Source organism: Asanoa hainanensis, assembly GCF_900188485.1.
Classification (GTDB): domain Bacteria; phylum Actinomycetota; class Actinomycetes; order Mycobacteriales; family Micromonosporaceae; genus Asanoa; species Asanoa hainanensis.
This window is the reverse complement of the sequence record NZ_FZPH01000001.1, coordinates 1-55,382: the sequence shown is the minus strand read 5'-3', so window position 1 is coordinate 55,382 and position 55,382 is coordinate 1. Positions and strand designations below refer to the sequence as shown.

At 72.2% G+C, this 55,382-nt stretch carries 52 protein-coding genes and 1 pseudogene (1 of these 53 running past the window's edge); 20 read left to right on the top strand and 33 right to left on the bottom strand.

Features of this window, described 5'->3' with window-relative positions; translation table 11 throughout:
* Positions 1 to 654: the 5' portion of a hypothetical protein gene (locus tag CHC05_RS41230; RefSeq protein ID WP_179265992.1), read on the bottom strand. It extends 21 nt beyond the left edge of the window; the window shows 654 of its 675 coding nt (coding positions 1-654); it begins with the start codon at positions 652 to 654; its stop codon lies off the left edge, out of view.
* A 71-nt stretch (positions 655 to 725) separates the two neighbouring features.
* Positions 726 to 1,256 (bottom strand): CGNR zinc finger domain-containing protein, encoded by a 531-nt coding sequence (locus CHC05_RS00255; RefSeq protein ID WP_089243369.1) that lies wholly within the window; start codon positions 1,254 to 1,256, stop codon positions 726 to 728.
* Between the two features lie 64 nt (positions 1,257 to 1,320).
* Between CHC05_RS00255 and CHC05_RS00250 the strand changes: the two genes are divergently transcribed.
* Entirely contained in the window at positions 1,321 to 2,268 is a 948-nt protein-coding gene (locus CHC05_RS00250) for an EamA family transporter (protein ID WP_425426703.1), read from the top strand.
* Here the strand turns inward: CHC05_RS00250 and CHC05_RS00245 are convergent.
* Together CHC05_RS00245 and CHC05_RS00240 are read right to left on the bottom strand one after the other, a co-directional pair.
* Positions 2,260 to 2,649 carry an Imm1 family immunity protein gene (locus CHC05_RS00245; protein ID WP_179265991.1) on the bottom strand — a complete coding sequence of 130 codons (390 nt, stop codon included), beginning with the start codon at positions 2,647 to 2,649 and terminating at the stop codon, positions 2,260 to 2,262. The two genes, CHC05_RS00250 and CHC05_RS00245, sit on opposite strands and share 9 nt — an antisense overlap.
* Before the next feature lie 4 nt (positions 2,650 to 2,653).
* A complete protein-coding gene (locus CHC05_RS00240) occupies positions 2,654 to 3,196 on the bottom strand; it encodes an SMI1/KNR4 family protein (RefSeq protein WP_089243363.1) in 543 nt (180 codons plus the stop codon).
* Between the two features lie 86 nt (positions 3,197 to 3,282).
* On the opposite strand from CHC05_RS00240, the gene CHC05_RS00235 reads away from it, so the two are divergent.
* The 3 genes from CHC05_RS00235 (at position 3,283) to CHC05_RS00225 (ending at position 5,716) form a co-directional block, all read left to right on the top strand.
* Positions 3,283 to 3,879, top strand: coding sequence for a copper resistance CopC family protein (locus CHC05_RS00235; RefSeq protein ID WP_089243361.1), 597 nt, complete (start codon positions 3,283 to 3,285; stop codon positions 3,877 to 3,879).
* 67 nt (positions 3,880 to 3,946) lie between these two features.
* Entirely contained in the window at positions 3,947 to 5,107 is a 1,161-nt protein-coding gene (locus tag CHC05_RS00230; RefSeq protein WP_089243359.1) for an acyltransferase family protein, read from the top strand.
* A gap of 6 nt (positions 5,108 to 5,113) precedes the next feature.
* On the top strand, positions 5,114 to 5,716 hold the full coding sequence (locus CHC05_RS00225; protein WP_089243357.1) for a dihydrofolate reductase family protein: 603 nt from the start codon (positions 5,114 to 5,116) through the stop codon (positions 5,714 to 5,716).
* Here the strand turns inward: CHC05_RS00225 and CHC05_RS00220 are convergent.
* Complete coding sequence (locus tag CHC05_RS00220; RefSeq protein WP_089243355.1) at positions 5,713 to 6,276, bottom strand: O-methyltransferase; 564 nt, start codon at positions 6,274 to 6,276, stop codon at positions 5,713 to 5,715. The genes CHC05_RS00225 and CHC05_RS00220 overlap by 4 nt on opposite strands.
* 84 nt (positions 6,277 to 6,360) lie before the next feature.
* On the opposite strand from CHC05_RS00220, the gene CHC05_RS00215 reads away from it, so the two are divergent.
* Both CHC05_RS00215 and CHC05_RS00210 read left to right on the top strand, forming a co-directional pair.
* On the top strand, positions 6,361 to 6,927 hold the full coding sequence (locus CHC05_RS00215) for a dihydrofolate reductase family protein (protein WP_089243353.1): 567 nt from the start codon (positions 6,361 to 6,363) through the stop codon (positions 6,925 to 6,927).
* Positions 6,924 to 7,127, top strand: a complete 204-nt coding sequence (locus CHC05_RS00210) for a DUF7489 domain-containing protein (protein ID WP_089243351.1) — start codon at positions 6,924 to 6,926, stop codon at positions 7,125 to 7,127. The genes CHC05_RS00215 and CHC05_RS00210 overlap by 4 nt, the downstream gene beginning before the upstream one ends.
* Here the strand turns inward: CHC05_RS00210 and CHC05_RS00205 are convergent.
* From CHC05_RS00205 to CHC05_RS00195, 3 genes are all read right to left on the bottom strand, one after another.
* On the bottom strand, positions 7,120 to 7,893 hold the full coding sequence (locus tag CHC05_RS00205) for a PPOX class F420-dependent oxidoreductase (protein WP_089243349.1): 774 nt from the start codon (positions 7,891 to 7,893) through the stop codon (positions 7,120 to 7,122). The two genes, CHC05_RS00210 and CHC05_RS00205, sit on opposite strands and share 8 nt — an antisense overlap.
* Positions 7,894 to 7,941: 48 nt before the next feature.
* Complete coding sequence (locus CHC05_RS00200) at positions 7,942 to 9,756, bottom strand: hypothetical protein (protein ID WP_144022430.1); 1,815 nt, start codon at positions 9,754 to 9,756, stop codon at positions 7,942 to 7,944.
* A gap of 96 nt (positions 9,757 to 9,852) precedes the next feature.
* Positions 9,853 to 10,263, bottom strand: a complete 411-nt coding sequence (locus tag CHC05_RS00195; protein ID WP_144022429.1) for a hypothetical protein — start codon at positions 10,261 to 10,263, stop codon at positions 9,853 to 9,855.
* Positions 10,264 to 10,346: 83 nt separating this feature from the next.
* On the opposite strand from CHC05_RS00195, the gene CHC05_RS00190 reads away from it, so the two are divergent.
* Entirely contained in the window at positions 10,347 to 10,841 is a 495-nt protein-coding gene (locus CHC05_RS00190; protein WP_089243343.1) for a hypothetical protein, read from the top strand.
* Here the strand turns inward: CHC05_RS00190 and CHC05_RS00185 are convergent.
* Genes CHC05_RS00185 through CHC05_RS00165 form a run of 5 tightly spaced genes read right to left on the bottom strand, consistent with a single transcriptional unit; the run spans position 10,834 to position 13,979 of the window.
* Positions 10,834 to 11,316 (bottom strand): hypothetical protein, encoded by a 483-nt coding sequence (locus tag CHC05_RS00185; RefSeq protein WP_144022428.1) that lies wholly within the window; start codon positions 11,314 to 11,316, stop codon positions 10,834 to 10,836. The two genes, CHC05_RS00190 and CHC05_RS00185, sit on opposite strands and share 8 nt — an antisense overlap.
* A 17-nt stretch (positions 11,317 to 11,333) precedes the next feature.
* Complete coding sequence (locus CHC05_RS00180; protein WP_089243338.1) at positions 11,334 to 11,732, bottom strand: YkvA family protein; 399 nt, start codon at positions 11,730 to 11,732, stop codon at positions 11,334 to 11,336.
* The gene (locus tag CHC05_RS00175) at positions 11,729 to 12,124 is read right to left on the bottom strand and encodes an HIT family protein (RefSeq protein WP_089243336.1); all 396 of its coding nucleotides are present in this window, start codon (positions 12,122 to 12,124) and stop codon (positions 11,729 to 11,731) included. The genes CHC05_RS00180 and CHC05_RS00175 overlap by 4 nt, the downstream gene beginning before the upstream one ends.
* A 7-nt stretch (positions 12,125 to 12,131) precedes the next feature.
* Entirely contained in the window at positions 12,132 to 13,385 is a 1,254-nt protein-coding gene (locus CHC05_RS00170) for a sensor domain-containing phosphodiesterase (RefSeq protein ID WP_089243334.1), read from the bottom strand.
* A gap of 45 nt (positions 13,386 to 13,430) precedes the next feature.
* Entirely contained in the window at positions 13,431 to 13,979 is a 549-nt protein-coding gene (locus tag CHC05_RS00165; protein ID WP_179265990.1) for a TetR/AcrR family transcriptional regulator, read from the bottom strand.
* 73 nt (positions 13,980 to 14,052) lie between these two features.
* On the opposite strand from CHC05_RS00165, the gene CHC05_RS00160 reads away from it, so the two are divergent.
* Entirely contained in the window at positions 14,053 to 15,015 is a 963-nt protein-coding gene (locus CHC05_RS00160; RefSeq protein ID WP_089243330.1) for an alpha/beta hydrolase, read from the top strand.
* Here CHC05_RS00160 and CHC05_RS00155 read toward each other — a convergent pair.
* Positions 15,005 to 15,397, bottom strand: a complete 393-nt coding sequence (locus CHC05_RS00155) for an SRPBCC family protein (RefSeq protein ID WP_089243328.1) — start codon at positions 15,395 to 15,397, stop codon at positions 15,005 to 15,007. The two genes, CHC05_RS00160 and CHC05_RS00155, sit on opposite strands and share 11 nt — an antisense overlap.
* Before the next feature lie 53 nt (positions 15,398 to 15,450).
* Here CHC05_RS00155 and CHC05_RS41225 point away from each other — a divergent pair, with 53 nt between their 5' ends.
* Entirely contained in the window at positions 15,451 to 15,879 is a 429-nt protein-coding gene (locus tag CHC05_RS41225) for a hypothetical protein (protein WP_179265989.1), read from the top strand.
* A gap of 28 nt (positions 15,880 to 15,907) precedes the next feature.
* On the opposite strand, the gene CHC05_RS00145 is transcribed toward CHC05_RS41225, so the two are convergent.
* Positions 15,908 to 16,186 carry a DUF2277 domain-containing protein gene (locus tag CHC05_RS00145; protein WP_089243325.1) on the bottom strand — a complete coding sequence of 93 codons (279 nt, stop codon included), beginning with the start codon at positions 16,184 to 16,186 and terminating at the stop codon, positions 15,908 to 15,910.
* Positions 16,187 to 16,373: 187 nt separating this feature from the next.
* Between CHC05_RS00145 and CHC05_RS00140 the strand changes: the two genes are divergently transcribed.
* Together CHC05_RS00140 and CHC05_RS00135 are read left to right on the top strand one after the other, a co-directional pair.
* Positions 16,374 to 17,465 carry a ricin-type beta-trefoil lectin domain protein gene (locus tag CHC05_RS00140; protein ID WP_089243323.1) on the top strand — a complete coding sequence of 364 codons (1,092 nt, stop codon included), beginning with the start codon at positions 16,374 to 16,376 and terminating at the stop codon, positions 17,463 to 17,465.
* 120 nt (positions 17,466 to 17,585) lie between these two features.
* On the top strand, positions 17,586 to 18,746 hold the full coding sequence (locus CHC05_RS00135) for a S8 family serine peptidase (RefSeq protein WP_089243321.1): 1,161 nt from the start codon (positions 17,586 to 17,588) through the stop codon (positions 18,744 to 18,746).
* Here the strand turns inward: CHC05_RS00135 and CHC05_RS00130 are convergent.
* Together CHC05_RS00130 and CHC05_RS00125 are read right to left on the bottom strand one after the other, a co-directional pair.
* A complete protein-coding gene (locus CHC05_RS00130) occupies positions 18,724 to 19,503 on the bottom strand; it encodes a nucleotidyltransferase domain-containing protein (protein WP_089243319.1) in 780 nt (259 codons plus the stop codon). The two genes, CHC05_RS00135 and CHC05_RS00130, sit on opposite strands and share 23 nt — an antisense overlap.
* Positions 19,504 to 19,556: 53 nt before the next feature.
* Positions 19,557 to 20,756 carry an RtcB family protein gene (locus tag CHC05_RS00125; RefSeq protein ID WP_089243317.1) on the bottom strand — a complete coding sequence of 400 codons (1,200 nt, stop codon included), beginning with the start codon at positions 20,754 to 20,756 and terminating at the stop codon, positions 19,557 to 19,559.
* Between the two features lie 566 nt (positions 20,757 to 21,322).
* On the opposite strand from CHC05_RS00125, the gene CHC05_RS41960 reads away from it, so the two are divergent.
* Complete coding sequence (locus CHC05_RS41960) at positions 21,323 to 22,246, top strand: hypothetical protein (protein WP_218824370.1); 924 nt, start codon at positions 21,323 to 21,325, stop codon at positions 22,244 to 22,246.
* Positions 22,247 to 22,355: 109 nt separating this feature from the next.
* Here the strand turns inward: CHC05_RS41960 and CHC05_RS00120 are convergent, their stop codons facing one another.
* Both CHC05_RS00120 and CHC05_RS00115 read right to left on the bottom strand, forming a co-directional pair.
* On the bottom strand, positions 22,356 to 28,475 hold the full coding sequence (locus CHC05_RS00120; protein WP_218824369.1) for a type I polyketide synthase: 6,120 nt from the start codon (positions 28,473 to 28,475) through the stop codon (positions 22,356 to 22,358).
* A 21-nt stretch (positions 28,476 to 28,496) separates the two neighbouring features.
* Positions 28,497 to 29,816 (bottom strand): beta-ketoacyl synthase N-terminal-like domain-containing protein, encoded by a 1,320-nt coding sequence (locus tag CHC05_RS00115; protein WP_089243315.1) that lies wholly within the window; start codon positions 29,814 to 29,816, stop codon positions 28,497 to 28,499.
* A 316-nt stretch (positions 29,817 to 30,132) separates the two neighbouring features.
* Here CHC05_RS00115 and CHC05_RS00110 point away from each other — a divergent pair, with 316 nt between their 5' ends.
* Together CHC05_RS00110 and CHC05_RS00105 are read left to right on the top strand one after the other, a co-directional pair.
* Positions 30,133 to 31,191: a 3-deoxy-7-phosphoheptulonate synthase gene (locus tag CHC05_RS00110; RefSeq protein WP_089243313.1), complete on the top strand. Its 1,059-nt coding sequence runs from the start codon at positions 30,133 to 30,135 to the stop codon at positions 31,189 to 31,191.
* 35 nt (positions 31,192 to 31,226) lie between these two features.
* Positions 31,227 to 33,146 carry a DUF459 domain-containing protein gene (locus tag CHC05_RS00105; RefSeq protein WP_089243310.1) on the top strand — a complete coding sequence of 640 codons (1,920 nt, stop codon included), beginning with the start codon at positions 31,227 to 31,229 and terminating at the stop codon, positions 33,144 to 33,146.
* Between the two features lie 1,032 nt (positions 33,147 to 34,178).
* Here the strand turns inward: CHC05_RS00105 and CHC05_RS00100 are convergent.
* Complete coding sequence (locus tag CHC05_RS00100) at positions 34,179 to 34,892, bottom strand: methyltransferase domain-containing protein (protein WP_179265988.1); 714 nt, start codon at positions 34,890 to 34,892, stop codon at positions 34,179 to 34,181.
* 10 nt (positions 34,893 to 34,902) lie between these two features.
* On the opposite strand from CHC05_RS00100, the gene CHC05_RS00095 reads away from it, so the two are divergent.
* Entirely contained in the window at positions 34,903 to 35,331 is a 429-nt protein-coding gene (locus CHC05_RS00095; protein ID WP_218824368.1) for a MerR family transcriptional regulator, read from the top strand.
* Positions 35,332 to 35,685: 354 nt separating this feature from the next.
* On the opposite strand, the gene CHC05_RS00090 is transcribed toward CHC05_RS00095, so the two are convergent.
* Positions 35,686 to 36,537 carry an alpha/beta fold hydrolase gene (locus CHC05_RS00090; RefSeq protein ID WP_089243306.1) on the bottom strand — a complete coding sequence of 284 codons (852 nt, stop codon included), beginning with the start codon at positions 36,535 to 36,537 and terminating at the stop codon, positions 35,686 to 35,688.
* Positions 36,538 to 36,562: 25 nt separating this feature from the next.
* Between CHC05_RS00090 and CHC05_RS00085 the strand changes: the two genes are divergently transcribed.
* Positions 36,563 to 37,279, top strand: a complete 717-nt coding sequence (locus CHC05_RS00085; protein WP_089243304.1) for a TetR/AcrR family transcriptional regulator — start codon at positions 36,563 to 36,565, stop codon at positions 37,277 to 37,279.
* 351 nt (positions 37,280 to 37,630) lie between these two features.
* Here CHC05_RS00085 and CHC05_RS00080 read toward each other — a convergent pair whose 3' ends face one another.
* From CHC05_RS00080 to CHC05_RS00065, 4 genes are read right to left on the bottom strand one after another with little or no spacing between them, the layout of a single operon-like run.
* A complete protein-coding gene (locus tag CHC05_RS00080) occupies positions 37,631 to 38,344 on the bottom strand; it encodes a VOC family protein (protein ID WP_089243302.1) in 714 nt (237 codons plus the stop codon).
* Positions 38,345 to 38,404: 60 nt separating this feature from the next.
* The gene (locus CHC05_RS00075) at positions 38,405 to 39,511 is read right to left on the bottom strand and encodes an FAD-dependent monooxygenase (RefSeq protein WP_089243300.1); all 1,107 of its coding nucleotides are present in this window, start codon (positions 39,509 to 39,511) and stop codon (positions 38,405 to 38,407) included.
* A 52-nt stretch (positions 39,512 to 39,563) separates the two neighbouring features.
* The gene (locus CHC05_RS00070; RefSeq protein ID WP_089243298.1) at positions 39,564 to 40,523 is read right to left on the bottom strand and encodes an anti-sigma factor RsbA family regulatory protein; all 960 of its coding nucleotides are present in this window, start codon (positions 40,521 to 40,523) and stop codon (positions 39,564 to 39,566) included.
* The gene (locus CHC05_RS00065) at positions 40,520 to 41,266 is read right to left on the bottom strand and encodes an MEDS domain-containing protein (protein WP_089243296.1); all 747 of its coding nucleotides are present in this window, start codon (positions 41,264 to 41,266) and stop codon (positions 40,520 to 40,522) included. The genes CHC05_RS00070 and CHC05_RS00065 overlap by 4 nt, the downstream gene beginning before the upstream one ends.
* 120 nt (positions 41,267 to 41,386) lie before the next feature.
* Here CHC05_RS00065 and CHC05_RS00060 point away from each other — a divergent pair, with 120 nt between their 5' ends.
* Together CHC05_RS00060 and CHC05_RS00055 are read left to right on the top strand one after the other, a co-directional pair.
* Positions 41,387 to 42,910 (top strand): alkaline phosphatase D family protein, encoded by a 1,524-nt coding sequence (locus tag CHC05_RS00060; RefSeq protein ID WP_089244608.1) that lies wholly within the window; start codon positions 41,387 to 41,389, stop codon positions 42,908 to 42,910.
* A gap of 8 nt (positions 42,911 to 42,918) precedes the next feature.
* Complete coding sequence (locus CHC05_RS00055) at positions 42,919 to 44,136, top strand: hypothetical protein (protein WP_245870590.1); 1,218 nt, start codon at positions 42,919 to 42,921, stop codon at positions 44,134 to 44,136.
* A 248-nt stretch (positions 44,137 to 44,384) separates the two neighbouring features.
* On the opposite strand, the gene CHC05_RS00050 is transcribed toward CHC05_RS00055, so the two are convergent.
* The 5 genes from CHC05_RS00050 to CHC05_RS00030 form a co-directional block, all read right to left on the bottom strand.
* Entirely contained in the window at positions 44,385 to 45,215 is an 831-nt protein-coding gene (locus CHC05_RS00050) for an alpha/beta fold hydrolase (RefSeq protein ID WP_089244606.1), read from the bottom strand.
* Positions 45,216 to 45,297: 82 nt separating this feature from the next.
* A complete protein-coding gene (locus CHC05_RS00045) occupies positions 45,298 to 46,227 on the bottom strand; it encodes a Dyp-type peroxidase (protein WP_089243294.1) in 930 nt (309 codons plus the stop codon).
* Between the two features lie 19 nt (positions 46,228 to 46,246).
* A complete protein-coding gene (locus tag CHC05_RS00040; RefSeq protein ID WP_089243292.1) occupies positions 46,247 to 46,567 on the bottom strand; it encodes a hypothetical protein in 321 nt (106 codons plus the stop codon).
* A gap of 28 nt (positions 46,568 to 46,595) precedes the next feature.
* Complete coding sequence (locus CHC05_RS00035; RefSeq protein ID WP_089243290.1) at positions 46,596 to 49,361, bottom strand: hypothetical protein; 2,766 nt, start codon at positions 49,359 to 49,361, stop codon at positions 46,596 to 46,598.
* Positions 49,358 to 51,133 carry an HSP90 family protein gene (locus CHC05_RS00030; protein ID WP_089243288.1) on the bottom strand — a complete coding sequence of 592 codons (1,776 nt, stop codon included), beginning with the start codon at positions 51,131 to 51,133 and terminating at the stop codon, positions 49,358 to 49,360. Before CHC05_RS00030 ends, CHC05_RS00035 begins: the two co-directional genes overlap by 4 nt.
* Positions 51,134 to 51,466: 333 nt before the next feature.
* Here CHC05_RS00030 and CHC05_RS00025 point away from each other — a divergent pair, with 333 nt between their 5' ends.
* On the top strand, positions 51,467 to 52,195 hold the full coding sequence (locus CHC05_RS00025) for a Crp/Fnr family transcriptional regulator (RefSeq protein ID WP_179265987.1): 729 nt from the start codon (positions 51,467 to 51,469) through the stop codon (positions 52,193 to 52,195).
* On the opposite strand, the gene CHC05_RS00020 is transcribed toward CHC05_RS00025, so the two are convergent.
* Both CHC05_RS00020 and CHC05_RS00015 read right to left on the bottom strand, forming a co-directional pair.
* The gene (locus tag CHC05_RS00020; RefSeq protein WP_089243284.1) at positions 52,147 to 53,325 is read right to left on the bottom strand and encodes a low temperature requirement protein A; all 1,179 of its coding nucleotides are present in this window, start codon (positions 53,323 to 53,325) and stop codon (positions 52,147 to 52,149) included. The two genes, CHC05_RS00025 and CHC05_RS00020, sit on opposite strands and share 49 nt — an antisense overlap.
* The gene (locus tag CHC05_RS00015; RefSeq protein ID WP_089243282.1) at positions 53,325 to 54,107 is read right to left on the bottom strand and encodes an SDR family NAD(P)-dependent oxidoreductase; all 783 of its coding nucleotides are present in this window, start codon (positions 54,105 to 54,107) and stop codon (positions 53,325 to 53,327) included. The genes CHC05_RS00020 and CHC05_RS00015 overlap by 1 nt, the downstream gene beginning before the upstream one ends.
* Before the next feature lie 67 nt (positions 54,108 to 54,174).
* Between CHC05_RS00015 and ppk2 the strand changes: the two genes are divergently transcribed.
* The gene (ppk2, locus tag CHC05_RS00010; RefSeq protein ID WP_089243280.1) at positions 54,175 to 55,098 is read left to right on the top strand and encodes a polyphosphate kinase 2; all 924 of its coding nucleotides are present in this window, start codon (positions 54,175 to 54,177) and stop codon (positions 55,096 to 55,098) included.
* Positions 55,099 to 55,118: 20 nt separating this feature from the next.
* Here the strand turns inward: ppk2 and CHC05_RS00005 are convergent.
* Positions 55,119 to 55,382, bottom strand: a pseudogene (locus CHC05_RS00005) (IS982 family transposase); the annotation flags it as partial.

The window sequence follows — 55,382 nt, the reverse complement described above, 5'->3', positions numbered from 1 at the left end:
TTCCTCACCGTCGGCGGTGAAGGCGCCGCTGCCCTGCTCGGTCTCCAGGTAGACGTGCTGGTGGCCGAAGCCGGCGTCCACATTGATCTGGTCGAGCTGGGCGGCGGCCACGGACCAGGAGGTCGCGGCGGCGGTGCGGGCGCGGTCCGCGATCTCGATCAGGGCCGGCTGCCGGTCGGCGGGGCCGGCGACGGCGGCCGCGTAGAGGTCGACGGCGACCTGGAAGTCGCCGATCGCGCCACGGAACGCGCCGCGGGCGACGTTGGTGGCGGTCGTGCCGGAGGGGCTGTCGGCGTGCGCGGCGACCAGGTCCTTGACCACCTGCTGCCAGCCCGCGATGGTCGCGGCGTCGGCCGGCTTGCCGCCCGCGACGGCCGCGTCGAAGCCGGTGAGCAGCGTCGTCAGCTTCTCCTGCGAGGACCGCGCCACGTCGGTCAGCGACGTGATCTGGTCGCGGTCGCGCTGGGCTTCCGCCGCCTTGATGTCGTCGATCGCGCGGGTGGTCGCGTCGGGGCGTCCGACCAGGAAACCAACGAGCCCGGCGGCCAGTGCGGCGACCACGATGCCGGCGATGGTGGCCGCGAGGGGCACCCGGCGCTTGCGGTCGAGCTCCGCTTGGCGCACATAGGACGGCCTACCGGTCTTACGCGACATCGTCTCTCCAGGGTTGGTCGGACGACGGCCCCGCCGAGTAGCCATCTTCGATGGAACGGTAGCAGACCTGATCAAGACCCACCGGCGGCCGCACGCCGCGCCCGGTAGGCGTTGACCGCGGACCGGTTGCCGCAACCCGCGTCACAGAACCGCTTCGAGCGGTTCTTGGACAGGTCGACCAGGACGTTGTCGCAGTCCGGGTACGCGCAGCCGCGCAGCCGGTCCAGCGCACCGCTGCGGACCACGTCGACCAGGGCCATCGCGGCCTCCACGGTCATCCGGACGGCGAGCGGCGCGTCCCGGGGCACCGCGTGCAGGTGGTAGCCCCAGTTGTCGTGGCGGACCAGTTGCGGCAACGGCCGGCACTCGACCAGCAACGCGTTGACGGTCTCGACGAGGTCGTCCTCGCCGAGCTCCCAGAACCGGCGGAACCGCGGGCGCAGCGCACGGACCGAGTCGAGCTCCGCGCGCGTGCCGGTGCGGACCCCGCTGTCCTGGTGTTCGAGCAGGAACGCGTCGAGCGCGGCGATGTCGGCCAGCGGGGTGTTGACCAGCGCGGCGACCTGCACGAGGGCCACCTCGGTGTCATGAGCGAAAACCATCTTGACCCCTAACAGTCGCGCACCTAACGTCATCAGTGTAAGCCGGCTTTGGTCATGACAGGGGATCTTGATGGCACCGACCCGTTCGTTCGGCCTGCTGCTCGCGCTGCTCTCGGCCCTGACGTTCAGCACGTCCGGCCCGTTCGCACACGCGCTGCTCGGCGCCGGCTGGACGGCACCGGCGGCGGTGGCCACCCGGGTCGGCGTCGCGGCGCTGGTGCTCGCGGTGCCGGCTGCGATCGCGCTGCGCGGCCGCTGGGGTGCGGTGCGCCGTGACCTGACCGGCATCACGCTGTTCGGCGTGCTCGGCGTCGGCGCCGCCCAGGTGGGCTTCTTCAACGCGATCCGCTACCTGCCGGTCGGCGTCGCGCTGCTGCTGGAATACCTGGGCGTGGTGCTCGTCGTGTTCTGGATGTGGGCGGCACACGGCCAGCGCCCGCGGGCCCTGACCACGGCCGGCGCGGTCACCGCCGTCGTCGGGCTCGTCCTCGTGCTCGACCTGAGCGGCGGTGCCCGGCTGTCCCTGGTCGGCGTCGCGTGGGGCCTGTTCGCCGGCGTCGGGCTGGCGTCCTACTTCGTGCTCGGCGCCCGCGAGACTCCCGAGGGCGTCGAGGGTGTGCCCCCGCTGGCCCTGGCCACCGCCGGCATGGCGATCGGTGCGCTGGTCCTGCTCGTGCTCGGCGCGACCGGGCTGCTGCCGATGCACGCGACGTTCGGCCAGGTCACCCTCGGCGACCAGCGGATGAGCTGGCTCGTGCCGGTGGCCGGGCTGTCGCTGGTGGCGGCCGTGGTCGCCTACGTGGCCGGCATCGCCGCGGCCCGCGCGCTGGGCGCCCGGCTGTCCTCGTTCGTCGGGCTCACCGAGGTGCTGTTCGCGGTGCTGGTCTCGTGGCTCGTGCTGGACGAGTTGCCGACCACGGTGCAGATCGCCGGCGGCGCGCTGATCGTGGCTGGCGTCGCGCTGGTCCGGCTCGACGAGCGCCGCCCGGCCGAAGCGCTCGCGTCAGCCTGATCCCCAGTAGAGAGTCGAGTCGGGCCGGCCGTCGACGGCGAACGCGCGCACCGCACGCAGGGCGGTGGCCAGGTCGACGACCGCCCGGCGGTCGACCCGGCGGACCTGCCCGGCGGCGACGACGTCGACCTCGCCCGGCGGAGCGGACGGCGTACGCAGGGCGATGACGTCGTCGTGCTCGTCGGAGCCGAGGTGCACGAGGTACTCCCCCGCGCCGCCCTCGACGGCCAGGTACTGACCGTCGTGCCCGGTCAGCACCACCTCGGTGTGGCAGCGCTGGTCCAGCGCGCGCACCGCCGCCTCGATCTGGTCCGCGGTGGGGTCCGTCCGGCTGAGGCGGGACCCGCGCCCGTCCGCCCAGCGATCGCGTTCCAGCCGCATCGGCTCAGTGCGGACCGTCGAGCTCGGCATACAGCTGGTCATAACGGGCGTGGTCGACGGTGAACCGGAGGTCCGCCGTGAAGGCGCCGCGCTTGAAGCACTCCACGAAGAACGCCACCATCGCGGGCAGGTCAACGAACGCCATCCGGGTCGGCTCGCCGGACCGCACCGCGACGACCCGCGGCTCGTACGCGCCGGACCACAGCACCGCGAACAGGTCGCCCGCCTCCGACGCGAGCAGCGGCAGCCAGCCGTCGCCCAGCAGCAGGACCGGATCCTCCTCGTACGCGGGACGCAGCCCGACCGCCTCGGCGAGCGCCAGGGGCGCGTACCCGGGGATGACCTCGATGTCCCCGTGGTCCTGACCGGGGGCGCGGGTGACGCCGTCGTGCCAGCCGAACCACTCGACGACCACGGGCGGCAGCGGGCCGTGCCGAGCGGTCCCGTCGGCCGGCAGGCCGGGCACCAGCAGGTCGACGACCGGACGGCGGAGCATCCGCAGCCACCACTCCAGGTCGTCGAGGCGATCGGTCAGTGACTCCTCCACACGATCACCAGCGCCGCGCGGCGGCCCGATGTCACACCGGTCCCCGGCGAGCCGCTAGTTTGTCCGGAACGACACCTGGAGGATCGATGCGTCGCCACCCTGCCGCAGCTCTGGCCGCCCTGCTCGTCGGGCTGGTCGTGGTCGTCGCACCCGCGACGCCCGCGGCGGCGCACACCAAGCTGGCCAAGTCGGTGCCGGCGGCCAAGTCGACCGTGACCAAGCCGGTCACCGCGCTGACGCTGACCTTCAGCGGGCTGATCCGGCAGGACGGCACCGTGGTCGTGGTCCGCGGCGCGGACGGCGCGAAATACCAGGACGCGGCGCCCACGGTGCTCGACAAGACGATCACCCAGCCGGTGCGGCCGCTGGCCGTGGGCGCGGTGAAGGTCGAGTGGAAGACGGTCTCCAGCGACGGGCACCCGATCTCGGGCAGCTACACGTTCACCAACAAGGTGGCGCCGCCCGGGCCGACCCCGACCGTGGAACCGGAGGCGACCGTGGCGCCGAGCGTGGAGCCGAGCGCGGCTCCGCGCACCGACGTGCCGCTCGCGTCGTTGCCGGTCGCCGTGCTGCCCGGCGGCGAGCCGTCGAGCACCGTCGTTCCCTGGGCCGTCGGTGGCGGTGCGGTCGTGCTCGCCGGGCTCGTCGCGCTGTTCCTGCTTCGGCGGCGCCGCGCGTCCTGAGGGTTTGTCCACAATTCGGGTACGCCCGGATGCGATCGACGCGCGACCCCGATAGGGTCGCCGTTCTATGCCCGCCTCCCCCAGGGCCGCTGCCCCCTCCTCACGCCTGCCGTCGCTGACGGGTCTGCGGTTCGCCGCCGCGCTGCTCGTGTTCGGCGTGCACGCGTACTCGTTCATCCCCGTCGGTGGTTTCGCCCACGACCTCGGGCACCTGCTGCTCGACCCTGGCGACCTCGGCGTCTCGTTCTTCTTCGTGCTCTCCGGCTTCGTGCTCACCTGGGCCGCCAAGGGTGGCAGCGCGCGGCCGCTCGGCCGCTTCTTCGCGGGACGGGTGCTGCGGATCTATCCCGCGTACGTCGTCGCGCTGGCCCTCGCCGTCGCCTCGAAATGGGTCGGCGACCTGGCCGATCCCGTCGGCAACCGGATGAACCAGGTCAACGGCCACAACCTGACCACGAGCCTGTTCCTGGTGCAGGCGTGGTATCCGGATGATGTCACCTATCTCGGCATCAATCCGGTGGCCTGGTCGCTTTCGTGCGAGATCGCGTTCTATGCGGCGTTCCCGCTGCTGCTGCCGCTGCTGCGCCGCCTCACCGGCCGGGCGCTGGCCGGCGCGGCAGCCTTCTTCGTCGTACTCGGCCTGCTGATGCCGTTGATCGCGCACCTGTTCGTCGACCCGGCCTACCAGCGCTGGTTCGTCTACGTCCTGCCGGCCACCCGGGCGGTCGAGTTCGCACTGGGCATCACGCTCGCGCTGCTGGTGCGCTCCGGCGCCTGGCGCGGCCCCGGGCTGCCGCTCGCGTCGGCGCTGTTCGCCGCCAACTACCTGGTCGTCAACCTGCTCCCCCACCAGGTACGCGACACGGCGGCGGTGCTGGCCACGACCGCGCTGCTGATCCCGGCCGCCGCGACCGCCGACCTGACCGGCGCACGGTCGATCTGGCGGCACCCGGTGCTGGTCCGGCTCGGCGACGCGTCGTACGCCTTCTTCCTGGTCCACCTGACGATCGTCACCACCGCGATGACCATCCTCGGCCGATCGCACGACTACCCCGCATGGCAGGCGATGTCGCTGGGCATGGGGTTCCTGGTCGTCTCGTACGCCGTCGCCCTGCCCCTGCACCGATACGTCGAGGCGCCCGCTATGCGCCTTCTGCGCCGCCGCGGGTCGCGGGCTCCGATCCCCGCGCAGCGGTCACGACAGCCGGAGCAGATCGGCGTAGGCTAGTCCGATATGGGCAAGGTTGTCGCTGACATTTCCATTTCCCTCGACGGATACGTGGCAGCGCGCGGGGCCGACCTCGAACACGGCCTCGGCATCGACGGCGAGCCGATCCACGGCTGGGTCTTCGCCGGCCACCCGGTCGACTCGGAGATCCTGTGCCGCGGCCTCGACGAGACGGGCGCGGTGGTGATGGGCCGCCGGCTGTTCGACTTCGTCGACGGCCCGCACGGCTGGACCGACGAGCTCGGCTACGGCGCCGGCAACGACCAGGCGACGGGCGGCCCGCCGGTGGTCGTCGTGACCCACTCCCCGCCGGACTCGTGGCGGCTGGGCGACCGGTTCAGCTTCGCCACCGACATCTGCGCGGCGGTGGGCCAGGCCCGGACGGCGGCCGGCGACAAGACGGTGGTCGTCATGGGCGGTGCCGAGGTGGTACGCCAGAGCGTGCTGCTGGGCCTGGCCGAAGAGCTGCGCCTGCACCTGTCGCCGTGCCTGGTCGGCGCTGGCACGCCACTTTTCCGCCCGGGCGACCAGCCCGCACCCAGGCTGCGCCAGACCGACGTGGTGGTCTCGCCGCACGCCACGCACCTGACGTACGCGGTGCTCCGCTAGCTTCTCCGGGTGCCGATCACGACAGCCAGGTCGGGGGCGAGCCGGATCTGAGTGGCGTGCAGGTGCGGGTGGTCGAGCCAGCGCAGGCGGGCGTGGTCGACCTCTCCGGCGTGCCGGGGCGGCCAGTCGGTGGTCGGCGTGAAGTCGTCGATGACCACGGTGCCGCCGGGCTTCAGCCAGTCCCCCGGCTCCGCGAATCCGGCGTTCGGGGTCTTGCCGTGACCACCGCCGTCGAGGGACAGCAGATCGAACGGTCCGTGTTCGCGGAGGTCGCGCCAGTCTCCGGTGTGGACGGTGACGTTCCGGCGGCCTTCGAACAGTGCCTTTGCGGCGGCGGAGCGCTCCGGGTCGCGCTCGATGCTGACCAGGCGGACTCCGTCCGGGGCGCCTTCGGTCAACCACGCGAGGCCGACCCCACAGCCGGTGCCGGTCTCGCCGATCACGCCGCCGGCCGGGACGCCGCCCGCGAGCAGCCGCAGCAGGTGCCCGTGCGCGGTCACGCTGGAGTGAGCGAACCGCTGCTCGGCCGCGAGGAGCGTGGCTGCCCGCACCAGATCCATGTCGCCAAAGATACGAGTTCCGCGGCTGTCGAACCGCGGCGGTCGGCTCCGACGTAGCTGTGACGGCACACGAGGAGGCAACCGATGCGCAAGATCATTTACTGGGTGCACACGTCGGTGGACGGGTTCATCGACGGGCCGAACGGGGAGTTCGACTGGCCGAGGATGGGTCCGGAGCTGTCCGCGTACTCGGAGAGCCTGGACACCCGGGTCGACACCATGCTGTTCGGCCGGCCGGTCTGGGAGATGATGGTCGGGTTCTGGCCGAACGCCGAGTCGATGTCGGACGACCCGCACGTCGCCGCCTTCGCCCCGTTTTGGCGGGCCACACCGAAGATCGTCTTCTCGCGTTCGTATCCCGGCGACGAGTGGACCAGCCAAGTCATCCGCGACGACCTGGCCGGTTCGGTGGCGGCGCTCAAAGCCCAACCCGGCCGGGACATGCTGCTCACCGGCGGCGCGACGCTGGCGGCGGCGCTGACCGCGCTCGGGCTCGTCGACGAGTACCACGTCGCCGTGCACCCGGTCGTGCTCGGCGGCGGTCGCCGGCTGTTCGCGGCGCCGGAACAGCGGCAGAACCTGGAACTGGTCGATGCGCGTACGGTCGACGGCAGGGTCGTGGTGTCGCACTACCGAGGAGGATCCCGATGACGGACGGCGAGGCCTGGAGCGGCACCGTCGTGAAGAAGGCCCGCGCGCTGCTCGACGGGTCGAACCTCTATCGACGTCTCAAGGTCCGGCTCGACGACGGCACCGAACAGGACGTCAAGGTCGACCGCGAGACCTGGAAGCGGGTCAAGGTCGGCGACCGGCTCGTGAAGCAGCCGGGCGAGGACCCGCGCGTCAGCTGAGCTCCAGTTCGAAGTGGACGGTGCGGCCGGTCGTGCGCCGGCCCAGCCGGTGCGTCAGGGGCACGAGCACCCGGTGCAGCAGGGGGTACTTGGCCCGGAGCGCACGGGCGGCCGCGGTGTTCTCCGCCCCGGTCAGCCGGTGCGCGACGGCGTGGACGGCCGGGCCGGTCGGCACGCCGCGGGCGGTGGACGGCGCGACGGTGACGGCCGGGTTGTTGCGGATGCGGCGGGTCTTCCAGGCCTTCTCGTAGCTGCGCACGTAGGCCCGGTCGCCGACCACCACGATGCTGACCGGCGTCGTGACCGGTGTGCCGTCGCGGCGGAACGTCGTCAGCGCCACCGTCTTCTGCCGCACGAACGGCGCCCAGTCCGGCGCCGCGGTGCCGCCGACGTGGCCGAGGACCCAGCCGAGCTGGCGCCACCGTTCCACCAGGGCCAGGGCGGCCACCGCGGCCGCCACCGCGATCAGCGTGGTCTGGCCGGTGGAGCCGCCGACGTCACGGTCGGCGATGTGGGCCGCGGTGTGGGCCACGCCACCGACCAGGTACGCGCCCAACGCCACCGTGAAGCCGTCGGCCCACACGACCGCGAGCAGCAGCCCGGCCCCGAGGCCGAGCTGGAACGCGCCCGCGTCGTGCACGAAGTGCCGGCTCGGCGGGAAGTCCACGAGCGCCGCGAAGTCGGCCGGTGCGACCAGGCACCAGAAGCCCGCGGCGAGGGTCACGAGCGCCAGCAGAACGGCGATTGCCGGAACGATTCGTCTCATGACCGGTGGACGGCGTAGCGCGCCCGCGTGTGACGGCCCGGCACCCGGTTAGTGACGCAGCTCAAACCGGCGGGCATTCGGCACCTCGATCGTGTCGTCGTCCGGCAGCAGCCACACCGGGTTGCTGAAACCGAGGGGCGTCTCGTCCGCGGCATAGGCCTCGACCCGCAGGTAGCGCCCGCTGGCCCGGTCGAGCCGGAACGGCAGCGCCTCGCCCCCGGCAAACGCCGTCGCCGGGAACGGTTGCCGCTCGATGCTCCGGCTGGTCGCTCCGCCACGGTCACAGACACCCACCACGACGTCGACGCGCGCGCCCACGGGCAGGTGGTCCGCGAAGATCTCGACCGGCGCGTACGCGGCATCGGTCCTGATCACCTGACCCATCGCCCGCCGCCCGTCGACGAGCAGGTCCAGCGCGCCGTCGCGCCACAGCCGCTGGTGGTTGAGGAACACGTGGCCGGCGGCCAGCGCGGCGATCAGATCTCTGGCCCGGCGCGACCTCGACCACGCCGACGTCTGGAAGAGGTCCTTCGTGGTCCAGTCCCGCCCGGCGTGGTCGTCGTTGCGGCTGGTCGCGGTCAGGAAGAGCGCGTTGCGGGCGGCGACGTCGAACAGGTCGAGGCGCTGCCTGGTGATGGTCGAGACGCCGCCGGGGTCGACGGTCTCCATCAGGTCACAGCCGAGCGCCCGGCTCGCCACGAGCTCGGCCGCGTCGATCGGTGGATGGTTGTACTGCACCAGGGCGCCGCGCTGGTGGTACCACCGCACCATCTCCCGCGCCGCCGCCACGCTGTCGTCGAGGACGGGTGCGACGCCGCGGTCCGCGTACGGGAACAGCTCGAAGTGCTCCATGTAGACGTTGAGGTGGCGCACCATCGACACCTCGGAGCCGAGCAGCTGGGTGATCCCGCGGTAGCGGCGCCCGAGCCGCTTCATCAGGTCACGCTGCTCGCGTACCGCCCAACGGGTCTGGTCCCGGGTCCGCTTGATCCGCAGGTGGTCGAACACGCCCTGCCCGGTCGCGTTGTTGCGGGCCCGCACACCGAACCGCAGCCGCGCGAGCGCGGAGTCCTCGGCCATGATCTCCGGCCAGAACGTATGGATGTCCTTGCGCGGCCGGATCTTGAGTGTCTGCCAGCCGCCGGTCGCCGGCACGGTGACGACGCCGGTCAGCTCGCCTCGCAGGGTGCGCGATGCCTGGCCGCCGACGCGGTACTCGAGCACGTAGACACCCGCGGGCCGGCCGGCCGTCGCGGGTCGATAGGAGGTCTCGAGCTGGACCACGACCTCGGCGTCCGGACCGATCCGCTCGGCGAGCACGTCGACGAACAGCGTCGTGTCGGTGAGGTTCGTGGTGTAGAAGCTGTTGCCACCGTCGGCGAACAGCCACGCCGCACCCCACTCGGCCGCGCTGGTCCCGGTCGCGGTGACCCGCAACGCCTTACCCGGCTCGTCGGGGCTGTGCGGCTCGTCGACGAAGGCATGCCGCGCGTCGGTGACCGGCCCTTCGTTCTGCGGAACCCAGGCGAGCTGCTGGCCCTCGTCGGTCCCGTCGAACCGGATGCCGTCGTAGTAGCCGTACGCCTCCATGCGCCAGTCGTGGTCGGTCCACCAGACCACGTCGGTGCCGGTCTGTTTCGCCTGCTCGAGCTGCGCCAACATGCTGGCGCCACCGCCGCCGTCGGCCCAGCTACCGCCTTCGCTGAACGACGAGTGGGTGTGCATCGACATGCTGACCGGCACGCGACCGAGCCGCTCGCCACCGCGCCGGGCCACGGCGGGCGAGCCCAAACCACCGACAGCCGCCGCAACCCCGACCCCGGCGCCCAACACGGCCCGCCGCGACACTTCCCGTTCCACCACCGATGAACGACCGTTCCGCGGCGACGGGTACGGCCTCTGCGGCGCCGCCTTGCGGGGGTACGAGCCCGTTGTCGCGGACGGCGCCGGACGGATTCCTTACGGCTGCCGCTTCCACGTTCGCGGGTCGCGATGGTCCGCGTCCGGAGCGAGGTCCAGGGCCTGCTTCACGCCTTCCCAGTTGAGGTCGCGCAGCCGTTCGCCCAAGGCCGGGTCGCGCTCGGAGGCCGCGTGCAGGTCGCTCAGGTGGTCGAGGGTCCAGGCGACCTGCTCGTCGATGGCGCCCGGTGAGCCCGCCGGGTCCAGGCCGAGCGCACGCGCCCAGACGTCGATCACGTACGCGGTGTCGCCGTGGACTCCTGCGACGACTCCGCGTTCGCCTCGGTCGTTGAACAGGTGCACGTCGATGACGCCGTCGGTCAGGACGGTTCGGCTGCTGCCCATCGCGCGCTCGTCGAAAGTCGACTCGACCAGCGTGAAGCCGCGGGCGAGGAACGGCTCGGGATCCACGGTCGGCACACTAGCCGGGAGCGTCAAGGTCGTCAGCCCGCCGGGTGACAACCCCCGAGGCCGCGCGGCGGTTGGATGGCGGGATGAGTTCGTTCGCTCGGGTCGTCGTGCTGTTCGCTCTGCTGGCGGCCGCCGCCGGCATCCGCGCCGATCCGCCGTGGTCCTTGTGGCTCGCGGGCATCGCCCTGCTCACGGCCGCTGCCGTGCTGGCGCTGGAACTGCGGATGCGCCGGTACGAAGCAAGGGAGGAAGCGCGGCGGTCGGCCTACGCGGACCGGCCCCGAACGCTGGCGACGCGCGCCGTGCGGTCGCTGACCGACGACATCGACGAGGACCTCAGCCGAGCCGACTACGCCCGACGGATGCGGCACAAAGCTTCTCGGACGGCGCCCGCCTCGCGGCGGCTGCGCCCACCGCCGTACCGTGCGGCGCTCAGCCCGATCGGCGACCCCGAGGATCACGTCGACACGATCGCCGAGCGGGTCGCCCAGCGGATGAAGTGGGACGCGCTCTGGTGGTTCCTTGCCGCGGTCGCGGTGTCGATCCCGGTCGGGATCTTCGTCAACCAGATCAGCTGAGGGTCAGCGGCACGGTCACCTCTGCCGTGAGCGGGGTGCCGACGGCGTCGAGCGGCGTCACGAGAAGCTGCGACTCCGTCGCGAACGCGCGCGTCAGGAACAGGCCGTCGTGGACGGCGGCGCGCACCGTCGTGCCGCCCGGAGCGCGGACCGTCACCGCGCGGGCGCCACGGGTCGGCACGGTGCCGACGAACCCGCCCAGGACCTCGCTCACCGCGAACTGGTCACGTCCACCGCTCGCGCCGACCGCCGAGTCACCGCGCCCGTCCGAGCCGCTTTCCACGTACCAGCCCGCAGGGCCGACCCACAGCCGCACGGTGCGGGACGCGTCCAGTGACACGGTGTCCGCGACGGCATATCCGGCGGGTGGCCGCCATTCCTCCACCGACGCGCTGCCGACGTCCGGCGACCAGCGCACCACGGCCGCGAGAACCAGGCCGACGCCGAGCAGCCCGACAACGCTCCGGACATTCACGGGGACCACGGTGAGGATCATCGCACTCCGCCGGTCAAGCGCAGCAGGGCCGCGAAGCCGTCGTCGGTCCCTGGCCAGTGGCGCCGGACGGCGGGCAGGCCGGCGCGGCGGACCGTGCTCCGCAGCACGATGACGACCAGGATCGCGTCGTCCGCGTACCCCAGGATCGGGATGAAATCGGGTATCAGGTCGATCGGCAGCGCCAGGTAGCCGAGCAGCATCGCCAACCGCACCCGGACCCCGCGGGGCAGGTCGCGGTCGACCGCCAGCCGCCGCAGCAGGCGGAGCAGGTCGGGCAGCAGCCGCAGCGCCTCCTTGAGCAGCCCGCCGCGCGGCCGCCCGAGCGCCAGCGCGGCGACCAGCACCAGCCAGGTGGCCACGACCGCGACCGCGATGCCGGCCAGCGCGCGGATCACTCCAGGGCCGCCAGGATCCGGCTCTGCGCCGCGTCGAGCTCCGCTGCCGGCGGGTCGTGGCGGACGTTGGCGAAGTCGAAGTCGGCCAGGCCCCACGCCGGGAAGACGTGCACGTGGGCGTGCGGCACCTCGAAGCCCGCGATCACCAGGCCCGCGCGCGGCGCGTCGAACGCCTTTCGCACGGCCCGGCCGACCAGGGCCGCGACGGAGGTGACGTGAGCCCACAGCGCCGGGTCGAGGGTGGTCCAGTCGTCCACCTCGGACACCGGCACGACGAGCGTGTGGCCCGGCGTGAGCGGGGCGATGCTGAGGAACGCGACCACCCGGTCGTCGCGGTAGACGAACCGGCCGGGCAGCTCGCCCGCGATGACCAAGGAGAAGACCGACGGCATGCCGCCATCATGCCTCGATGCGGCGCACGAGGCTCTGCGCCGCCGCGATGACCAGATCACGCTCGTACGTGACGGCGTAGTCGAACGGCGCGTCGTCGGCGGGTCGTGGCTGCCGGGCAACCAGCGCCGCGCCGAAGTGCGGGCCGACGACCACCACGACCCAATCCCGGGCGAGCGGGTCGTCGGCGCGCAGTGCCGTGCCGCGTACGCCGTCGGCCGGCTCGTCCGGCATGTCGACGGCGAAGGTCGCGACCATGACGCTCGCGGCCGCCAACGAGGCGTAGCGCTGGGCGAGGGCGGGGCTGAACCGGCGCGCGTCCTGGAAGCACGCGACCAGCACGCTCGGCTCGGCGGGGTCCGCGGCGCGATACTCCAGGTGCCGGCTCATCGACGCGAGGAGTTGCCGGTTCGCGGGCCGGGTGGGCCGCTCGGCGGTCACCACCTCGAACGGGGTCCGCGACGAGAGCGGGTCGTGGCTGATGGTCAGCGTGCCGGCCCCCGCCGACGAGGACCAGTCGTGGGGCAGCGGCGCGGGCCGCCCGTACAACCAGCCCTGCCCCAGGGTCGCGCCCATCGCCAGGGCCATCGTCGCGTGGCGGGGCGACTCGATGCCCTCGGCGAGCACGGTGGCGCCGGTGCGTTCGACCTCGGCGAGCACGCCGTTGACCGTGCGCGCCACCACCAGGTCGGGCCGGTTCTGGATGAGGGAGAGGTCCAGCTTGATGACGTCGGGGCGGACGAGCGGCATCATGGCGAGGCTGGCCGGTTCGGCGCCGACGTCGTCGATGGCGATGCCGATCCCGTTGGCGCGCGCGAGGAACGCGGCGTGCAGGACGCCGGCGGGGTCGTGGGTCAGGTTGCGTTCGGTCAGCTCGACCACGACGCTGAGCTGCCGTGCACCCACCACGATGGTGTCGAGCAGGTCGTCGGGGCAGTCCACGCCGACCGAGACCGGCTCGGCGTTGAGGAACAGCGTGACCTCGGGCGGCATCCGGTTGAGCAGCGCGGCCCGCATCGCGGTAGCGCGACAGACCCAGTCCAGCTCCGCCGACCGGCCGACCCGATAGGCGTACGTGAACAGCTTCATCGGTTGTTCGAAGGAGGATCCCCGCGGACCCCGGGTCAGGGCCTCGTAGCCGATCACCCGGGTGGTCCGCAGGTCGACGACCGGCTGGAAGAGCGTGGTGACCCGACGGTGGTCGACGATGTCGTCGAACTCCTCGCGCAGACCCGCCACGGCACAGACCTCCCGTGGCAGCATCACACCAGGTCAGCGGCCCGCGCGGGCGAATGCGCGAACGCGGCCCTAGCGCAGGGCGCGGACGACCATCTCGACGAGGGCGTCGACGTCCGCGTCGATCATCGGCTCGCCGGTCATGCCCATGCGGTGCAGCAGGGTGCCGATGACGACGTCGATGAGGAACAGGACCCGCTGCTCGGGTTCGTCGAGGGTCTCCTGGAGTACGAGGCGGTACGGGTCCTGCAGCTGGGTCGACAGGATCTCGCGCAGGGCCGGGTCGTTGATGGCGTCGGTGAACACGCCCGCGAAGGCCGCGCCGACTCCGGGCTCGCTGATCTTGGCCGCGCCCCAGCGGACCGCCGCCGACATGATCTCCGCTCGGCTCCCGCCCGCCAGCGGCAGCGGGCCGAACGCGTCCACCAGGCAGGCGGTCATCAGCGCGCCCTTGGACGGCCAGCGCCGGTAGATCGTGGTCTTGGCGACCCCGGCCGCGGCGGCGATGCGGTCGACGGTGGCGTGCGTGTAGCCGAGCTCGTCGACTGTGCGCAGCGTCGCCGCGAAGACGGTCGCGTCGACGCTCGAGCGGGGACGGCCCGGCGGCCGGTCGGGTGCCATGGCCAGAGCCTAGCAATTATGCTACCGTCGGTTTCGATACTCGAAGTAGCGAAACTGCGATCGAGGAGGAGCCATGAGCGAAACCCGCCAGCCGATCAGGCTCAGGCTGCTGCAGGCCGTACGCAAGGAACCGGACTGGTTGACCATGCCGGCCGAGCGGCTCGACGCGTTCCGGGACGCCGAGAACCGCCGGCGGTCGTCGCCGCTGATGCGGGTCGTCACCGGATTCCCGAACCGCGGCACCACCATCGACTGGCAGGAGGTGCCGCTGCCCGACCGGGTGCTGCGCGTCCGGGTCTACCGCCCGTCGCCGGCCCGCACCGGCACCGTCACCCTCCCGCTCGTGCTCCACGTGCACGGCGGCGGGTTCGTGGGCACGGCCGTGCAGAGCGACTGGATCAACAGCCACCTCGCCGGCCGGGTGCCCGCGGTGGTCGTGTCGGTCGAGCACCGGCTGGTCGCCGAAGGCACTCCGATGTCCGCCGCGGTCGACGACGGCCGGGACGTGCTCCAGCACGTCCTGCGCGACCCGGAGCGGTGGGGCATCGACCCGACCCGGGTCGCCGTCTTCGGCGAGAGCGCCGGAGCGCTGGTCGCCGCACAGGCCGCGCTGAGCACCAGGGACGCGTTGCGGGCGCAGGTGCTCGTCAACCCGTGCGTCGACCTGACCTCGACGGCGCTCGACTATCCCTCGATGGCCGAGCACGCCGACACTCCGACGCTGACGGTGAAGCAGATGGAGCTGTTCCGCCGCCTGGCCGTTCCAGAAGGGACAGACCCAGCAGCCTTGTCACCGTTGTACGCGGACGACCTGACCGGGCTGCCGCCGACGCTGGTCGTGGTGCCGACCCTGGACCCGCTGGCCGACCAGGGCCGGGCGTACGCGCGACGGTTGGCCACGGCCGGGACACCCGTCGACCTGGCCGAACACCCGGGAGCGGGTCACGCGTTCCTCAGCATGCCGGGGATGGTGCCGCAGGCCAGGGCGGCGCGCGACCAGATCGCCGAGTTCCTGCGGGACGAGCTCATTCCATGAGGGACTTGAGCGTACGCAGGTCGGTGAGCACCGCCGCGGCGTCGGCCTCGAACGCCTCCGGGGTGGTGCCCTCGCGGCGGAACACGGTGAACACGACCTCGCTGCCGTCGGCGTTGGCGAAGACGCGCATCGGGTTGTAGAACGTCTGCCCCGACGGGAACGTCACGTCGTGGTCGAGCACCCCGAACGGGTTCGGCGGCGCGAACATGATCACGATCGGACCGTCCGGCGTGTCACCCACCCAGCGCTCGTCGACCCGCACGACCGCCCCGGTGAGGCCGGCCGTCCAGCGCGGCAGGTTCTCCGGGTTCGCGACGAACGCGTACACCTCGGCCGGCGGTCGTTCGATGGCGACACTCAGGTGTAACGACTCGTAGCTCACCCGGTCAGTCCTACCACGCCTGGCGTTCGGGGTCGGGCGGTAGCTTGCGGCGCGTGCGTGGTGTCGAGTTCGTCGTCGTGTTCTTCGGGGCCGTCGGCGGGTACGCGCTGCTCGGCAGCCCGGGCAGCCCGATCCCGGTGCTGCTCGTCGCCGGCGGGCTCGCGTTCTGGCACCTGCGCCGCCGGCCCGGCGTCGTGCTGTGGGGTGCGGCGGCACTGCGCCCGGCACGTCATCTTCGGCAGCGTCTGGTCGGTGCCTGCGTCGAGCACAGCCTCTACGGCGTGCTCGCCTTCACGATCAGCCTCGGCGACCTGTTCTACCACGCGCTGACGGTGGCGCGCACCTGCACATCTGGTTCTTCGCGCGGCCGGAAGGCCAGGCCCAGCTGTTCGGCTCGTGGCTGCCCGTCTGGGACGACCTGCTGCCCGCCTACCCCGCCGACGTCGCCGAGGGGGACGCCGCCGTCGTGGCCGAGGCGCTGACCGCGTCGTACGGTGGCCGCCGCACGCCTTAGGCGGTCCGGGGGCCGTAGCGCTCGGCGGCGCGGGCGCGGGCCTTGGCGGCCTCGGTCTCGCGGTCGCGCGGCGGCGCCTTGATCACCAGGGCTTCCAGCAGGGTCCGGGTGGCTTCGGTGACCGCCCGCACCGCCTCGTCGAACGCCTCCTGGTTGGCCGCCGACGGGCGGGTGGCGCCGCTGACCTTGCGCACATATTGCAAAGCCGCGGCCTCGATCTCGTCCTCGCTCGCCGGCGGTTCGAAGTTGCTCAGCACCCGGATGTTTCTGCACATCCGACCAGCATGGCAGCACCCTACGACAACCCGCCACCGCGAAGCCGGACCGCTCGGCGCAGCACGCCGGGCGCTCAGCCCGCCCGACCGCCCGCACGGCTCCCCGACCCACCGCGACATCGCTGATCCTCGATGCAAGGCCCGTCCCGACCGTCCCAGGGACGGCACCGACGAGAGGAAACGCGTCATGCGCAGGAGACTGGCCGGAATCGGCCTCGCGCTCGCACTCACGGCCGGCGTCATCGCCGGGACCGCCAACCCCGCCCAGGCCGAGTCCAACGGCGGCGTACGCGTCATGCCGCTCGGCGACTCGATCACCGACGGCTTCAACGTGCCCGGCGGCTACCGGATCAACCTGTGGCAACGGCTCGTCACCGCAGGGAAGACCGTCGACTTCGTCGGCTCCGGGTTCAACGGGCCGGCCAGCCTCGGCGACCACGACCACGAGGGCCACTCCGGCTGGCGGATCGACCAGCTCGACGCCAACATCGTCACCTGGCTGCGCACGTACACCCCGCGCACCATCCTGCTGCACATCGGCACCAACGACATGAACCAGAACTACGACATCGCCAACGCGCCCGCGCGGCTGTCCGCCCTGATCGACAAGATCCGGGCCAACGCTCCCGACGTCGAGCTGTTCGTCGCCCAGATCACGCCCGAGTCCAACGCGACGCTGGAGGCGCGGGTGCAGGCGTACAACGCGACGATCCCGGGCATCGTCGCCGGCAAGGGCAGCAAGACCCATCTGGTCGACATGCACTCGCCGCTGACCACCGCCGACCTCGCCGACGGCGTGCACCCCAACCAGGCGGGCTACGACAAGATGGCCGCGACCTGGTACTCCGCGCTGCTGTCAGTGCCGGCCAGCCTGCAGTTCGCGGGTCCGCCGGTCGGCGTCCCGGTCTCGCTGGTCAACCCCCAGTCGGCGCGGTGCATGGACGTCTCGGGCGCGAGCACCACACCGGGCGCGCAGATCCACATCTGGGACTGCCACAACGGCACCAACCAGAAGTGGACCCGGACCGCGGCGAACGAGCTTCGCGTGTACGGGAACCGCTGCCTGGACGTCAACGGGAGCGGCACGGCCAACGGCACGAAGATCCAGATCTGGGAGTGCAACGGTACGGGTGCCCAGAAGTTCACCTTCCAGTCCAACGGCTCGATCCTGGTGCCGGCATCGGGCAAGTGCCTGGACGTGACCGCGAGCGGCACCGCCAACGGCACGAAGGTGCAGCTCTACACGTGCAACGGGACCGGAGCCCAACGCGGGGCCTGATCAGTGGGCGGCGCGGCCGGCGCACACCTGGTGCGCCGGCCGCGGCCCTGGGGCTGCGCGGTCCACCTGGGCGAGATAGCGTCGCGGGCGCTCGTGTCCACGTAGACCATTGGGGAGATCATGCGTTTCCGGAAGGTCGTCCGGTCGGCCTGCTCCGTGCTCGTGCTGGCCGCCGCGACCGGCGTCGGCCCGCTGGCGGCACCCGCGCCGGCCCGCGCCGCCTCCGCCTCCGCCGACGTGCGGAGCCTCCAGTGGCACCTGGACGCGCTCAAGATCCCGCAGGCGCACCGGCTGTCGAAGGGCAAGGGCGTCGTGGTCGCGGTGGTCGACAGCGGCGTGCAGGCCTCCCACCCGGACCTGGCAGGCCAGGTGTTGCCCGGCAAGGGGTTCGGCCCGGGCTCGACCGACGACGGCCAGACCGATCCGGACAAGACGGCCGGGCACGGCACCGCGATGGCCGGCATCATCGCCGCCCGGGGCGGCTCCGCGGAGCACGCCCTGGGCATCGCCCCCGAGGCGAAGATCCTCCCGGTGAGTCTCGGGCCGTCCGGGCTGCGGGAGGCGCCGGCCGGCATCCGGTGGGCCGTCGACGAAGGCGCCGACGTCATCAACGTGTCGCTCGGCACGGAACGTGACGACCCGTCGGTGGTCGAGGCCGTTGCCTACGCGCTGAGCCATGACGTCGTGGTCGTCGCCGCCAGTGGCAACACGGGCAGCACCTACCTCGAGATGCCGATGCCCGCGAAGATCCCCGGCGTCATCGCCGTCGGCGGCGCGACCCGGTCCGGCGCGCTGTGGGACGGCACGATCGTCGGGCCACCGATGGCGATCTCCGCACCCGGCGAGGCCATCGTCGCGCCGACGCGGCCGGGGGTCGCGAAGGACGACTACGCCGTGTACGAGGGCACCAGCGCCTCCGCGGCCATCGTCTCGGGTGTCGTCGCCCTGGTCCGGGCCCGCTATCCCGACCTGGACGCCGCCAACGTGGTCAACCGCGTGGTCAGCACGGCCCGCGACCGGGGCCCGAAGGGCCGGGACCCGGAGTACGGCTTCGGCTCGGTCGACGTGCTCGCGGCCCTGACCGGCGAGGTGCCGACCGTCGAGGCGAACCCGCTGGGCGCTCCCCCGGCGCCCGCGTCCACCAGCGCGGCACCGGCGGACGCGGCCGGCGACGAGGGCTCCAGCGGCAACTGGGCCCTGATCGCGATCGTCCTCGCGTTGGTGCTGGTGGCGGCGATCGTCGTGGTCGTCGTGCTGGTTACTCGCCGCGCGCGGCGGTGAACCAGGCGAGCTCCGTGTCCCGGATGAAGATCGAGTCACTCGTCACGCGATCCACGGGCCAGTCGTGGAAGGCCTCCAACGCGTCGACGTACGCGTCGGCGGCTTCCCTGCTGGGCTCTTTCAGGAGCCGCCGGGCGAGGTCGCCGTACCCGTCCGGCACGCGGTCCAGCGCGGCGAGTGTGGCGTCGAGGTCCTTCGGCCCGGGATAGAGCCTGCGGTTCAGCGCGAGCAGGGCCCGCCCGCCGGCGGCGACCGTGTGCACAGCGGCGTGATGCAGCAGGAACGTGTTGTCCAGGGCGACGGCCTCGCGGAGGAAGTCGGTGCCGTGCAGGCGCGCCTGGGAGATGAACGAGACGGCTCGGCTCTCCCAGACCGCCGACGGAAGCACGGGGATCGCCGCGACCAGCCCGGCGATGTCGTGACCGGCGCGGGCCCAGGCGACCCGGGCACCTTCGAACGACGCGCGAACCGGATCGTCCCCACGCTCGGCGGCAGCCCGCAGGAACGGGACCGTGGCAAGCTTGACGTCGACATAGCCGCCCGGATACGTCGCGTCGGTGCGCTCGACGAAGATCACCCGGTTGGCGGCGAGGGCCGCGTCGAACACGTCGTCGGGCACGACCAGATACACGTCGACGTCCGAGTCGGGCCGTTCCGTGCCGCGCGCGACCGAACCCACCGCGATGACCGCGATCGCGTGCGGGTCGGCCTTCATCCGCCGGACGTACGCCCGCAGGGTCTCGTCGTGGTGCTCCATGAGCCGTTGAATATACGCGCGGCCGGCACCGAAGGGGCGCCGGCCGCGGCTGTTCAGCCCTTTACGCAGACCACCTGCTTCAGGTGGGCCACGACTTCGACCAGGTCGGCCTGTGCGGCGATGACCGCACCGAGGTCCTTGTAGGCGCCCGGGATCTCGTCGACGACGCCCGCGTCCTTGCGGCACTCGACGCCGGCCGTCTGCTGCGCCAGGTCGTCCACCGTGAACGTCTTCTTCGCCTTCGTCCGCGACATCCGCCGACCGGCACCGTGCGACGCCGAGTTGTAGGCGTCGTCGTTGCCGAGGCCGCGCACGATGTACGAGCCGGTGCCCATCGAGCCCGGGATGATGCCCAGGTCACCCCGGCCCGCCCGGATCGCGCCCTTGCGGGTCACCAGCAGGTCGACGCCGTCGTAGGTCTCCTCCGCGACGTAGTTGTGGTGGCACGAGATCGGCTCGTCGTAGCGGACGTGCGCGACCGCCTCCCGCAGCACCCGGCAGAGCAGCGCGAGCATGATGGCCCGGTTGCGCGCCGCGTACTGCTGCGCCCAGCTCAGGTCCCGGCGGTACGCGTCCATCTCCGGCGTGCCGGACACGAACACCGCGAGGTCCCGGTCCGGCAGGTCGGCGTTGTGCGGCAGCCCGCGGGCGACCCGGATGTGCCGCTCCGCGAGCTCCTTGCCGATGTTGCGCGAGCCCGAGTGCAGCATCAGCCAGACCCGCCCGGCGTCCGGGCCGCCCTGCTCGACGCAGACCTCGATGAAGTGGTTGCCGCCGCCGAGCGAGCCGAGCTGCCGCGACGCCCGCGTCTCCAGGCCGCCGACGTCCGCGGTGAGCGTGCCGAAGCCCTTCCAGAACTCGGCCCAGCCGGCGGTCGGCAGGCCGTGGATCCGGTGCGGGTTGACCGGCTCGTCGTGGGCGTTGAACCCGACCGGGATGGCCGACTCGATCGCCCGGCGCAGCGGCCCGAGGTCGTCGGGCAGGTCGGCGTCGGTCAGGTTCGTGCGCACCGCGGACATGCCGCAGCCGATATCGACCCCGACCGCCGCGGGCGCGAGCGCCTGCCGCATCGCGATGACGGACCCGACCGTCGCACCCTTGCCGTAGTGCACGTCAGGCATGACCGCGACCCCGTCGACCCACGGCAGCGTGCCGATGTTGCGAAGCTGCCGGCTCGCGTCGGCCTCGATCGTCGCCGGGTCGGTCCAGACCCGAACCGGCGCCCGCGTGCCCGGCAGCAGCGTGTAACTCATCGTCTCTCCTTAGTGGATATCCTTGAGGCCTGACGGGAAGTCGAATCCCTCGCCCGTTTCCGGGATCCGGTTTTGCGGACCGGCCGCCGCACCGGCGACGCGATCAGGCCAGGAGGGGTGCCGAAATGTTGCCGCCGCCTGCCGCCTAGTGGCGGCCAGACAGCTCAAGCGCAAATGCGGCGGGGTTAGCGCAAGTGTCGTGCTGCGAAAGCTGGCGACACGGCGCCTGCGGCTGGGCCACCGGAGGGCAGACCCACGACCGCACACGGCAAACACCGTGTCGCGTTCAGGCTGGGTTGCCGCATCTTCGGTGTCTCCTCGCTCGCGTCCTCTGCGAACCAACGGTAGGACTGACCGGCGCTGCTGGCAACGATATTTGACGCTTCGTTGGGATCGAGCGGGCAACCTCAACGTGAGGCCAGGTCATAGAATTTCTTGTGCTCTCCGGTTTTACCTCGTTGCGGCGACCGACCACGTTGGCCTACCTCACCGGGCTTCTGGAAGGAGAGGGTGCCTTCCTGGCACCATCACCGTCTTCCCCCAACCAGGCTGCCGTCGTCCTATCGATGACCGACTTCGACGTGGTCGAGCGCAGCGCGGAGATCGTCGAGGCTACGGCATGTTGGCCCATGCGGGCGCGAATGCCGGGGCACAAAGACGTCTTGACGTGGCGCGTACGGGGACGTCGTGCCGTTGAGCTGATGAATGCGCTTCGACCGGGCTTGAGCCCACGCCGCCAGGCTCAGATCGACAGGGCCCTGTCAAAGCGCGAGCTGGACGCGAAACGGAAGCCCTACGCGACCGAGGTCGCCGAGATGTGGGTTCTCAAGGCTGCCGGCGTTCACCGGGCTGAGTTGGCAGAGCGGTATGGAGTCAAGCCGAAATCGGTCAACGCTCTCCTCCGAGGAGATGTTCGACCGATCGAGGATCTCTTGGCCCAGGCCTCGAAAATAGCCGCGATCGAAGCCGAGATAGCTGCGGCGGTCGCCAACGACGTGGAATGGGCATGGTTGGGCGGCCTGTTGGAGGGCGAAGGATGTTTCAGCTTCCAGTCGTTGGGCCTGCACATGACCGATGAGGCAGTGGTCCGTCGAGCGGCCGAGATGATGGGCGGAACCGTTCGATCTCAACCACCACGCCGAGCCGGATGGTCGCCAATATGGTCGACGACGATCGGCGTGGCAAGGGCGTCCGAGATCATCCAACATTTCTCCGGTGTGCTGGGTGCTCGCCGCAGCCAACAACTCGCCCTCGTCCTTGCGCGTCGGCCCCGTGTGAAGCGCGCGCCACGTTCGCCACATCCGATTAAGCCGCCAGCGCCGAGGAAGCACCGCCGCGGCTACGTGCCGCCGGCACGGCTAGCGCGGAACCACGAGATCGCCCGGAGGCTGGCCGCAGGCGAAAAGGGAACCGCTCTCGCCCTTGAATACGGCATGACCCATCAGAACGTCTACCACATCGGCAAGGCGTACCGAGGCAAGATCGGTTAGCCCCTGCCACGGCGCCGACCTGTCTGTGCTCGGCTTCCGATCCTGAAATTCGGCAGCGCCGCGGCCGGGGCTTCGTTGCCCCGGCCGCGGCAGATCTGGTGGTGGCGGGCTACTCCTCGGCGTCCAGGGCCAGCTCCATGTGGTCCGCCAGGCCCTCGGCCAGTGCGGCCAGGGTCGGGTGCTGCCACACGAAGTTGCCGGCCAGTTTGACGCCCAGCCCGGCCTCCAGGCGGGCCCGGAGCTCCATCGCCAGCAGCGAGTCGAAGCCCAGCGCGCGTAACGGCACCTGCGGGTCCAGGACGCTGTCGCCGAGCCGCATCACCGCCTGGACGTGGCCCCCGACGTACGACTCCAGGGCCGTTCGGCGAGCCAGACCCGCGGGCGTCGCGGCCAGGTCGGCCCGGACGTCCACGGCCGGCGGACCCGGCTCGGGTGCCGGCTCCTCCGCCGAGGGCGAGAGGAGCTCGGCGAAGAACGGCGCGTCCGGCGCCGGCACCCAGGTCGACGGCGGCCCCGGGAGCACGCCCGTGCGTACCCGGTCGTGGATCAGCAATGTGGACAGTGCGGCGAAGCCGTCGGCGGTGCCGATCGTGGTCCAGCCGCGCGCCGCGAAGTCGGTCGCCGCGCCCGTCTCGCCCCAGGGGCCCCAGTTGACCGCCAGCGTCGGCTGGCCCTGCGCCGCCCGCCACCGCGCGAAGCCGTCGAGCCACGCGTTCGCCGCCGCGTACACCGTCTGGCCGGCGTTGCCGATCAGCGAGGCCATGGAGGAGAACACGACGAACCAGTCCGGCCGGTGCCCGGTGACCGCGGTGTGCAGCGCGCGGGCGCCGACCACCTTCGGCCGCCAGACGGTGTCGAAGTGGTCGTCCGCCACGGTGAGCAGCGCCGCGTCGGCGAGCACCATCGCCGCGTGCAGCACGCCGCGCAGCGGCCGGTTGAACGCGGTCGCCGCCGTCACCAGCGCGTCCGCGGTGCCCGGCGCCGCGATGTCGCCGCGGATCACCGTGACCCGGGTCCCCGCCGCCCGGAGGTCGGCGATCTTCGAAGCCGCCTCCGAAGAGGGCGCCCGCCGCCCGTTGAGCACCAGGTGCCCGGCGCCGCGCGACGCGAGCCAGGACGCCGCCGCCAGGCCGACGCCGGTCAGGCCGCCGGTGATGATGTACGACCCGTCCGCCCGCACCGGCGGCCCGTCGGGGCGCGCCACCCGGACCGTCCCCGAGCCGGGCACGGTCAGCACGAGCTTGCCCTGGTGGGCGGCCGCGGCCATCGTCCGCAACGCGTCGGTCGCGGAGGTCAGCGGGTACGACCGCACGGGCAGCGGTGGCAGCGACCCGTCGGCGAGCCCGGTCAGCACCTCCCGCAGCACCGTGGCGAACACGTCGGGGCGCCGGTGCTGCAGCTCGATCAGGTCGACCGTGCTGAAGGTGATGTTGTGCCGCATCGGCGCGAGGCCGAGGGCCCGGTCGGCGAGGATGTCCCGCACGCCGAGCTCCACGAACCGGCCGAAGGGCCGCAGCGTCGACAGCCCGGCCCGGATCGCCGGCCCCGCCAGCGAGTTGAGCACGACGTCGACGCCCTCGCCGCCGGTCGCGGCCAGCGTCTCCGCCGCGAAGTCCAGCGATCGCGAGTCCATCACCGTGGCGATGCCGAGCTCGCGCAGCCGGGCCCGCTTCTCCGGCGTTCCCGCCGTGGCGAGCACGGTCGCGCCGAGGCGGCGGGCCACCGCGATCGCGGCCAGGCCGGTGCCGCCGGTGCCGCTGTGGATCAGCACCCGCTCGCCGGAGCGCACCCCGGCGACGTGCCGCAGCGCGTACCAGGCGGTCAGGTAGCCGGTGAGCTGCCCAGCCGCGACGACCGGGTCGAGGCCGGCGGGCATCCGCGCGACGGCGGTCGCCGGCACGGTGAGGAAGGAGCCGAACGCGCCGCCGCGCAGGTCGACCGCCAGCACGGTCTCGCCGACGGAGAGCGGCACACCGGAGCCGACCGCACTGACGACGCCCGCGCACTCGAAGCCGATCCGGTAGCGGACGTCGTGACCGTCGGAGGGCAACAGGCCGAGCACGGTGAGCACGTCGCGGAAGTTGACTCCCGCGGCGGTCACCTGGACCTCCACCTCGCCCGGCCCGGGCCGACGCCGGTAACAGGCCGCGAGCTCCAGCCCGGACAGGTCGCCGATCCGGCCGGCTCGCAGCCGGAAGCCGTCGACCCCACAGCGAGCGTCCACGAAGGACGGTTCGGGGACCGGCGCGTACGACAGCCGGGCCACCGCCCGCTCCCCCGCCCGATGCCGGACCTCGTCGTCGACACCGTCGGCGAGCAGCTCGGCGGCGAGCAGGTCCGCGTCCGTCGACTCGACCAGGGTGGCGCGCAGCTCCGGGTGCTCGATCGCGAGCACCCGGACGACGCCGCGCAGCGCCGCCTCGTCGAGGGCACCGGCGGTGACCAGCACCAGCCGGGGCGGCACCGCCTCGGTGCACAGGGCCTGGGCGACGGCGACCACCCGGCGGGTGCGGTCGAGCGCGGCGTCGCCCGCGCCCACGGCGGCGCCGCAGACCAGCGCGACGACGCCCGGCAGCACCTCGCCCAGCAGGCCGTCGACCGGCTCGTCGAGCGGCAGGTCCAGCACGTCGGCCGCGGCGCCACGGGCCCGCAGCGCGGCCGCGACGGGCAGGACGGCGCCGCCGCCCTCGCCGACCAGCAGCACCCGGCCGACCACCGCGTCGGCCACCGGTGGTGCGGGCACCCAGCGCGGCTCGAGCAGCCAGGACTCCGACCGAGCGGCGGGCGGGGCGGGCACGCGCTGGCGCACGCAGCGCAGTCCGTCGACGGTGAGCACGGCGGCGCCGGCACCGTCGCGGAGCACGACGTCGCCCGCGAACCCGTCGTCGTCGGCCGCGACCAGCTGGGCCTCGGCGTAGGCGGCGCGGGACGGGTCGCCGGTCACCGTGACCCGGGCGATGCCGACCGGCAGCACGAGCCCGTCTCCCGGCGCGTCGAGCACGGTCGCGACCAGGAGCTGGGCGCACAGGTCGAGCAGCACCGGGTGGATGGCGAGCTCGCCCGCACCGGCGAGCGGCGGGCTGAGCACGGCCCGCGCGGCGGAGCCGTCCACGGACCGGGTCAGCCCGCTCAGCCCGGCGAACGCCGGCCCGTGCTCGATGCCGCGGGACCGCATGGCCGCGTACAGGGCCTCGCTGTCGAAGGGCACCTCGCACGGCGGGACCTCGTCGGGCGAGATGCCGGAGCGGCCGGCGCGGAGCACCGCGGCGGCGTGCCGGTGCCACGCGCCGTCGCGGCCGCGGGCGAAGATCTCGCAATCGGCCCGGTCCGGACCGGTGCGGGTCACCGTGGTGCCGACCTCGGTGTGGTCCGCGAGCCGCAACAACTCGTGGAAGGTCAGGTCCTCGACGGCCACCTCGTCGGCCGGCGCGGCGAACACCGCGCAGGCGGCGCTGAGCGCCAGAGCGTGGTACGCCGCACCCGGCAGCACCGGCTCGTCGTGCACCCGGTGGTCGGCCAGGAACGGCAGCGCGAGCAGCCCCGCGTCGCCGACCCAGGTGTGCCGCACGGGATCGCCGGCGACCTCGGTGTGGCGGCCCGGGAGGCCCAGCGGGGGCGCCGCGGGCGCGACCGGGGCGGCGTCGACCCAGTGGCGGCGGCGGTCGTACGTGATGGCCGGCGGGTCGGCGAGGTCGGCGTCGCCGTACAGGACGGACCAGGCGACCGGGACACCCGCGCAGTGCAGCGCGGCCAGCGCCGTCCGGAACGTCGCCAGCTCCGGCTCCTCGCGGCGCAGGGTGCCGATCACGGCGGCGTCCTCCGGCAGGTTGTCGCGCAGGGCGGCGACGACGACCGGGTGCGGCGAGACCTCGAGGAACACCTGGTGCCGGTCGGCCGCCGCCGCGTCGACCGCGGCCGAGAAGCGCACCGGCTGCCGCAGGTTGCGGCACCAGTAGTCGGCGTCGAACGCCGGCTGTTCGGAGCGCGGGTCGAGCACGGTGGAGTAGAACGGCACGACGGGATCGCGTGGCCGCAGGTCCTTGAGCGCCGCGTCGAGGTCCTCGAGCAGCGGGTCGACCTGCGGCGAGTGCGACGCGACGTCGACGGCGACCAGCCGGGCCGGTACGCCCTCGGCGTCCCAAGAGTCGACCAGCAGCCGCACCCACTCGTCGTCACCGGCGATCACAGTGCTGGCCGGGGCGGCCACCACCGCGACGGAGACCACCTCGCCCGCGCCGGCGGCCGCGATGTCCGCCTCGACCTGCGAGCGGTGCAGGCCCACGCTGGCCATCGCGCCGGCGCCGGCGATCCGCTCCAGCAGGGCCGAGCGGCGGCAGACCACCGCGACGCCGTCGGCGAGCGACAGCGCGCCGGCCACGACCGCCGCCGCGACCTCGCCCATCGAGTGGCCGAGCACGCCGGCCGGGGTGACGCCGTACGACCGCCACAGGTCCGCCAGCGCCACCTGGACGGCGAACAGCACCGGCTGGACGAAGCCGCAGCCGGACACCGGCTGGCCGGAGCGCAGCACGTCGAGGACCGAGAAGCCGGCCTCGCTGGCGATCAGCGCGTCGGTGCGGGTCAGGCTGGCGGCGAAGGCGGGCTCCGTGGCCAGGAGCTCGGCTCCCATGCCGGGCCACTGCGAACCCTGACCGGAGAACACCCAGACGGCGCCGCGTACGACGCCGGTGTGCACCTCGCCGTCGACCACGGCCGGGTCGACGTGCCCGGCGGCGTACGCCCGCAGCCGGTCGGAGAGCTCCTCGGTGTCGAGGGCGACGACGCCGAGCCGCCCGCGCCCGGCCCCACGGCGCAGCGCGAACGTGTGGGCGATGTCGCGCAGCGGCACGTCGCGCCCGTCGCCGTCGAGCCAGTCGGCGACCCGGTTGGCCGCGGCCGGCAGCGCCCCGCGCGAGCCGGCCGGGATCACCACGACCTCGGGCTCGGCGGTCGGCCGGGGTACGGCCGGCGCCGACGGCAGGTTCGGCGCCTCTTCGAGCACGACGTGCGCGTTGGTGCCGGAGAAGCCGAACGAGGAGACCGCGGCGCGGCGCACGGCGGCGCCGTCCGGCCAGCGGGTGGTGCCGGTCGGCACGAACAGGCCGGCCGCCGACGGGTCGGTGCCCGGCGTCCAACCGGTGAAGTGCAGGTTGCCCGGGATGAGCCCGTAGTCCAGGGACAGCACCGTCTTGATCAGTCCGACGATGCCGGCCGCCGGTTCGAGGTGCCCGACGTTCGTCTTGATCGAGCCGATCGCGACCGCCCGGCCCTGTCCCCCGTACACCCGGGTCAGGCTCGTCAGTTCCGTCGGGTCGCCGAGCCGGGTGCCGGTGCCGTGCGCCTCGACGTAGCCGACCTGGCTCGCGTCGAGGCCGGCGCGGACCAGCGCGGCGCGGTAGACCTGCTCCTGTGCCTCGGCCGACGGCGCCGACAGGCCGTCGGAGCGGCCGTCCTGGTTGACCGCCGAGCCGCGTACCACGGCCAGGATCCGGTCGCCCTCGCGCAGCGCGTCGCCGAGCCGCTTGAGCACGACGGCGCCGGCGCCCTCGGAGCGGACGAAGCCGTCGGCGTGCGTGTCGAACGCCCGGCACCGGCCCGTCGGCGAGAGCATGCCGAACCGGCTGAACTCACGGGTCGTGCGCTCGTCGACGATCAGGTTGACGGCGCCGGCGACCGCGACGTCGCACTCCCGGTCGCGCAGCGCCTGCGCGGCCTGGTGCACCGCGACCAGACCGGACGAGCAGGCTGTGTCGACGGTGACGGCGGGGCCGTGCAGGCCCAGCAGGTACGAGATCCGCCCGGCGGCCACGCAGTGCCCGTTGGTCAGGATGCCGCCGGCCAGCTCTTCCGGCTGGCCGGCCAGGCGCTGCATGTACTCGTCGTAGCTCAGGCCGAGGTAGACGCCGGTCGGCTCGCCGGACAGCCGGTCGGGTGCCAGCCCCGCGTGCTCGAACGCCTCCCAGACGACCTCCAGCATCAGCCGGTGCTGCGGGTCGAGCACGTCGGCCTCGCGGCGGGAGACGCCGAAGAAGTCGGCGTCGAAGCCGGAGACGTCGGTCAGCCAGCCACCGTCGGGCGGCGTCGCGGCACCCGGCGCCGGTCGGCCCGCCGGGAAGGGGCCGACGGCGTCGCGGCCGTCGGCGAGCAGGCGCCACAGGGCGGCCGGCGAGTCGACGTCGCCGGGCAGCCGGCAGCCGATCCCGACGATCGCGATGTGCTCGTGTTCCACTGGAGCAGGCTCTTTTCTGGGTTAAAGGGCGTCGGGGCTGCCGAGCAGGATGGCGCTCTGCACGCCGCCCAACTGGTAGGTGAAGCTGAGCGCGTGGTCGAAGGCCATCGGCACGCTCTGGAAACCGGGCACCGGGTCGAACGGCAGGAAGTCGAGCGGCCGCTCGCAGTTGGCGGTCGGGCAGACCATCCGGTTCTGCATCATCAGCAGGGTCAGCGCGACGCCGAGGGCGCCGGTGGGCGCTCCGTTGTGGCCGAAGCTGCCCTCCTGCGAGGTCATCAGCAGGTCGGCGGCGCCGGCGCCGAACAGGGTGCGGATCGCCGCGGCCTCCTGCTGCGCCATGCCGCCGTCGCTGCCGCCGTGCACGTACCGGACCTGCTCGATCGGCCGGTCGCCCAGCGCCTGCCGGACCGCCGCGACGAGGCCGCCGCCGTCCTGGTCGCTGGCCAGCGGGTGGGGCAGCCCGTCGCGGGTGATCGCCTGGCCCAGCACCTGGCCGTAGATCGCCGCGCCGCGCCGCTCGGCGTGCTCACGGCTCTCCAGGATCAGCGAGACCGATCCCTCGCCGTAGTTGACGCAGCCCTGGCGCTGGTCGTACGGGCGCATCAGGCGGTCGAACTCGATCGGCTCGTCCGGCAGCGCGTTGGTCGGCCGGGCGTCGGCGTCCTGGCCCTGGACCATCTTGACCAGGTCGAAGACCTTCTTGAGCAGCGGGTAGTAGAAGTTGTCGACGCCGGTCACGGCGATCACGTCGGACGCGCCACTGTTGATCAGCAGGCGGGCGTTGTTGATCTGCACGCTCGACGAGGAGCAGCCGGCGTTCGCGGTGTAACAGGGCCCGGTCGTACGGGCGAAGGCCGACTGGGCCAGCGCCACGTCCGAGGAGGTCACCGCGATCGAGCTCTCGATGAACAGCGAGGTCGCCTCGATGATGTTCAGGTCGCCGATCTCGGTGTTCAGCACCTTGAGGTAGCCGGCGATGTTGGTGTCGACGCCGCCGCGCCCGACCAGGATGCCGGCGTTGGTGAGAGCACCGGCCCGCACGTCGAGCTTCGCGTCGGTGCACGCCTCCAGGAACGACATCAGCCCGAACCGGTGCGTGTCGGTGAAGTGCGCGGCGAAGATGCCCGGGATCTCCGGGAAGTACTCGGAGAACGTCTCCACCGGCAGGTCGACGGAGCCGTAGTAGACGCCGTCGTCGCGGGAGGAGATCGCGGTCTTGCCCTGGGAGACGATCTCCCAGACGTCCTGGGTGGTGATCGTCGCCCGGCCGAGGCCCGGCAGACAGAAACCCATGCCGGTGACGACCACGTCGCGCGCGTCGGTAACCGACCTCATCATGTTCGTTCCTTCCCCGAAGGTCGCCCGTTCGGGGAAGAGAGTACGGCCTAACCGGACGAATGGGATGTAGCGCCGCTTAGGAGGGCGAGTCAGGCAGTTGGTCTGGCGTGGCCCGGCGTGGCCCGGCGTGGCCCGGCCCTCACCAGAACGCGTGGCGGCCTGCTAAGGTTGCGCCCGTGCAGCGCTGGTATCGGTTTACACCCCCGGCCCGGAATGGGTCGGCGGGCGATTCGCCGCGCTGACCTTCACCCCCGGAGCCGGATCACTGAGCCGGCTCGGCACGCGTCCCGGGGCGGCTCGCCCATGAGAGGACGCCATGTCTGCCACCACCGCGGCGCTCGACGATGCCCGCATCGCCCGGATGAGCCCGCTGATCTCCCCCGCCCTGCTGCGCCACGAGTTCCCGGTCACCCCCGAGGTCGCCGACGTGGTCAGCCGCGGCCGGGCCGAGGTCGTCGACATCCTCGACGGTCGTGACGACCGCCTGCTGGTCATCGTCGGTCCGTGCTCGATCCACGACCCGGACGCCGCCCTGGAGTACGCGTCGCGCCTGGCCGCGGTCTCCGCCCGCTTGTCGGGCGATATCCGGGTCGTCATGCGGACCTACTTCGAGAAGCCGCGTACCACCGTCGGGTGGAAGGGTCTGATCAACGACCCGGACCTGTCCGGTGGCTTCGACGTCAACCGCGGCCTGCGGCTGGCCCGCCAGCTCCTGCTCGACGTGTCGGCGCTGGGCCTGCCGGTCGGCTGCGAGTTCCTCGACCCGATCACCCCGCAGTTCATCGCCGACATCGTGAGCTGGGGCTCGATCGGGGCCCGCACGGCGGCCAGCCAGACCCACCGCCAGCTCTGCAGCGGACTGTCCATGCCGATCGGGATCAAGAACTCCACCTCGGGCGACGTCGGCGACGCGGTCGACGGGATCCGCGCGGCGGCGGCCAGCCACGTTTTCATGGGCATCAACCTGGACGGGATCGCCGCCCTGGTCACCACGACCGGCAACCCGGACGTCCACCTGATGCTGCGCGGCGGGGCGAGCGGGCCGAACTACTCCGCGGCGCACGTCTCGGACGCGCTGGCCTCGCTTTCGAAGGCTGACCTGCCGCGGCGGCTGATGATCGACGCCAGCCACGGCAACAGCGGCAAGGACCACAACCGGCAGCCCGGCGTCGTACGCGACATCGCGGCCCGGCTGGCGGCGGGCGAGCGCGGCATCGCCGGCGTGATGATGGAGAGCTTCCTGGTCGCCGGCCGCCAGGACCTGGGCGGGTCGTCGATGGTCCGCGGCCAGTCGGTGACGGACGCGTGCATCGACTGGTCCACCACTTCGTCCCTGCTCGAGGAGTTGGCGGCAGCGGTTCGCGCACGGCGCTGATCCTGGGACGCGCGCCCCGGTAGCTTTAGGGGGATATGTCCGGGGCGCGCCTTCCGTACCAACCAGCGCTCGACGGGGTCCGGGCCTTCGCCGTCCTGGCCGTGCTGCTGTTCCACGGTGGAGTGGCGGCGCTGCCGGGCGGCTTCCTCGGCGTCGACGCGTTCTTCGTGCTGTCCGGCTTCCTGATCACCTCGCTGCTGCTCGTCGAACGCTCGGCGACCGGCGGCACGGATCTGGTCGCCTTCTGGGGTCGCCGGGCCCGGCGGCTGCTGCCCGCGCTGCTGCTCGTGCTGTCCTCTGTGGCGGTGGTTTCCCGGTGGCTGCTGCCGCCTCCCGAGTGGCCCGCGCTGCGGTTCGACTCGCTCGCCGCCGTGGCCTATCTCGCCAACTGGCGGATGATGTTCCGGGACGGCGACTACTTCGCGGCGACCGGCGCTCCCTCGCCGTTGCAGCACACGTGGTCGCTGGGGATCGAGGAGCAGTTCTACCTGCTCTGGCCACTGGTGTTCATCTTTGTCGCGGCCCTCGCCTTTCGCCGGTCCCGGGCCGTGCTGCTGGTTGTCTGCGCCGTGGGCTCTGCGTTGTCGGTGGCCGCGGCGGCGGTGCTCTTCTCGCGGTCCGACGTGGACCGGGTCTACTACGGCACTGACACGCGGGCGGTCACGCTGCTGGTCGGCTGCGCCCTCGCGGTGCTGCTGTCCGGCCGGGTCGGCCGCCGGGGTCGGCACCCAGTGCTGGGGTCGCTGGCTGTGGTCGGCGTGGCCGTCACCGGGCTGTTCTGGGCCTCGGCGGGTGGCGGCTCGCCGTGGCTCTATCGCGGTGGGCTGCTCCTGGTCGCGCTGGCGACCGCCGCGGTGATCGCGCACGCCGTGGTCAGCCCCCGGTCGCCGACCGCCCGGCTGCTCGGCCTGCTGCCGCTGGTGCTGGTCGGGCGGATCTCGTACGGGCTCTATCTGTGGCACTGGCCGCTGTTCGGCTGGCTGACGTCCGCGCGCACGGGGTTGAGCGGGCCCGCGCTGCTCGGCGTGCGGCTGGCCGCCGTCTTCGTGGTCGCCACGGCGTCGTACCTGCTGGTCGAGCGGCCGCTCCGGACGGCGCGCTGGACGCGGGGGCGGCCCCGGCTCGGTGGTGCGGTCGCGGGTGTGGCGGTGCTGGCGACGGCGGCGCTCGCCGTGCTCGTCACCGTGCCGCCGCCGGCGCGGCAGGCGCCCGCCATCGCGTTGGACACCCGGCCGGGTCCGAGCGCGTCGGCCACCCCGCCGATCCAGCGGGCGGGCCGGACGCCGGGCGCGCTGCCCCGGATCGCGTTCATGGGCGACTCGGTGTCGTGGTCGCTCGGCACGTATCTGCCGAAGCAGTCCCAGCTCCAGGTCACCGCGCGCGGCGTGCCCGGGTGCGGCATCGCCCGGCTGCCGGACGTGTTCTACGTCGGCTCGCCACACCCGACCTATCCCGGCTGCGACACGTGGGACCAGCGGTGGCGGCGCAACATCACGACCGACGACCCGGACGTCGCGGTGCTCCTGCTGGACCGGTGGGAGCTGATGGACCGCAAGCTGAACGGCCGCTACCAACACGTCGGCGAGCCGGAGTTCGACGCGTACCTGCTTCGAGAGCTCAACCTCGCGATCGACATCGTCGGCGTACGCGGCGCGCGCGTGGCCGTCCTGACCGCGCCGTACACGCGGCGGGCGGAGCGCCCGGACGGCGGCCTGTGGCCGGAGGACGAGCCGGCACGGGTCGACGCCTGGAACAGGCTGCTGCGCGCGACCGCCGCTAAGCGCACCGCGACGGTCCTGGACCTGCAGGCGGTGGTCTGCCCGGGCGGCGCCTTCGCGTGGGACGTCGGCGGTGTCCGGGTCCGCAGCGACGGCCTGCACTTCACACCGGAGGGCGTACAACAGGTGATCGCGCCCTGGTTGTTGCCGCAGGTCGCCCGCCTGGCAACGGCCTAGGCGCACTTCCCACGGGCGCCGAGCAGGCGTCACCGCAGGTGGCCTGGGCTCGCCCGGATTCCGATCGTGGCCGTTCTTATCCGGCTCACCGTGGTCTTTCCGCTTCCGCGCCGATGGTTTCCGCTTGATTCCACGATCGGTCGCCGCTCGCTTTATCGGGTTTCGCTTCGTCGCTGGTCGCGGTCTAGGGCGGGGGAGAATTTTGCGAGTGCCGACAGGCCGCAGAGAGCGCGACCTCTATAGTCGGCATTCGCAATATCCTCCCCCGCCCTGACCCAGCTCAGCGTTGGTCGACTCCGATTCCTGGCCGCGGGACACAGTCCATCGGCTGATCTTCGCTGTGCGCGATCAGTGGGTGGCTGAGCTTTGTGGGCAACGTATGCGGTCCGGCCGTCCGCGCCGTGCCGCAGAGCCAGGTGTTGTACCTCGGCAATCGCGGGTCGCCGCCGGTCGGCGGCTGTGCCGGTCGCAGGCCACGGCCCACCGCGACCTACTGACGAACGCGAGCCGAGCCGGCGTCACCGCCAGGTGGCCCGCAATCGCCGGATACCGGTGTCGCGCCGCGGCGATCCTGGGACGCCGCCGGTCAGCGGCTGTGCCGGTCGCAGGCCACGGCCCACCGCGACCTACTGATCAACGCGAGCCGAGCCGGCGTCACCGCCAGGTGGCCCGCAATCGCCGGATACCCGAGGCGCGCCACGGCGATCCCGAGACACCGCCGGTCAGCGGCCGTGCCGGTCGCAGGCGACGTTGATCGGCAGGTCACACCAGCCGTTGCCGCAGACCGCCCGCCTGGCAACGGCCCAGCGTTACCTGCTGATCAACGCGAGCCGAGCCGGCGTCACCGCCAGGTGGCCCGGGATCGCCGGATACCCCTGGCGCGCCACGGCGATCCCGAGACACCGCCGGTCGGCGGCTGTGCCGGTCGCAGGCGACGTTGATCGGCAGGTCACACCAGCCGTTGCCGCAGGCCGCCCGCCTCGCAACAGCCCGCCGCGAACTGCTGATCAACGCGAGCCGAGCAGTCACGCCCTAGGGTTTGGTGGCCGAGCTGACCAGGATAGGGATCACCAGCAGGAGGTCGCCGCGCTTGGCGCGGGCGCGCTGGTCGGCCAGCCAGTCGTCGGAGTCACCAGCGATCCGGCTCAGGAACAGCTCGCCCAGGTCCGCGGTGGTGACCACTTCGGACGCCGCGGTGGTACTGACGTCGGCGAACCCCAACGCCCGGAGGAGCTCGGGAGCCTGGCGCGCGGCGAAGCCTGCGGCCAGCTTGTCGGTGCGCTGGTGCACGACCGCGCGGGTCCGTTCCGGGTCGTCGCTGGCGATGCTGATCGCGTCCCAGTCGAGGTCGACGACGACGAGGCGGCCGTTCCGTCTCAGCACGCGGCGGGCCTCGCTGAGGGCCTGGTGCGGGTCGGTCAGGTCGTGCAACACCTTGTCGGTGCGGTAGCCGTGCAGCTCGCCATCCGCGAACGGCAGGTGGTGGGCGTCGCCGACGCGGTAGTCACCGTCCGGGTGACGCCCTCGGGCAACGTCCACCATGGCCGCGTTGTGGTCGACGCCGACGGCGACGCTGTGCCGGGCGGCCAACTCGGCGACCGCCCGCCCGGTGCCGCAGCCGACGTCGACGACCCGGTCTTTCGCGTTCAGCGCGAGCAGGTCGTAACTGTGGTCACGGAGCCGCGCGGACGCCGGAAGCGTCTCGAAGCGGTCGAGGGCGGTCAGAAATCCCGCGGGAATCGTCATGATGGTGAGCATGCGAGTTCAGGTCGACCTGAAGTCAACCGTCGCGATCGGCGACCTTGCCGCCCGGTTCGGGCTGGCCACCCACGTGCTGCGGCATTGGGAGGAGATGGGCCTGCTGCGCCCGACCCGGACCGGCGCCGGCCGCCGGCGCTACACCGAAGCGGACGCCGAGCGGATCGGCGCGATCCTGCTGGCCAAGGAAGCGGGACTCGGCCTAGCGGACATCCGCGAGCTGCTAGGCGCGCCGGGACCGGCCCGCCGGGCGGCGTTGCGCGCCCATCGTGACGCGGTCGACGCCCGGATCCGGGCGCTCACGACCGCCCGCGACGCACTGGACCACGGATCCCGCTGTCCGGCCGACGACCTGACCCAGTGCCCGAACTTCGCGGCGGCGGTCAGGCGACGCGCGGGGGGAGAGTCTCCCCCCGCCACGGCGTGAGGATCGGCAGGACCGCAACGCCCTCAGACGGCCCGGCACCCGAGACCACCTCGACCACCCAGCCCAGCCCTCCACATTCGGCGCGGCGGTCAGGCGACGCGCGCGGGGAGAGTCTCCCTCCAGCCACGGCGTGAGGATCGGCAGGACCGCAACGCCCTCAGACAGCCCGGCACCCGAGACCACCTCGACCACCAACCCAGCCCTCCACATTCGGCGCAGCGGTCAGGCGACGCGCGCGAGGAGGGTCTCCCCCCGCCACGGCGTGAGGATCGGCAGGACCGCAACGCCCTCAGACGGCCCGGCACCCGAGACCACCTCGACCACCAACCCAGCCCTCCACATTCGGCGCAGCGGTCAGGCGACGCGCGCTGGGAGGGTCTCCCCCAGCCACGGCTTGAGGATCGGCAGGACCGCTTCCGCGCGCATCGCGCTCAGGTGGTCTGCGCCCGGGACCAGCTCGACCGTCCAACCCAGCTCTTCGAGCTCGGTGCGGTGGCGCGCCAGCGGCTCGCCGATCGCGACGTGGACGTCGCCCCATTTCGGGCCGTAGGTGACGGTGTCGTCGGCGCCGGCGAACGCCAGGCGAGGGACGGTCAGCCGGCGCAGGGCGGTGCGTTCGTCGAAGTCGCGCAGTGACGTGTAGAGCGTTACGTACTGCGCGGTCTGGTCGGGCGTCGCCGTGACCTCGGCGGCGTCCCAGTCGCCGGGCTCGGCGGCGGGGAACTGCCTGCCCTCGTTGGCCACGGCCATCCGGTGGGCGGCCGCGGTGACCTCTCGCATGGCCGCGTAGGGACCGCCCAGCGGCGGGTACCCGCCCATCGCGAGGGCAGCGAGCCGATCGGTGCGCAGGGCGAGCTGGAAGCCGGCCAGGGCAAGCCAGGAGTAGCCGTAGTACGCGAACCGATCGGCGCCGGCCGCGTCGGCCATGGCGAGCAGATCAGCCGAGACGGCGGCCGCGGTCAGGGTCGTGGGCTTGGGGTGGCGGGCGAGGTGGCCCTCGTAGTCGGCGGTGACCACGCGGAAGCCGGCCTCGGCGAGCCCGGTGGCGAGGGTGTGCCCGAGGGCCGGGTCGGCACCCCAGGCGCGCATCTGCTCGGCGGCGTCGCCCTCGATCACGGTGGTGCTGAGGGGAAGCAGGACGGCCGGCCCGGTGCCCCAGACGGTCACGTCGATGGTCAGGTCGTCATGCATGCGTGCGATGGCCATAAAAACACTATACACTGTAAGGACTATGAGCGCAGCCGACATCGATGCCCACGTCCGCCGCCTCTGGCGGCACCGGGGCGCCACCGTGCCCACCCCGCGCCGCGGACCGGCCCAGCAGCTCGACCTCGACGAGATCGTCGGCGTCGGCATCGCGTTGGCGGACGCCGACGGCCTGGCCGCGGTCTCCACCCGCGCGGTCGCGGCCCGCCTGGGCAAGACCGCGATGGCCCTCTATCCGTACGTGGGCACCAAGGAGAACCTGCTCGCCCTGATGCAGGACCAGGCCAGCGCGATGCCACCGTGGCCGGACCCACCGTCGACGCTGGCCGACGCACTGCTGGCGTGGTCGTCGGCGCTGTTCGACGTCTACCTGGCGCACCCCTGGCTGACCGAACGCGACTGGTCGCAGGCCAGCCAGGGCCCCAACGAGCAGGACTGGCTCGAGCGCCTGGCCGGGATCCTGTCGACCTGGCAGGTCCCCGACGAACGCCGCTCGACCGCGGTCACGATGCTGTACGCGACGGTGCGCGCGACAGCCTCGACGACCGCCGCCTACCAGCGGATGTCATCGGACGGAGCGGACGAGTGGCTGGCCCGGTCCACGGCGATCCAGACGCACGTCCCCGACCTACGTGACCGCTATCCACTGTCGACGTCGCTGGCGCCGCCCACCCCGGACTGGCGCGCCAACCCACGCGCCGCCCTCACCGCCGGCGTCCACCTCCTCGCAGTCGCACTCTGACCATCGACCCGTCCGCCCACCTACGCGACCAAGCGGCGCGGCCCACCAGCGCGGCGCGGCGCGGCCAGCCAGCCCGGCGCGGCCAGCTGGCGTGGCCAAGCGGCACGGCCAGCGCGGCACGGCCAGCGCAGCGCGGCACGGCCAGCGCAGCGCGGCACGGCCAGCGCAGCGCGGCACGGCCAGCGCAGCGCGGCAGGGCTACACCTTGCGAAACGGGTGGCAGCCTGGAACGCCCGTCACCAGGGCGGGGCCGTTCGGCCCGGCCGGCTGAGCCGCTAGCGCGGCGAGCGATCGTCGCCTTCGGCGCTTGGCATTCTTGTTTCCAAGCGCGCTCCCTTCTGTCGGCCGCCGCTATGCCGGGAGGTTCAGGCAGAAGGGCTTGCCGGCTGGGTCGGCGAAGACTCGGAAGGTTTGCTCGCTTGCCGATAGCACCGTCGCGCCCAGGGCTACCGCTGAGCGCTCCCCCGCGTCCAGGTCGTCGACCTCGATGTCCAGGTGGATCTGTTGCGGATAGGCCGGGTCCGGCCAGCGCGGCGCAACATAGTCGGCCACCTGTTGGAACATCACCGGTCGGGCGCCTTCCTCGCCGATCATCGCCATGCCGTCGGCCTCGTAGGTGAGCGGCTTGCCCAGTAGCTTCGAATAGAACGTGCTCAGGACCTTGGTGTCCGGGCAGTCGAGCATGACGCCCACCAGCGTGGTGGCCGGGTCGTCGGCCCGCAGGCACAGGTCGAAGGGGTGGCCGGCCGGGTCGGCCACCGTGTGCCACGTTTCGTTGCGGCGTAGGAGCTTGCCGCCCAGCGAGACCACCAGCGCCACACCGGCCTCCAGGTCGGGGACGCGTAGGTCCAGGTGCGCCTGCTGCGGATGAGCCGGGTCCGGCCACCGCGGCTGTCGATGGTCAGGCGCCGCCTGGAGGTCGACGCGCCAGCCGTCCGGCGTGCGGAGCGTGATCCAGTCAGCGCCGACCCGCGTCTCCTTCCAGCCGGCCAGGCCCTGGTAGAACGCCGACAGGCCGGCTATGTCGGCCGCGTCGAACACCACGGCCTCCAGCTTTCCGATCATCACAATCCCCCTCGAGTCGGCTACACGGAGCAGACTGCACTAGGGGTACGACAAAACCACTCAGCCACCGGCGATCGTGGACGCGACCCGCCGAAGCCCCGAGGGCGTCGCGAGATAGCGGGCGAACTCCGCCCGCCGCGCGTCCGTCTCCGCGCCCGGCGACAGCAGCGCGGCCTGCTCAGCCGACGAGGCCAGCACCCGCTCCGCCCACGGCCGCCGCGCCGCGTCGTAGCCCGAGACGTCGTTCGACGCCAACCGTGGCGCCAGGTCGACCGCGTCCAGCAACCCCAGGTTGAGCAGAGGACCGCCGAAACCCGCGACCACGTGCGCCGCGTCCCCCGCGAGCAGCACCCGCCCGGACACGTACGACGACGCGATTCGGTTCTGCCGCGCCGTCGACCGCCGCAGCACGTGCGGCCCAGGACCGGACGGCGCTCCCAACCTGACCGACCGACCCAGCACCCGCCCCAAACTGAGCCGCACCTCGTCGAGGGTCACCGGCGCGTCCGAGTCCACCGGCGAGGACCACTCCAGCGTCGTCACCAGATGCGGACCGCGGCCGAACCGGGCGTACGAGAACACCCCGTGCGGCGTCCGATGGAACAGGTACGGCCGATGGCGACCCAAGCGGAACGACAGCGGCAGCGAAACGTGCGCGCTCCGCGACACCACCCGCGAGTCCGACACACCCGGGAACCCGATCCCCGCCGCCTTGCGCACCCGGCTGTGCGCACCATCGCACCCCACGACATAAGAAGCATCGATCGTGTACGAGCCAGCCGGCCCCGACACCGAGACAGTCACACCGGACGACGCCGGCCGAAGGCCGACAACCGTGTGCCCACGACGGACGGGCACGCCGGCATGCGAAGCGAGCACCGACTCGAGCGAGCGTTGCGGCACCGGCTGCACGTACACCGGGTTGTCAGGCAGCCGCCGCAGGTCGAGCGGAAACCCCCCGTACATGAATCGCGGCGCCGGCCCCCGACGCGGAAACAGCCCGCGGTCGTACAACAACGGCACGGCCAGCCCGACCACCCCATTGGCCTTCGGCGCGACGCTCGGAGAAGGCAACGCCTCCAGCACCACCGGACGCACACCGGACCGCACAAGCTCCGAAGCCAGCATCAACCCGACCGGCCCGGCACCCACGACAACGACCACCATGCCGTCAACCGTAGTTGACAAACGCCGAAACCGTCAACACAAGTTGACAACGCTAGAGCGGATTCCCCGCCGTCAGTCGCATCGTGAAGCCCGACTCGTCGCGCGAGAAAGCGACGTAGTTGCACGACTGGTGAGTGATCCACAACCCGAGCCCGCCGGTCGCACTGTCGCGCGACGGCACCAGCCCCGCGAACGGGTCGCGAGGCCCCGTCCCCCCGTCGGTCACCGACACCACGATCCGGTCGGGGCCGGCCCAGTAGCAGACCCGCACCGGCGGCAGGCCGTGCCGCAGCGCGTTGGTCACCACCTCACTGACCGCGACGACCAACTCGTCGACCTCGTCGGCCGGCAGGCCGGGGTCGACCAGCGACACCGCGCCCCGGGCCCGCGAGGCGGTCGGGTCGACCAGCGTGATCAGCGGCGGCCCGGTCTGCAGCACGTCCGGCGGGACCGGCGGCCACGAGGCGAGGAACGAGGAAGGCACCGCGTACGCGGAGCTCGGGCGATGCGAGCCGTCGGCGTGCAGCGAACGCGGATGGGTGCGGGCGACGTCGGCCAAAACCGCGGATGGCGTGATCCGCGAGTCGTACGCGCACAGGCTCCACAACGGGAACTCGTCGTACGCGTGGTTGATCGCCGACTCGTAGCGCGCCCACCAGTGCCACGTCGCGCCGAACGACGGCCGCGGGATCTCGCCCACGATCCGGATCTGCGCCGCGCCCGAGGCGACGTAGCCAGCCAGCAGCTCGCGATAGGCCCGGATAGCCGCGGCCGGACGGGCGTACACGCTGCCGCCGGTCATGAAGGTGACCCCACCCAGCACGCCGGCTGGAAGGGCGCGGCGCACGAGGGAGGCCTTCTCCGGCCCGAGCGAGACCACCGTCGGTTCCTTCTCGTCGACCCCGCCGGACAGGAACGGCACCAGAACGGCGAGCAGCTCGTCGTCGGTGTCGTAGTAGACCGCCTCGTGGAAATAGCCGACGTGGTCGGCCGCCGCGCCGCTGCGGGTCATGACGCCTCCACCCGGATGCCGGGAACGCGCAGCAGCTCGACCAGGCGGGCGGCGGCCGGCAACGGCGTGCGCAGCACCGCCGTCGCACCGCGATCGCGCGCATAGGAGGCGAGCTGGAGCAACGACCGATGGTCGACGAAGTCGAGGCTGCCGGCCTCGACCACGAGCTCGCCGTCGACGACCGCCGGCGCCGCCCGGTCGAGGGCCCGGGCCAGGGCCGCCGTGCCGGTGGAGTCGAGCTCGCCCGAGATCGCGAGGTGGCCGGTGCCCTCCTCGGCGTGCAGCCGGAACGGCACACCGGGCACGTTGTGGGTGGGGTGCAGGCAGGCCAGATCAGCCAGCGCGGCCGGATCGACCACGCGCCGGTCGTAGGCGCAGAGCCCGAACAACGGATGCCGGGCGATGAACCGGTCGATCTGGTGTTCGTAGGCGGCGAACGCCGGCGAGGCCAGCGGAGTCGCGTCGCCCACCACCCACAGCCCGGTGTAGCCGTCGGCGAGCGCGGCCTCGGTCGCCGCCGCCCAGGTCGAGAGCTCCGCGGCCGGGTCCGGGAACGAGGAACACCGGATTCCGTCGATGTCGGGCAGGCCGCCGCCGACCAACCGGAGTGCGCCACCGGCGGCGCGACCCTCGGCGAAGAACCGCCGGGCCACGGCCACGAACTCGGCGCGGTCGGCGTAGGCCCAGCACACGTGGCGCCCGGCACCGAATGGCCGGGCGACCGGGGCCCCAGCCGCGCGCATCACGACAGCCTACGCCGCTGGCCCCGGCACCGAATGCACAGCCCACGGCCATCTCATGGTCAGCCGACCGGACCCCTGGAGATCATCTTCTATTCATCAGGCACCGTCAATGTGCTGCGCATGACACGGCTCAGCCGGCGCATCTTCGTCCTCGGTGGACTGGCCACTGTAGGTGCGACGATCGCCCCCCTGTCCAGCGCCCTGGCGGCGCCTCCGTACCCCTTCAAGCTCGGTGTCGCCAGCGGTGAACCCGCGGCCGACAGCGTGGTCCTCTGGACGCGCCTCGCGCCCACCCCACTCAACGCCGACGGCCAGGGCGGCATGCCCAACGCCGACGTGACGGTGGACTGGCAGGTGTCCACAAGCGACACCTTCGCGACGATCCAGAGCCAAGGAACGGTCACCGCCCGTTACGCCGACGCACACTCGGTGCACGTCGTCGCCAACAACCTCGCCCCGGACTCCGACTACTACTACCGCTTCCGCGCCCAGGGCCACATCTCGCCGGTGGCGCGCACCCGCACCACGCCGGCCAACGGCACCTTCGGCCGCGACTTCACGATGGCCTTCGCGTCCTGCGCGCACTACGAGAACGGTTACTACACCGCCTACCGGCGGATGGCCGAGGACCGGCCCGACCTCGTGCTGCACCTCGGCGACTACATCTACGAGGGCGGCGTGGGCAGCGGCGTACGCCAGCACGTCGGCGCCGAGATCGTCAGCCTGGCCGACTACCGGCGGCGCTACGCGCTCTACAAGTCCGACCCGGACCTGCAGGCCGCGCACCACGCCGCACCCTGGCTGACGGTGCCGGACGACCACGAGGTGGAGAACAACTACGCCGGCACCGTGCGGGAGAACAACACCCCGGTGCTGACGGCGGCGCAGTGGACCGCCCGGCGCACCGCCGCGTACAAGGCGTACTACGAGAACATGCCGCTGCGGCCGGCGTCCGCGCCGAGCGGCAACAGCATCCCGCTCTACCGCCGGGTCCGGTGGGGCGCGCTGGCCACCTTCCACATGCTCGACACCCGCCAGTTCCGCGACGACCAGGCCTGCGGCGACGGCAGCAAGGTGTGCGCGGACGCCGACCTGGCCAGCCGCAGCATCACCGGCGCGGCGCAGGAGGCCTGGCTGCTCGACGGCCTCGGTCAGAAGCTCGGCACCTGGGACATCATCGGGCAGCAGGTGTTCTTCGCCCGGCAGTTCACCTCGACCGGCGCGGCCAGCATGGACGCCTGGGACGGCTACCGCGCGTCCCGGTCGCGGATCCAGACCGGCTGGCAGCAGCGGGGCGTACGCAACCCGGTGGTGCTCACCGGCGACGTGCACCGGGCCTGGGCCAACGACCTGAAGGCCGACTACGCCAACCCGAACTCGGCGACGATCGGCACGGAGCTCGTCTGCACCTCCATCTCGTCGACCGGCGACGGCAGCGGCACGACCGCGATCCCGAACGTGGCGACCAACCCGCACCTGCGCTTCTACCAGGACCGCCGCGGCTACACCCGGACCACCGTCAGCCGTGACCAGATCCGGGCCGACTTCCGCGCGGTCGCCAGCGTCACCGAGCACGGCGCCGCCGTCACGACCGCCAAGTCGTTCGCCATCCTCGACGGCCGCCCCGGCCTCCAGGCCCTGTAGGAGACAACGTGCCACTGAACACCGTGCTCGTCGCGGCCCTGCTCGCCCTTCCGGCAGGGGTCACGGTCAGCGCAGCCAACAGCGTCGCCACCGGCGACCAGGACGGCGGCGCCGTCGCCACCAACCGCAACGGCGACGTCGCCGTCGTCTGGGAGGACGACCGGGCCGAGTCGAACCCCGGCGACAACACCAACTCCGAGATCTACGTGCGGCTGTTCCGCAACGGCACCAGCGCGTACGAGAAGAAGCTCTCCGCCGGCGGCACGGCGGGCGTGCCGTGGAAGCACGTCAGCCCCGACGTCGGCCTCGACGACAAGGGCAACGCGGTCGTGGTCTGGAACGACGATCCGGACGGCAACGGCACGTACAACGTCGTCTATCGGGTCGTCTCGCCGGCCGGCACCGTGCTCGGCCAGGGCCAGGTCAACGCGGACTCGGCCGGCCAGCAGCTGAGCCCGAAGGTGGCCGTGGACCCGGACGGCACGGCCAGCAACCCGTCGTCGGTCGCGTTCTCGGTGGTCTGGGAGGACGTGCAGGGCACGGTCACGCGGATCAAGGCGGCCGGCTACAGCAACGTCGCGACCAAGCTGTACGAGGTCGTGGCCAGCCAGTCGACCGGCGCGCACCACCTGCCCGACATCGCGGCGTCGGCGTCCGGCGACGCGCTGATCGTGTGGGACGAGGACAGCGACGGCAACGGCTTCTACCAGATCGGCCTGGTCCGGCTGGCCCGCGGCAACGGCGCGGTCAACCTGACCCGGCGAGCGGCCAACAGCAACGGCGGCGGCCAGCAACGGCATCCGGCGATCGCGGCGAACTTCACCGGCGACTTCACGGTGGCGTGGGAATCCGACCACACGGGTACGCCCGGCATCTGGTCGCGCTCGTTCGCCGCGAACGGTGACCCGAAGCACGCCGACGTGGAGGTGACCAGCACGGCCGGCGCGGCGAACCCCGCGGTCGGCATCGACGACCAGGCCAACGCCGTGGTCGGCTGGACCGTCGCCGCGAACGACGTCTGGGCCCGCGGGTTCAACCCGAACGGCACGACCGAGGGCCGGCTGCCGGCGCAGACCTACAGCAACACCACCACCGGACGGCAGGACCAGCTCAGCCTGGCCGTGTCGCCGTGGGGCGAGATCGTCGTGTCCTACACGGACGACAACGACGGCAACCTGTACGACCAGGTGCTGCTCGCGCTCGGAGGCTCGAACTCGCAGTGGTGACGGGGAGAGGTGCCCGGACCCGTGCGGTCCGGGCACCTCTTGTCCGCGTCAGCTCAGGATGCCGCCGAGGTTGCCAAGCACACCGGTGAGGAAGGTGACGACGCTACCCAGCAGAGCAGTAAGCATGTGGAGACCCCGTTCGTTCGATGCTGAAACCGGATACGACACGTGCCGCAGCCGTAACTGGCTGCAACGTCACGGTAACAGCGTGCGACGTTTGGTGGTCCAAAATCCCCTTTTGGCCAGACTTAGGCCGCCATGAAGTCCTTGATCGCGGCATCGCACTCGGCCGCGTGGGTCCACGGGATACTATGCGGCGCGCCGTCGATCGCGACCAGCTTGAGGTCCTTGACCAGCGGCGGGAGCCGCTTGCCGGTCGACGCGAACGGCAGCACCTGGTCGGCCGTGCCCTGCACCACCAGCATCGGCACGTCGATCCCGACCACGTCCTGGCGGAAGTCGGTCAGCCACGAGTCGACACAGTCGTACGTGCCGATCGGCGACGCTGTGATGCCGACGTTGAAGTGCGCGTTCCAGGCCTCCTGGCTGAGCTGCTTGCCCATGGTGTCCTTGACGTTGAAGAACAGGTCGAAGAACTGTTTGATCCACAGTGGCCGGTCGGCCGCGCAGGCCTGCTTGATGCCTTCGAAGACCGACCCGTCCACGCCCTCGGGGTTGTCGCCGGTCTTGAGCAGGAACGGCGCCAGCGGGCTGAGCAGCACGCCCTTCGAGACCCGGGCCGAGCCGTACTGGCCGAGGTAACGGGTGATCTCGCCGGTGCCCATCGAGTGCCCGACCAGCACCGCGTCACGCAGGTCCAGCGTCTCCATCAGGATGTTGAAGTCCGCGGTGAACGTGTCGTAGTCGTACCCGCTGCCCGGTTGCGAGGATTTGCCGAAACCGCGCCGGTCGTACGTGATGATCCGGTTCTTGCCCCGCAACGGGCTGACGATCTTCTCCCAGGACTGCCCGCTGAGCGGGTAGCCGTGGATGAGCACGACGGGCGGGCCCGAGCCGTGATCCTCGTAGTAGATCTTGACCGGCTCGGTGTTCTCCTGACCCACGGTCACGTACGGCATCAGCGGACCCCCGTCCTGCACGGAACGAACAGACCAGTCCACGCTGCCGACGAACGGACGCTCCGCGCATCACCCGAATACGTTAGTCGCCGAGGGCATCCAAGAACGTTTTCGACGGTACGAAGAAGAGGTTGCCGGTGACGGCGCGGGAGAAGTCGAGGATGCGGTCGTAGTTGCCGGCGGGGTCGCCGATGAACATGTTGCGCAGCATCTGCTCGATCACCGAGGGGCGGGCCGCGTACCCGATGAAGTAGGTGCCGAACTCGCCCTTGGCCGGGCTCCCGAACGGCATGTTGTCGCGCATGATCTTGTGTTCGGTGCCGTCGGCGTCCTTGATCGTGGTGAGCATCCGGTGCGCGGACGACGGGATCGCGTCGTCGTCGAGCTCCACGTTGGACAGCTTGTCGCGCCCTATGATGTTGTTCTGCTGCTCGACGGTCAGCTTGTTCCAGGCCGCCAGGTCGTGCAGGTACTTCTGCACCACCAGGTAGCTGCCGCCCTCGAAGTCGGGGTCCTCGCTGCCGATCAGGGCGGCCTCCTCGGAGGCGCGGCCGGTCGGGTTCTCCGTGCCGTCGACATAGCCGAGCAGGTCGCGGAAGTCGAAGAAGCGGAAGCCCTGCGTCTCGTCGACCGCCATGGCGGCGCCGTCGAGGCGGGCCAGGATCCGGGTGGCGAGCTCGAAGCAGAGGTCCGGCCGGGCCGCGCGGATGTGGAACACCAGGTCGCCCGGGGTCGACACGGCCTCGTGCTGCTCGCCGCGGATCGACGGCAACCGGTGCAGCCGCGCGGGTTTGGGCCCGTCGAAGATGCGGCCCCAGGCGTCGGCCCCGAACCCGACCACACAGGACAGTTGGGCCTCCAGGTCGCGGAAGCCGACGGAACGCACGAGACCCGGCAGGTCGCCACACAGGTCCCGGGTACGCGCGGCGGCGTCGGCACCGTCGTCGATGGTGACGACCAGCACGAACGCGGCACGGCTGAGCGGCGCGAGCACCGCCTGCGGCTCGATCATGGCGCCACGTTACCGGGACTCAGTCGATGGCGCGGTCCAGCTCGGCCCAACTCACATTGAGGGTGACCAGGGCGCCGTCGCCCGTGCCGCTGACGTGGTCGACCTGGGCGCCGCTGACGTACACGTCGTTCTCGAACTGCTCGCCGCGGTCGACCAGCAGGTAGCCCGTGGCCATGTAGAGCTCGGCCGGCCCGGCCGGGAGCTGGGGCCGGATCTCGGTGTCGGGCTGCTGGACCGCGTCGACCATGCCGACCGGCACGCCGGCCGCGTCGTGGACCTCCATGCCCGGCGAGACCTGGGCGATGGCGGGCGGGTCGTCGGTGGCTTCGATGGTCGACATGACAGGGGAATGCCCCGATCCGGACCGATCAAAACCGGTCTTCTGCTGCGGCGGACAGCGCACTCTCCAGCTGACCGCGCAGGGCCCGCTCGTCGTCGGGCACCTGGGCCAGCGCGGCGGACAGCACCGGCCCGGCCTCCGCCGCCCGCCCCACCGACCGCAGCAGCTCGCCGTGCAGCAGGCCCGCGAAGCCGACCTGGGTGCCGGCGCCCAGCGACCGAAAGCCCTCGGCCGCCCGGGCCGCCCGCGGTATCGCCTCGTCCGAGCGGTCGAGGCGATCCAGCAGCCGGGCACCGTCGTAGTCGAGCATCGCCCGCTCCCAGATCGCGTGCGGCTCGTCGGGCAGCGCCGCCGCGGCGGCGTCGGCCTCGGCCAGCGCCGCCAGCGCCGGCTCCGGCTGGGCCGCCCACAGCAGCGAGGTGGCGTGCCGGCGGCGGGCGCGCAGGGCGTCGACCGGTCGCTTGGCGGTGGACCAGGCGGCGGCCGCGTCGGCGAACCGGGCTGCCGCGGTCGCGTCGCGGTCGAGCCGGTCGAGCGCCTCGGCGAGCCGCTCCGTGATCTGGGCCAGGGCCTCCGGGTCGTCGCCGGCGGCGATCGTCGTGGCCATCGCGGTCAGCTGGGCCAGCACCGACTCGTGCTCGGACAGTTCCTGGTAGACCGCGACCAGCAGGTCACGGACGGCCAGCGCCTGCGGCTCGCCGGCGGCCTCGAACGCGGCGAGCGCCTCCTCGGCGACCTCCGCCGCGTCCAGCGGCCGACCGGCGTTGAGGTACGCGATCGCCAGCTCGAACTGGGTGTGCGGGACGGTCTCGCGATCGTCGGCGGCGGTCAGCGCGGCGATCTCCTCGGCCAGCGGGGCGATCGCCTCGGCGGCCCGCGCCGAGTTCGCCAGCAGGCCGGCGCGCTGCCGGGTGACCAGACGGCGTACGGCCGGAGCGCACGGCGCCGCGAGCCCCTCGTCGAAGGCCACCAGCGCCTCCTCGCCCCGGTCGAGCTGGCGGAGCGTGACACCGTGCAGGAAGCAGGCGTGCGCGAGCTCGTCGGGCAGGCCGGCCGCCCGGAACCGGTCACGGCTCTCGGCGGCCGCCGCCTCGGCCTCCTCGGTCTCGCCGAGCTGGCCGAGCGCCTGGGCCCGCAGCGCGAGGATCTGACCGTACACGGAGGGGTCCTCCGCGGCGTCGGCGTGCTCCTGCGCCATCCGGCCGGTGGCCACCGACTCCGGGATCAGGCCGGTGGCCGCCTGCGCGTACGCCAGCCGCAGATAGGCCCGGGCGAGCCGGCTCGGCGTGCCCTCCGCCACCAGGTACGCGGTGGACGCCTCGATGAGCTCCCGGCCCTCGCGCGCGCGGCCCGCCCGCAGCAGCCCCATCCCGAGCCGGCCGCGCACCACCTGACGGCGCACCTCGTCACCGGCCGCGGCGTAGAGCGCGTCCGCCTGCCGCCAGGCCGTCTCGGCGCCGGCGGCGTCGTCGTCGGCCGACGCCCGGCTGCCCGCGGCGTCGGTGCGGCGGGCTTGTTGCAGGTCGGTCAGCGGCCCAGAGCCGTAGCGCTCGTCGAAGGCGGTCCAGGCGGCGAACGCCTCCTCCTCCCGGCGCCCGCGGAAGGCGGCCTCGGCCAGGTCGAGCAGCTCGTCGGGAGTGTCGGTGACCGGCACCGGATCCGTCCACACCGGACGCACCGGGGCCGGCTCCGCGACGGCCGGCGCGGCGTGCGCGCTCCGGGAGCCCGGCACCGCCAGCCGGAAGTTGGCATCGATCGGCACCGCGGACAGCGTCTCCCGCGTGCCCTCCGACTGGTGGGCGGTGCCGTTGCGGGCGTCGAACCGGGCCGCGAGCTCGAGGGCCCGCGCGGACAGCTCCTCGGCGACGGCGCCCACCGACCGGCCGGCGACGGTCAGACCGCCGTTGCCGGACGTGTCGAGGCCGCGCAGCACGGAAGCCGCGGCCGCGGCGAACGTCATCGTCGCGAACGGGGTCGGCGAACGTTCCAGCCAGCCGAGGTGCCGCTCGACGATCTCCAGGCCGAGGACGTCGTTGCCCGTCAGCCGACAGAACGCGACGTGCTGCGCGATGTCGGCGAGGTCGGCCAGGTGGGTGCGGTGCAGCCGGTACGCCCGGCGGTGCGCGTCCCGGGCCGCGTCGGCGCGCCCGGTGCGCAGGTAGGGCAGCAGCAGCGTCGTGTACATCGACTGCGGCTGCTCGGTGCAGGTCAGCCGGCCGGCGAGCACGGGTTCGGCGAGGGCGACCGCCTCCTCGTCGCGGCCGCGCGTCGCCAGCCAGACTGCCTTGTTGGTCGGGTCACAGCCAACGCAGTCGGACAGGTCGTCGCGCGGCGCCGTGTTCCAGCGGTCGAACCACTGCTCGGCCGCGTCGAGGTCGCCCACGTGCCGGGCCAGCAGGTGCCGGTGTGCGTAGACGGCGTGCGGACTGTGGCCGCCGGCGCGCCATCGGCGCTCCATGTCGTCGAGGACGTCCACGGTGCGCCCGAGTGGGATCTCCGGGAACTTGTTCATCGCGTTGACCATGGCCTTGAACGACCAGAGCAGGCTGTGCGTCCAGCCGCCGTGGCGCACAGGGTCCTGATCGAACTCGGTCAGGCACCAGCTGAACGTCACGAACGAGCGGGCCGGCTCGCCGCCGTAGATGTAGCCGGTGGTGGCCAGCATCCGGGCCTCGAACGCCTCGTCGGTCAGCCGCTGGGCGTCGGCGTGGGCGATCGCCTGCTCCAGCAGGGCGATCTGCGCGGCGCCGTAGGGCAGCTCGCGCGCCTGGTCGAGCATCTCGGTGACGTTCACGGCCCGGCCTCCGGATCGGTCGGCACGGCCCGGTCGAGCAGCCCCAGGAACGATCGGTTGAGCAGGGCGGCGTCGGCCGGGCGGATGGGGTGGTAGCCGAGCAGCAGGGCCTGGCCGTAGAGCGCCTCGACGGCGAGCTCGACCAGGTCGGCGGTGGGCAGCACGGTGATCCGGCGGACCAGCGCGTTGCGGTGGTTGAGCACGAGCTGCGGGCGGGTGTCGGCGCGGCGGTCGTCGAGGGCGGCCAGCACGTCGGACCAGACCGGGTCGGCCTTCTCGCGGGTGGCCCGCAGCTCCTGCCGGAACGTCGTCTCCCGGTCGACCAGGTAGAGGGCCGGCACCGACGGCGGGTCGAAGGCGCGCAGCACGACCTCGCAGCCGAGCCGGTCGAGCGCGCGCTGCGCGGCCGTGCTGAACCCGCGCAGGCCGAGCTCGACGGCCGGGTCGACGGTCTCGAACCGGGTGGCCAGGTCGGTCGGGTCGAGCCGCTCGATCCGCACGCCCCGCTCGACCTGGGCCAGCCGCTCGATGATCTCGGCGTCGTAGGTGTAGCCGGCGTTGACCAGCGCCAGGTCCTGCGCGGCGGCGATGCCGGCGAGCTGGCGGAACTGGTCGGTGGTGGCGCTGTAGCGGATCACGCCGTGCCGCTCGCGGAACTCGCGCAGCGTCATCCGGCCGACGTTGGTCTCCATCGGCCACCACGACGCGACCAGGTCGAGCATCACGTCGTCGTGCAGGGCCAGCGCCTTGACGCCGAGGTGGTGCACGTGGAGGAACTCGCCGAGCCGGCGCGGGTCGGTGCGGGCCAGCCGGACCAGCCAGCCGCGCAACTGGTCGCCGAGCGCCTCGCGGGTGCTGTCGAGCAGGCCGTCCTCGTAGAGCGCCTCGCGGCTGGCGGTCGGCCGCAGCTCGCTGGTGTCGACCACGCAGCGGGCGAAGAACGCCCACTCGGGCAGCAGCCGCTCGGCGCTCTCGGCGAGCAGCATGTGCTTGAGGTAGACCCGGTGGCCGCCGCGCTGCGCCGGGTTCAGCGGCTGCGGCATGACGAACGCCGCGCCGGTCAGCCCGGCCTCCGGCACCGCCAGCGGGATCACGTCGAACGGGGTCAGGCCCATGGTGCGCTCGGCGTACGCGGTCCACGCGCGGGTGCTGGTCGTCTCCCACGGCGCGCTCACCACCGGGCCCGTGGTCGGTGTGCCGTCGACGGTCACCTCGACCGGCAGCTGGTCGCCGTAGAGCCGCGCCAGCTCGAGCACCGTGGCCGGGGCGAACCAGCTCTTCGCGCCGGGGCGGGGCAGCAGGGTGACGGTGGTGCCGACCGGGTGCTCGCCGTCGACCCGCTCGACCAGGTAGCGGCCGTCGTCGTACCCCGTCCAGCGCACGGCGGGGTGACCGGCCGCGCGGGTGAGCACGACGATCTCCCGGGCCACCAGGAAGCACGACAGCAGGCCGATGCCGAACTGGCCGAGGAACTCGTGGCGGGCGAAGCCGAGGTCGTCGCGTTTGGAGCTGCGGCCGATGGTGGCCAGCAGCTCGTGGACCTGCGCCTCCGTCAGCCCGACGCCGGAGTCGGTCACCCGCAGCCCGTCGCCGGCGGTGTCCAGCGCGACGCTGCCCGGCGCGCCCGGCTCCTTGAGGCGGCGCGCGGTGATCGCGTCGACGGCGTTCTGCAGCAGCTCGCGGACGTAGACCCGCGGGCTGGCGTAGAGATGGTGGCTGAGCAGGTCGACCAGGCCGGCGAGGTCGACCTGGAAGGTGCGGTGAGCGTCCATGGCGGTGCCCAAGGTACCGCCCGTCCGCCCGTCCCGTGTGCCCCCGCCACGGTGGCCGCCGTCGGGCCACGGCGGCCACCCCCAGTAACGCCTCCGGCGTTTTCTGTCGTGCCAATGACAATTGCCATTGCCGCAACACCATGGTGTGCGATTGACTTGCGTTCGTCAGCATCCATACTGGACATCGGACGACGTGGTTTACGACTACCGATCGACCTGCGATGCTGGTTGGTTCACAATCGCTCCGCCGGCGAATGAGCCAACCTATTCATGTCATGCACAACGGTGATTCACCCGGACCGACCACCAGCGCCACCCGACCGAGGGAGCCCGATGGCCGACGATTCCGCGCGCATCCCGACCGACGCCCAGATCACCACCACTCTCGCCCGGTGCCCGCTCTTCCGTGGCCTGCCGCCGGACGCGCTGGCGGACCTGACGACGCAGGTGACACCGTTCGCCGTACACCCCGGCATGATCCTCTGGAACCAGGGCGACGAGCCGCTCGACCTGGTGGTCGTGCACAGCGGCCAGGTGTGCGAGTTTCAACCGAGCCGATCCGGGCGCCGTTCCGTGTTGCACGTGAAAGGCCCGCCTCACGCGGTCGGCGACATCGCGGTATTCGACCGCCGCCCGCACCTGGCGTCGGTGGAAGTAATCCGCGATAGCGTCATTCTGGCGATTCCCGCGCCACCGGTCGTGACGATGGCGGCGGCGTCGGTGCTACTCACCCGCAATGTCGTTCTGCAATTCGCCGGACACGTGCGCACCCTGGCCGAACAACGCGCCGACCTGATGATTCTGGACCTGGCCCGGCGCGTCGCGAAGGCGTTGTTGCGGATGGCCCGGCACACCGACCCGATGAGCGTCGACATCGGCGTCACCGTGCTGGCCAACGTGGCCGGCGGCGCCCGCCAGTCGGTCAGCGCCGTGCTGTCCCGCCTGGAGCGCCGCGGCTGGCTGGCTCTCGAACCGGGCCGCATCCTGCTGCTCGACGTGCCGGCCCTGCACCGCTACGCCGGGCTGGATCCGGCCGATTCCACGTTGTGCCGGCGGGCGTAGCGCACCTGCCAGACCGCGACCGCCACCAGAGCCAACGCCAGCCAACGCGCCTCCAACGACCAGCCCAGGGCCCCCAGCAGCGCGCAGGCCACCGTCGCCGGCAGGACCCGGCCGTAGAGCCAGCCCTTCGGCGCACCGGTCAGGAAGCCGACCACCGTCGTGGTGAGGAAGTAGAGCGCCAGTCCCCCGCACAACGCCCACCGGGACGCGAGCGACAGCGGCTCGGACGGGTCCTCCGCCAGCATCCCCAGGCCCGCGGCCACGCTGGTGATGGCCATGGTGAGCAGGAAGTGGGCCGGCAGCCCCAGCCAGGCCTCGATGCGGTGCTCGCCGAACCGGGGCACGGCCAGGGCTCCGTATTCGAGGGTCAGCCACCACAGGCAGACCAGCAGGCCGAAGCCCGCCAGGGCGGCGATGAACAACGGCCGGGTCCAGTCCACCTCGGCGGCCGCGAGGACGACCTGGGCCACCGCCTCGCCGAGCACGATGATGATGAACAGGCCGAGCCGCTCGCCGAGGTGGGTCACGTCCACGCTGGCCGGGGCCAGCTGACGGGACTGGCCGCGCCGGGAGGGCGAGCGGCGCATCCGCGCGAGGAGCTCGGGTCCGCGGCTGCCCTGGTACACCGAGATGGCGATGTCCAGCACGACGCCCGCGGTCCACAGCCAGTAGCGGGCCGGCGGCTGGACCCAGATCGACACCACCCACGGCACGAAGCCGGCGCCCGCCTGCGCCGCCGGCCAGCTGAACAGCAACTGGCCGGTCCGCCGCCAGGAGAGCATCCCGAGCCAGCGGCAGCAGACGTACGCGATCGCGAACGCCTCACCCCGGTCCCCCGCCGCCTCGGGGATCGCCGCGGCCATCACCGCGATGCCGAACATCGCCACGAGCATCGCCCGCGTACGCGTCTTCGTGGCGGCGACGTTCGCGTACAACGTGAAGCTGGTCCACACGCTCCAGACCGCGTAGAAGAGCACCACGAACAGGCCCGCGTCGCGCACGGTGGGCTCACCCTCGAGCTGGTGCGCGAGCTGAGCGACCGCGACGACCACGACCAGGTCGAAGAAGAGCTCCAGCCAGGACGCGTGCCGCTCCGCCGCCGACGTGGCCGGCGCCGGCCCGGCCGGCATCAGGGCAGGATCGCGTCGACGTAGCCGCCGTCGACGCGCAGCGCGCCGCCGGTGGTCGCCGACGCCTGCGGCGAGCTCAGGTACACCACCATGTTCGCGATCTCCTCCGGCTCGATCAGCCGCTGGATCAGCGACTGCGGCCGATACTCTCGCATGAACCGCCGTTGCGCCTCCTCCCACGGGAGGTCACCGGGCACGAGCTGGCGGACGAAGGTCTCCACCCCACCGGTGTGCGTCGGCCCGGCGATCACGGTGTTGACGGTGACGCCCGAACCGGAGGCGGCCTTCGCGAAGCCGCGCGAGACGCCGAGCAGCGCGGTCTTGGTCATCCCGTAGTGGATCATCTCGGCCGGCGTCACCACCGCGGAGTCGCTGGCGATGTACTGCACCCGTCCCCAGCCGCGGTCCATCATGCCCGGCAGGTAGTGCCGGGTCAGCCGGACACCGGCGAGCACGTTGGTCTCGAAGTAGCGCTGCCACTCGTCGTCGGTGATCTCCAGCGGCGGCCGCGCCTCGAAGATCCCGAGGTTGTTGACCAGGATGTCCGCCTCGGGCTCGGCCTCGATCAGTGGGCCGGCGTCGGCCGCCAGGTCGACCGCGACGGCCCTTACGACCGCGCCCGTGGCCCGCAGCGACTCCGCCGCCGCCTTGAGCCGTTCCTCGTCGCGCCCGGTGAGCACCACGCGCGCGCCGGCGGCCGCCAGGCCGGCCCCGATGGCCAGCCCGATCCCGGAGGACGAACCGGTCACCACGGCCGTCTTTCCCGACAGGTCGATCATCATTCGCCCACGCTACCGCTGTTCACCCGATGCGCGATTGATGGTCACCGTGGCTGGGTAGCGTCACCCCATGAGCGCGGACAGTGGCACCCCGAACTTGCTCAACAGGTACGACGGCTACAAGGTGCTCGACGACGACGATGACGACCCGGTCCTGCTCAAGTCCGACGGCGAGCTGGTCGACACCTGGCGCGAGAACTACCCGTACGAGGAGCGGCTCGATCGCACCGACTACGAGCGGGACAAGCGCCTGCTGCAGATCGAGCTGCTCAAGCTGCAAAACTGGATCAAGGCCAACGACCAGCGCCTGGTGATCCTGTTCGAGGGTCGGGACGCGGCCGGCAAGGGCGGCACGATCAAGCGCTTCATGGAGCATCTCAACCCGCGTGGCGCCACCGTGGTCGCACTGGAGAAGCCCAGCGCGCGCGAGACGTCGCAGTGGTACTTCCAGCGCTACATCGCCCACCTGCCCGCGGCGCGCGAGATGGTGCTGTTCGACCGGTCCTGGTACAACCGTGCCGGTGTCGAGCGGGTGATGGGCTACTGCACCCGGGGCGAATACCTCGAGTTCATGCGGGAGACGCCCGAGCTCGAACGGATGCTGGTGCGTTCGGGGATAAACCTCATCAAGTTCTGGTTCTCGGTCACCCGGCACGAACAGCGCACGCGTTTCCTGATCCGCCAGGTCGACCCGGTGCGCCAGTGGAAGCTCTCGCCGACCGACCTCGCGTCGCTCGACAAGTGGGACGAGTACACCGAGGCGAAGGAGGCGATGTTCTTCTACACGCACACCGCCGACGCGCCGTGGACGATGATCAAGAGCAACGACAAGAAGCGCGCCCGGCTGGCCGCTATGCGCCACGTGCTGACCCGGTTCCCCTACGACAACAAGGACGAGGAGATCGTGGGTACGCCGGACCCGCAGATCGTCGGCCCCGCGAGCGAGCTGTTCGAGGACGGCGAGCCGCACGGGCGGGCGTTCACCCAGTTCTAGACGAGTAATTCCTAACGGGTTCAGTGGTCGTAGGCGATGAGTGACCTGGTCACGGGCTGGCCGGTTGCGCGGTTGTGCCAGATGGCGGCGGTCATCGCGAGTAGTCGTTGAGCGATGCGGGCACCGACACCTTCGATGGTGCGTCCGCCGTGTAGTTCGAGGTCGAGTTGGCCCTTGAGGGTGTCGTTGACTGACTCGATGAGTTGCCGGACGGGTTTGAGCAGGTGTTCGTCCGGTCGTGGGGTCCGGTTGCGGTACGAGGGTCGTAGTAGCCGGATCCCGCG

Excerpts from the sequence above, each read along its gene's own strand:
- CHC05_RS00255 (WP_089243369.1), bottom strand. The coding sequence starts at position 1,256 with ATGGTTTTCGCTCATGACACCGAGGTGGCCCTCGTGCAGGTCGCCGCG.
- CHC05_RS00245 (WP_179265991.1), bottom strand. The coding sequence starts at position 2,649 with ATGCGGCTGGAACGCGATCGCTGGGCGGACGGGCGCGGGTCCCGCCTC.
- CHC05_RS00235 (WP_089243361.1), top strand. The coding sequence starts at position 3,283 with ATGCGTCGCCACCCTGCCGCAGCTCTGGCCGCCCTGCTCGTCGGGCTG.
- CHC05_RS00230 (WP_089243359.1), top strand. The coding sequence starts at position 3,947 with ATGCCCGCCTCCCCCAGGGCCGCTGCCCCCTCCTCACGCCTGCCGTCG.
- CHC05_RS00225 (WP_089243357.1), top strand. The coding sequence starts at position 5,114 with ATGGGCAAGGTTGTCGCTGACATTTCCATTTCCCTCGACGGATACGTG.
- CHC05_RS00220 (WP_089243355.1), bottom strand. The coding sequence starts at position 6,276 with ATGGATCTGGTGCGGGCAGCCACGCTCCTCGCGGCCGAGCAGCGGTTC.
- CHC05_RS00215 (WP_089243353.1), top strand. The coding sequence starts at position 6,361 with ATGCGCAAGATCATTTACTGGGTGCACACGTCGGTGGACGGGTTCATC.
- CHC05_RS00210 (WP_089243351.1), top strand. The coding sequence starts at position 6,924 with ATGACGGACGGCGAGGCCTGGAGCGGCACCGTCGTGAAGAAGGCCCGC.
- CHC05_RS00205 (WP_089243349.1), bottom strand. The coding sequence starts at position 7,893 with ATGAGACGAATCGTTCCGGCAATCGCCGTTCTGCTGGCGCTCGTGACC.
- CHC05_RS00190 (WP_089243343.1), top strand. The coding sequence starts at position 10,347 with ATGAGTTCGTTCGCTCGGGTCGTCGTGCTGTTCGCTCTGCTGGCGGCC.
- CHC05_RS00175 (WP_089243336.1), bottom strand. The coding sequence starts at position 12,124 with ATGCCGTCGGTCTTCTCCTTGGTCATCGCGGGCGAGCTGCCCGGCCGG.
- CHC05_RS00170 (WP_089243334.1), bottom strand. The coding sequence starts at position 13,385 with ATGCTGCCACGGGAGGTCTGTGCCGTGGCGGGTCTGCGCGAGGAGTTC.
- CHC05_RS00165 (WP_179265990.1), bottom strand. The coding sequence starts at position 13,979 with ATGGCACCCGACCGGCCGCCGGGCCGTCCCCGCTCGAGCGTCGACGCG.
- CHC05_RS00160 (WP_089243330.1), top strand. The coding sequence starts at position 14,053 with ATGAGCGAAACCCGCCAGCCGATCAGGCTCAGGCTGCTGCAGGCCGTA.
- CHC05_RS00145 (WP_089243325.1), bottom strand. The coding sequence starts at position 16,186 with ATGTGCAGAAACATCCGGGTGCTGAGCAACTTCGAACCGCCGGCGAGC.
- CHC05_RS00140 (WP_089243323.1), top strand. The coding sequence starts at position 16,374 with ATGCGCAGGAGACTGGCCGGAATCGGCCTCGCGCTCGCACTCACGGCC.
- CHC05_RS00135 (WP_089243321.1), top strand. The coding sequence starts at position 17,586 with ATGCGTTTCCGGAAGGTCGTCCGGTCGGCCTGCTCCGTGCTCGTGCTG.
- CHC05_RS00130 (WP_089243319.1), bottom strand. The coding sequence starts at position 19,503 with ATGGAGCACCACGACGAGACCCTGCGGGCGTACGTCCGGCGGATGAAG.
- CHC05_RS00125 (WP_089243317.1), bottom strand. The coding sequence starts at position 20,756 with ATGAGTTACACGCTGCTGCCGGGCACGCGGGCGCCGGTTCGGGTCTGG.
- CHC05_RS41960 (WP_218824370.1), top strand. The coding sequence starts at position 21,323 with ATGACCGACTTCGACGTGGTCGAGCGCAGCGCGGAGATCGTCGAGGCT.
- CHC05_RS00115 (WP_089243315.1), bottom strand. The coding sequence starts at position 29,816 with ATGATGAGGTCGGTTACCGACGCGCGCGACGTGGTCGTCACCGGCATG.
- CHC05_RS00110 (WP_089243313.1), top strand. The coding sequence starts at position 30,133 with ATGTCTGCCACCACCGCGGCGCTCGACGATGCCCGCATCGCCCGGATG.
- CHC05_RS00105 (WP_089243310.1), top strand. The coding sequence starts at position 31,227 with ATGTCCGGGGCGCGCCTTCCGTACCAACCAGCGCTCGACGGGGTCCGG.
- CHC05_RS00100 (WP_179265988.1), bottom strand. The coding sequence starts at position 34,892 with ATGACGATTCCCGCGGGATTTCTGACCGCCCTCGACCGCTTCGAGACG.
- CHC05_RS00095 (WP_218824368.1), top strand. The coding sequence starts at position 34,903 with ATGCGAGTTCAGGTCGACCTGAAGTCAACCGTCGCGATCGGCGACCTT.
- CHC05_RS00090 (WP_089243306.1), bottom strand. The coding sequence starts at position 36,537 with ATGGCCATCGCACGCATGCATGACGACCTGACCATCGACGTGACCGTC.
- CHC05_RS00085 (WP_089243304.1), top strand. The coding sequence starts at position 36,563 with ATGAGCGCAGCCGACATCGATGCCCACGTCCGCCGCCTCTGGCGGCAC.
- CHC05_RS00080 (WP_089243302.1), bottom strand. The coding sequence starts at position 38,344 with ATGATCGGAAAGCTGGAGGCCGTGGTGTTCGACGCGGCCGACATAGCC.
- CHC05_RS00075 (WP_089243300.1), bottom strand. The coding sequence starts at position 39,511 with ATGGTGGTCGTTGTCGTGGGTGCCGGGCCGGTCGGGTTGATGCTGGCT.
- CHC05_RS00070 (WP_089243298.1), bottom strand. The coding sequence starts at position 40,523 with ATGACCCGCAGCGGCGCGGCGGCCGACCACGTCGGCTATTTCCACGAG.
- CHC05_RS00065 (WP_089243296.1), bottom strand. The coding sequence starts at position 41,266 with ATGCGCGCGGCTGGGGCCCCGGTCGCCCGGCCATTCGGTGCCGGGCGC.
- CHC05_RS00060 (WP_089244608.1), top strand. The coding sequence starts at position 41,387 with ATGACACGGCTCAGCCGGCGCATCTTCGTCCTCGGTGGACTGGCCACT.
- CHC05_RS00050 (WP_089244606.1), bottom strand. The coding sequence starts at position 45,215 with ATGCCGTACGTGACCGTGGGTCAGGAGAACACCGAGCCGGTCAAGATC.
- CHC05_RS00045 (WP_089243294.1), bottom strand. The coding sequence starts at position 46,227 with ATGATCGAGCCGCAGGCGGTGCTCGCGCCGCTCAGCCGTGCCGCGTTC.
- CHC05_RS00040 (WP_089243292.1), bottom strand. The coding sequence starts at position 46,567 with ATGTCGACCATCGAAGCCACCGACGACCCGCCCGCCATCGCCCAGGTC.
- CHC05_RS00030 (WP_089243288.1), bottom strand. The coding sequence starts at position 51,133 with ATGGACGCTCACCGCACCTTCCAGGTCGACCTCGCCGGCCTGGTCGAC.
- CHC05_RS00025 (WP_179265987.1), top strand. The coding sequence starts at position 51,467 with ATGGCCGACGATTCCGCGCGCATCCCGACCGACGCCCAGATCACCACC.
- CHC05_RS00020 (WP_089243284.1), bottom strand. The coding sequence starts at position 53,325 with ATGCCGGCCGGGCCGGCGCCGGCCACGTCGGCGGCGGAGCGGCACGCG.
- CHC05_RS00015 (WP_089243282.1), bottom strand. The coding sequence starts at position 54,107 with ATGATGATCGACCTGTCGGGAAAGACGGCCGTGGTGACCGGTTCGTCC.
- ppk2 (WP_089243280.1), top strand. The coding sequence starts at position 54,175 with ATGAGCGCGGACAGTGGCACCCCGAACTTGCTCAACAGGTACGACGGC.